This is a genomic window from Paenibacillus contaminans (genome assembly GCF_003285015.1).
Classification (GTDB): Bacteria; Bacillota; Bacilli; order Paenibacillales; family NBRC-103111; genus Paenibacillus_V; species Paenibacillus_V contaminans.
Genome location: NZ_QMFB01000014.1, coordinates 173,014 through 230,684, shown reverse-complemented (window position 1 = coordinate 230,684; position 57,671 = coordinate 173,014). Strand labels below are relative to the sequence as shown.

Here is a 57,671-nt window from a genome sequence, read left to right as displayed (position 1 = left end):
GTCATGCTGTTCTCCGGTTATTTGATCCCGGTGGAATGGCTGCCCGTTTGGCTGCGCAGCATCAGCGCCTATTCGTTTTATCCTTATTTGCAATACCATCCCACGCGCATTTACTTGGGCTACGAGAACGGCGGCGCGCTGCTCGGCGCATTGCCCTGGTGCATCGGCTTAACGCTGATCTGCATCCTAGCAACCCGGGTCGTCCGCGGCAAACTGGAGGTGCAGGGAGGATGACGACCGTTCGGCTCTACTTCATGCTTGTCAAAGCCAGCATTCGCAGCAGGATGCAATATAAGTTCAATTTCGTCTTTTCCAGTCTGATGGCTGCACTCGTCAGTATTATGGATTTTCTGCTGATTGCGATCATCTTGCTGAAATTCGGCCAAATCAAAGGTTGGAGCCTCCAGGAAATCGGCTATTTGTACGGAGTGCTCACGTTGTCCCGCTCCATATACCGGATTCTCGCTTCGGACGTTCATCATATTGAGAAGTATCTCGTATCCGGCGATCTCGATCAGCTTCTCATCAGGCCGGTACCGATTCTGCTGGCGCTAATGACGCAAAATGTGACCTTCCTCGTCGGAGAAGTCGTGCAAGGAACGACGATCTTGGTCATCTCGATGTCCGGGCTGCTCGCAAGCGGACAAATCGGCTGGTGGGCGATCCCGCAAACGATGCTTGTCATCGTGACCGGAGCCGTCATTCTGTTTACGATCGGCTTGTTCTCCGCAACGGCGGGCTTCTGGATTACGCGTGTCCGCGAATTGCAGAACATTACGGAGGACGCTTCCCGAACCGCCGCGCAATACCCGCTCGTGCTGTACCCGCAATGGCTGCAAACGATGCTGTTGACCGTCGTGCCGGTCGGCTTTGCGAACTTCGTGCCGGCGCTTTACATTTTGCGGGGAGAGCTTGGACTTTGGATTTTGCCCGCTACGGCGGCATTCGCACTTTTGTTTCTTTATGCCGGGATGCGCTTCTGGCGCCTCGGACTGTCACGCTATCAAAGCACGGGAAGTTAAAAATGGAGGGATTCGACTATGCCGTACCATATCCGGGTAAGACCTACAGCGTTAATTATGCGTGACGATTCGATTTTGCTTTGCGAATATACGGACGAAGAAGGCGTCCATTACAACCTGCCGGGGGGCGGCGCCGAGCCCGGAGAAACGGTCATCGACGGCGTCAAACGGGAAGCGATGGAGGAGCTGTCGGTAGAGGTTGAGGTCGGGCCGTTGGCTTTCGTTTACGAATGCGCTCCGCACCGGCAATCCGGCGACTATCCGGACACTCCCCATATGCTCAATTTGATATTCGAATGCCGGATCGCCGACGGCTTCACGCCCCGGCTGCCGGATCGTCCCGATCCGACACAGTCCGGCGTCAAATGGGTCCCGCTAGGTGAGCTTGAAAGCATCCTCCTCTTTCCGAATATAAAGAAACAGCTGATTGAATATGCGGCAGGACGCCGCCATTTGACCATGATCGAGGACCATGAGCTTGAACCTTATTTTTCAGGGAGCCTGATCGCAGACGATTTACCGAAGGAGGCAAAACGATGATCGAAGTACGGGACATCCGCAAAACGTTCCGCATCCCCGTCGTAAAAGAAGGCGCGTTCAGCGGCGTCCGAAGCCTCTTCTCCAGAGAATACAGAGAGAAAACCGCCGTGCAGGATATCAGCTTTCGCATCCGGAAGGGCGACTTTGTCGGCTATATCGGACCGAACGGCGCGGGCAAATCGACAACGATCAAAATGCTCACCGGCATCTTGCATCCGACATCCGGCGAGGTGCTCATTCACGGGCAAAGTCCGCAAAAAAACCGCCGTCACGTCGTCCGCAACCTCGGCGTCGTATTCGGCCAGCGCTGTCAGCTGTGGTGGGATTTGCCGGTAAAGGATTCCTACGATATTTTGGCGGCGATGTACCGCATCGAGCCGGAATTCAAAGAGCGCCAGCTGGGGATGATGCGCGAGCTGCTCGGCCTTGACGAGTTTATGGCTACGCCGGTGAGGAAGCTTTCGCTTGGCCAGCGTATGCGGGCCGATCTGGCCGCTTCCATGCTCCATAACCCGGATATTCTCTTTCTCGACGAGCCGACGATCGGCCTTGACGTCATCGCCAAAAAGAACATACGCGGCTTCCTCAAGTCGCTGAACAAGGATTTCGGCAAAACGATTCTTCTGACGACGCATGATATGGACGATATCGAGCAGCTGTGCGAGCGCGTGATGGTCATCAATCACGGCGCGCTTGCTTATGACGGCTCGATCCCAGAGCTGCGCGAGCGGATCGGCTTGCCGTCGGTCATTCGGGTCACCTATCGGGGAGCCATGCAGGTTCCCTCGGACATAACCGCGAACGGCGATATGGTAAGGCTGCCTTTTACGATCGAAGAGCAAAACGGCGACAGCCTGACGATCCATTGCAACCGCCGGGAGACGACGGCGATGGACGTCCTCCGCATTTTGAATCAGTGGGGCGACGTGGACGACGTTCACATGGAAGAGCCCGATTTCGAGGAAATCATCCATCGGATTTACTAGGGCGTGTCTGAGAACTCCGAGGGGAGCAGATTTTGCCGAATTTTCGTTCCATGCAAGGCGGGTTTGGGAAGGCGTACCGGGGGTACGTCAAGCAAACGGAACGAAGCAGGGGGCGAAAAGGCGGTGAAAGATGACCCTGAGTGGGTTTTCAGACACGCCCTAGCAACGCAAAGGACCGACCTGAAGATTGAAAATCTTCGGACGGTCCTTTTTATAAGGTTTAATAGAAACTATTCCTTCACCGTAATCGTAACCGGCGACCATTCCCCGATTACCGTTTGGCCATGTACGGATACGCTGCCTTGCGGCGTTAAATCCTTCTCGGTCATGATGCCGAGAGCAACCGTAAACCGGTTGAATTTCACCGGCACCCCGCGCTCGCGCCGCACTTCCTCGCCGTTTACGTAGAAAATAATTTCGTCCGCAGCGCGATTGTACGTAATTTTATAATTGTTGAACTCGCGTGCCGCGAATTTCTGATCTTCCTTGAAAATGCAGAAGTAACGCGTTTTGTCCGTCTCCGGTACGGTCACGCCCGGGAACGGCAGAACCGCATATACGCTTGCGTACGTATCGTTGCCGACGAAAAAGTCCAACGCGCCGCCGGTCGAGAAGTCAAGCAGATTGAGCGATACGTAGCCGTCGTAAAGATCGTTCGGGGCCGTATTTTGGCTGCGCGCGCGAATGTTCAGCTCGAAGCTGATCTCCCCGTTTTCGGGAACTTCGACCGGCTTCGCCGAGTAATACATATGCTTGGCATTGTCGAGTATTTGCACTTGATCGTGTTTCCGGCTGAGCGGTGCGCGTACGTACAAAATGCCGTTGCGTACGATAACGACGGCATTCGGCTCCCGATATTGCCAAAACGAGCCGTCCTGCAGCTTGAAGCCGCCTATATTCCACACTTCTCCTTCGGACAAAATCGTATGGAAATCGCCGAGAATCGTCGTTTGTTCATGTTCAGTCGGTGCATTCGTTGTTTTTGCCATTTTCGTAACCCTCCCGAGTGAATATTATGGTTATGCGATTAAACCCTGCAAGAGCAGCGACAAAATAATAACGGCTCCACAGCGCATCGTCGATTTCAGCGAAGCGCCCATCAACGGCAAATAAGCTTCGGAAGGATTTTCATCCTTCAGGCTGCCGTAAACCTTGATGAACGGAACGGCTGTGAGCAAACCGATTAGCGCATAAAAAGGCAGCGCCTTTACCAAAACTGCGGCAATAAGCGACAGGTGCGCGAGTACGAGCAGCATTTTGGAAAAACCGAGCGCTTTACGCTCTCCCCAAACGACGACAAGCGTTTTTTTGCCCGAAGCTTTGTCCGACTGCCAATGCAGAAAATGATGGTTGAACAATATTAGCGTCGTGAGCAGCCCGATCGGCAGCGAAGCAAAAAGCGCTCTCCAGTCGAATACCGACGTCTGCACAATATAACTGCCGACGACCGGCAGGACGCCGAATGACAGCAAAATGGCAATTTCGCTATAGCCTTTGCCCCTATACCCGTATTTAACCGGCGGAGCTACATAGAAAAAAGCTAGCAGCGCGCCTAAGCCGGCGTATACCAGAATGGCGGGACCGCTGAAAACCGCAAGCAATCCGCCGCACACGACTGCAACGGCGAACAGCAGCCAGGTTAACGCCGCAAACTTACGCTCCTCGATGGCGCCTTTGGCGAGAAAGCCCGAGTTGGTCGATATGGTCGATGCCGTTTCTTTGGCCGCCACATCGACGCCGTTCCGAAAATCCCATAAATCATTGATCATATTCGAAAACAAATGCGCCGTGCCCGCTCCTATCAAGGTCAATAGAAATAATAGAGGATGAAACGTATCATTCCAGGCGTATGCCCCAACCCCTCCGATTAAGACCGGGATAACCATGACAGGTATGACCCGAAACCGGGATAAGCGCATGAATAAGCTCATTTTCCCCATATCGCGTTCTTCCTTTCGCCAATAACGACCCTTGTGATTTCTATCACATACCAATTCATATATAACAAACAAGCAGAATAGTTGTCATAGCAATTATAGGACTGCAGCCGAATCTTGTAAACAGAAAAAACCTGCAAACGATGGCAGCGGCTTGCAGCCTCGAGATTTAACGGCAGTTCGCTCCATGCTGAACCGCGCGTATGGAAACCGATCAATCGATGAATACTAGGTAGCGAACAAGTTCATAATCGAAGCAACCTTTCAATCCGGCAAAAAAAGGCATTTGACAATCCCGCATAAATGTAACTACAATGGTTACATGGGTGGTGAGCGCACATGATGAATAGTCGCCTTGCCGTGGCCATTCATATTCTTACTCTGATTGCTTCCAACCCGCGCGATGTCGCTACATCCGAATGGATAGCGGGCAGCGTCAATACGAATCCTGTCGTGATCCGGCGAATTACCGGCTTGCTGAAACAAGCGGGCCTGCTGAGAACGCAAGTAGGCGTACCGGGTGCCGAGCTTGTCAAAACGCCAAGCGAGATTTCTTTGCTCGAGGTGTATAAGGCCGTTCAGCCGAAGGATGAGCTGTTTACGATTCACGAATCGCCGAATCCCGCCTGTCCTGTGGGCAGGAACATTCAATCGGCGCTGGATACCGTTTTTGATGACGCTCGAAGAGCAATGGAGGAACAATTGGAAGGCCAAACGGTCCAAGACATTATGAGTCGCCTCTTTTCGTAACAGGAAGAGGTTTTTTCACCCCGAACATGTAACTTATTTGGTTACAACAAAACATTTATTGGAGGGAATCATAATGAAAATCGCAATTATCGGAGCCGCAGGCAAAGCGGGAAGCCGCATTCTGAAAGAAGCCGTCGACCGCGGTCATGAAGTAACGGCAATCGTAAGACATGCAGCGAAGCTCGAGCAAGCGCCGGCGGCCGTTTTGGAGAAGGACGTATTCGCTTTAACCTCGGAAGATCTTAACCGCTTCGACGTCGTCGTCAACGCATTCGGTGCCGCACCCGGCCAAGAGCATTTGCATGTAGAAGCAGGCAACGTCTTGATCGAAGCGCTCAAGGGCGCGCCGAACACAAGACTGTTTGTCGTCGGCGGCGCAGGCAGCCTGTTTGTGGACGAGGCCCAAACGACGCGCGTTTTCGATACGCCGGATTTCCCCAAAGAATATCTTGCAACTGCACAAAATCAAGGCAAAAATCTCGATATCCTGCAAAAAACCGATTCGATCAAATGGACGTTCCTTAGCCCGTCCGCTTTTTTCGCACTCGGCAAACGCACCGGTTCGTACACGAAAGGCAAAAACAATCTGCTTGTGAACGCAGCCGGCCAGAGCTACGTCAGCTATGAGGATTATGCGGTCGCCGTCGTCGACGAAATCGAAAATCCGCAGCATATCAACGAACGGTTTACGGTAGCTTCGGAGATGGTTTAAACGAACGAAACCGCCACTGCAGATAACCAAGGATAAACATTCTTGCCCCTTCGGGTCGCAGGCTAAGATGAAACTGACGGACTGGCGATCGCGCATTTTCGTATAAAACGGCTACCCCGACCTTAAGGACAGGCGCGTTTATCAGGAAGTCGAATAGATAGCGGAGTATATATACGTTCAGAAACTTCAAAAAAAGGCCGCCGTACCCGATTGATCAATCGGTACGTGCAGGCCTTTTTGGATATAAACATCAGCGTGCCGAGCCCGTAAGCCGCATTTGCGAACGGCCCGACACGAAATGAACCGCTGTTGCAACAGCGCCCGTTATGATCGCGACCGCCATCACATCGTAGCAAAGCGTGTACAAGAACAAATGCTTGCCCAAATCCGCCTCTCCGTCCCCGATCAGCGGCGTAACGAAAGCCATCGCCCCGACCGCTCCAACTGCGGCCATCATTTCTGCCGCCAAACGGAGAAAACGGCTCGTATTTAGCTTCCAAAAAACGAGTAAGCCGCCGTAATATATGATGTACAAGACAACTACCGAAAGCAAGGAATTGGGCAGCGCGTCCTTTTTAAACTCGCTCCAGGACGAGAACGCAAGCGATACAGCGCCTGCCGGCTTGCCTTCCGCTTTCTCGTAATTGCCCAAATAATACGGGCGTATAAACATGCTGTTTTCCGCCGCCCGCTCCAACTTTTGCACGAAGCGCCCCGGATGGGTCAAGTAAAAACCGAGCACTTTAAAATGGCTGATTTTATCGTAAAACTCCTCTTTCAGCTGCGGGTCGTTTTGCTTGATCGGCGTATCCGGCGTAAAATAGTTCGTTCCCGCAAGCACAGCCAGCTTAGGCGAAATGCCCAGCGCCTCCAAGTCTTTCTCCGGCGTCGGCGAGTCCTTCAATATACCGAAAAAGACGGTTTGGTACTTGTTGATCGAGCTGATCTCCTTAGGCGCCGAAAGATAAAACCCTGCAGACGCTATCACGAGAAGTGCCGACAGTCCGGCTGCCGTGCGCCTCCATTTTCGGTCGCTGCGCAAGCCCCACAAGCGAAAACCGAGCAAGGCGAGAACGATCCCGGCCGGCGCATACTGGATTTTCGAGCCGACCAGCATAAAGGCGGAAGCAAAAAAGCAAACGAGCAAGCCGATTGACGGATGATCCGATTTCCGGCTTAATGCAAGCCCGAAGCCGATCGTCAGCAGCAAAAAAACGAAGGTCGTCGCTTCGCCGAACAAGGAGTTGAAATAAGCCATATACCCGATATCGGCAAAAACGAACACAAGCAGAACGGCCAGCACAACGTTTACCGTCTTTGACGCCGTACGTCCCCATCTCATTAAGAGATACAAGGCTCCCATAAACAATGCCGCATACAACGCCGCCAAAAAGCGGATGTCGAACAGCTCGCGGCTGAATACGGCCAGATTAATGCCGGCTGCTATAAATACCGGGATCAGCTGGGTCGATATGTAACCGCCAAGTCCCACGTGCGAAATGGCGTATTGGCTATGGAAATAGGTAAAGTATTTTTCGGCGAACGGCTCCTCAGGCTGCAAATCCGCCAATCCGACCGTCCCCATAATTCTCTCAAAATCTCCGTTGTTCGCTATGCCGACAAGCGGCTTTACCATCAACAAACATACGATTATGACGGCTGCGGCAAGCAGTACGGCGTTCTCCAGGCGCAATAATTTCTTCCACATGTAAAACAATTCCTCCGTTTCACAAAAACTCCTATGTCTATTCTTCCGCTCCGATATCGCGATTTTTCCGGTCTCTGCGCGTATCGAAAGCGGCGAGCAGCTTACTGCCCAAGCCTTCAAACTTACGCGTGAACGTTTCGAAGAAACGAGCGTTCACAATCAGATCGGCGAGCTTGACGCAGCCCCAGGCAAAAAGCATGCCGGCAATCACGTCGATGATCCAGTGGATTTTCAAATACATCGTCGAAATAATGATCGAGACGCAAAACGCGCCGACCACCCATTTGTACCAGCGGCTTTTCTCGCGCATGACGAGCAGAAGCGCTGCGAATGCGATAGACGTATGCATACTGGGGAAACAATTCAATACGGTCATATACTGCTCTTGCGGCGTCAAAACCCGCTCCAGCATATCCGGCGTTCCTTGCACATACCAAACCTCTTGCAGCAAAATCGTATTGTAAAACGGCAAAATAAGCGGGACCTGCAGCAGATAGCCGGCCAGCGCGTACAAGCCCAGCTTTTTGACGTCTTTCGTAAAAAAAGCCCGGATGACGCATATCCAATACGATAATGTAAAACCGGCGTTGTAAACCGCCTGCATATATTTGGTCAGCCATTCCGGCTGCCACATTCTGAAAATCCACGCATCATTAAGCGGAATGGCATTAAACGCTTCGTTCCATTTGAAAATATGGCGTATATTTTCGGTCTGCATCGCCACGACGCGGTGCCACATCGGATTCGCATATTTGTAAATGACGTAAAATACGAACAAGGTGAGCAGTCCCGCCGGCATAAACTGCACCCAAGAGATCGCTTTCGCATCCTTCCTCGTCCCCAGAAGCGAAGCGGCAAGAACGATGACGGCCCAAATTCCCCACTCCTCGACTTGTATAACGGCTATAATGACGGCGATCGTCGCCGCTATGAGCAGCGGCATGTAAAGCTTTTGCAACGGCATTGTTTATACTCCTTCATCTGATTTCCCGCGTCCCGTCCCGGTTTCAACGAGGATAAACGGCTGNCCCGCGTCCCGTCCCGGTTTCAACGAGGATAAACGGCTGCGCCGTCCTTTCCGAAGGAAAAGCGCGTTTACCGAGATTTAGAGCCGCTTCCACGATATACTTTCTGATAAATCAACAAATCGGGCAGTCTGGTGACAGCCCCCTACTAAGTTACCGTATTTTCCTGGAAGTTACAAGTTTTGCGGAGCCCGCGGAGTCTTGCAACCGACACACTGCGCAGTTTCGCCTGCCGGGGAGAACAAATAAAAAATGCCCGAGTCTCCGCGTCGAACCGGGCGATTTCACGCGCCGCACTGCTTACGAGCAGGCCGAAGCCCCGTTCATACGGAGTTTTGTCCGCAGCCGGGGCTTTTTTGTGATTGCCTATCATGCGATTAACCTGCCACGTCCCGTTTGGCGAAGACAAACCAGGAGAGCGCATTCAGGACGATAAAATATACGGCGAGAACCGTTACCGAGAAGCCCAGCGTCATTCCATCGGCAACCGGCGTATGACCGCCTATATACTGTCTCAGGTCGAGGTTGGCGAACAACACGTATTTGACCCAATCGTATCTGCTGAGCACCATGACCATAAGCGAGCCGCCGAACAGCAGCGCAATCGAAAGGCCGATGGCGAGCGAGCCGCTGCGGAACACGGTCGAAATCATAAAACCGACAGTCACCATCATCACCAGCGATACGCACTCGTAACCGTACTGCTGCAAGGAATAAAGCGCCATGCTGCGTTCATGCACATTTCCGTCCGAGCCTACATACAGCTTCAAATGATTGAATCCGCCGAAGCCGTCCATCACGCCCCCGACAAGCAGGGCAAAGAGAAACAGCGAGCATAGCAGAAACATGGCGAAAAGCAGCGTGGATAAATATTTGGATAGCAATATTTTGCTTCTCGACACCGGCCGGATCAGCAGGAGCTTGATCGTTCCCCAAGAAAATTCGCCCGCAACCATATCGCCCGCAATGACGATCGTAAAAATAGCGCCAAGCACAATCAGACTAGCCGAAAAGTCCACTGCGGACCACATCGTCCGGCGATCCGGATTAATGTCGTGTTCGACCGCGTAACGGCTTACTTTGATCCAGTCCTCCATATACTTTTTGGAGCCTTCATCCGCATTGCCGCTGTCCAGTTCCTGCTGCAATCTGTTCGCCGATTCGGTCTGCGACTGTTTCCAATCTTCCGGCTGCGGACGATCCGGCATATCGTATTTTTCGAGAATCATGCCCGTCAGGAAAAGCGCCAGAAGCAAACCCAACATCACCCACGTTCTCGGCCTCCGGTATACTTTCATATTTTCATTGCGCAGCAAAGCGGTTATGCTAACCAATCGCCCCTACCCCCGTCATCTCCAAAAATGTTTCCTCAAGCGTCTTCGTAACGTTTCGAATGCCGTAAATCCGGATATCCGCCATGACCAGACATGCGGCAATTTGCGGGATGAGCTCGCGTTCGATGCGCAGCTCCAGCTGTCCATCGGCGATGCCGACAAAGCCTACGTCCATGGAACGAGAAAGCACAGCCAGAGCCTCCTGAGGCCGGTCCACTTCGATCAGCACCTTTCCGCCTCCGCTATCGTGAGCCATTTGACGAACCGGCTTCACATCGATCAGCTTGCCAGTTTGGATGATGGCTACGCGATCGCACATCAGCTCCATTTCGGATAAAAGATGACTGGAAACGATGACGGAGATGCCTTCGGTGCGGGTCAGATTTCGCAAATAATCGCGCAGCTCGCGAATGCCGGCGGGATCCAGCCCGTTGGTCGGCTCGTCGAGAATAAGAACGGACGGCTTATGCAAAATGGCCTGCGCCACGCCGAGCCGCTGCCGCATGCCGAGCGAATAGGTTTTTACCTTGTCGTGAATGCGCGGCTTCAAACCGACCAGATCTACAACCTCGTCGATTCTTGAAGCGGGAATATTCGGATGCATGCCGGCGAAATGAATGAGATTTTGATAGCCGGTCAAAAATTTGTACATTTCCGGGTTTTCGACTATGGCCCCGACGTGATTCATCGCTTGCTCGAAGTGTTTTTCTACATCGATCCCGTTAATGAGCACGCTTCCGTGCGACATTCGAATGAGCCCGACCATCATGCGGATCGTCGTCGTTTTGCCCGCTCCGTTCGGTCCCAGAAATCCGAAAACCTCTCCTTTGGGCACATCGAAGGTCAAGCTGTCGACTATCGTTTTACCGCCGATTTTTTTGCTTAGCCGTTGGATGCGCACGACAGGGCCTGCCTGCGCCTGAGTCCTTTCGTTCATGGTTCCCCTCCATTAAGTTTGTCGTTTATCCGCTTCCTCGTCTTGACTGCTTACAATTGTAGGCAACCTTTCTTAACAAACTGTCGGGGAAAATCTTAAGGCTTCCTTAACGGAATCTGAACAAAATCCGCACAAGCAAGGACATAACATACCTGCAGCTTTCAACCAAGCACATCAAAAAAGCCGTTCCTTAAGCTGAATGTCAGCTCGAGGAACGGCTTGGTCATCATTGAAGTCTGCCAGGCGGGTTGGGGGCCATATTCCCGGAGATAGGCTGGCGGGCATAGTCCGGAATCGCTCCCGGTACAGGGCCTCTCGCAAAGCTTCCTGCAGGGTTGTTCTGCATCGGTCTGTATGTTGCGGAAGGATTCCCGGCATACCCGCTTGACGAAGGCGCAACCTGCGAGGTCTGATGCATAACGCCTCCCGTCCCTCCTCCCGGACCGCCCATCATCGATTGAGCGACCGCTTGAGACACGTTGTTCATCGGCGCGTTCATGCCGTCAAAATAACGCGACGCTTCCTCCTCCATCCTTTGCTGCGCGACAGGCTGCCTGATGGGCTGGAGGACGGGCTGAGGCATCGTTTGCTGCATAATATGCGGCATCGGCTGAGGCACGGACTGCTGCATATTTTGCGGCATTGGCTGAGTCGACTCCATGCTATAACCGACAGGCTGATAGCTGTGCAAATACGTTTTGGCGGTATGAGCGTCCATTGTCGGCACTTGATAATAGCCTTGCCGGTTCATAAACAGGAACGTTTCATAGGCTTGATTCGCGCATGTCATGCTTGCATCCATAAGCATATGACGTACATTCGGATCGGCGCTTTCCAGCGAAGCTGCCATATGGTTTTTGGCCGAGGATTTGTGCATGCAAAGCACCGAGGCTGCGATTTGCCGGTCGTCGAAGCGCGCCTCCAAATGCGGAGCTTGCGGGGCAGGATGACGCAAGCCGTACATGATCTGCTGCGGCTGTACGTCCGGCATCCCGTAAGCAGGCTGGAACCGGTCGGCAGCGGAGTAGTCATGCGTATACGACACAAGCTGATTGTAAGACGCAATCGCGCTGTTCAGATGATTTTCGATCATGTGGCGAAGCTCAGCGTTTTGACAATCCCGCATATACATCGCAAAATGATCGATCAAATTGATTTTCTCCGTCAGCATTTCGTGCACTTCCATCGTTTCATGAGCACCGTAAGGCATAGCATCATCTCCCGTAAGTAATTGTTGGCTTGACACCCAACCGTTACTTTACCCAGCGGTCGTTTATCTATTCCCTACAGAAAGAAAACTGGAGCCCGACGATGGTGCGTCGCTTGTTCAAAGGCGTACGCGAGCTTGAGTAGAAGAGGCTCGCTGTAAGCGCGGCCGGTAAACGTGATGCCGAAGGGTAAACCGCTTGATAAAAAGCCCGCAGGAACGAGTACTGACGGATAACCCGCCCTCGCCCCGATCGTTTCTCCTTCGTCGCCTGGAAAAACGACGGCATCCAGCCCGTATGCGTCGAGAACCGCATCGATCCCTTCCGTACGCGACAAACGGAGATCGTTGAACCGGTCATGAATATAGTCCGGCTCGGTTAACGTGCCGCTTGTTTTTTCCTCCGCGTGTGTCAGCAGCTTTTGACCGTATTTCAGCGTTTCTTCCGGGTGCTCATTATTGAATGCGATAATATCCCGCAGGGACCGGATTTGCGTTCCCGCTCCTCTTCCTGCCAAATAAGCGTTCATGCTCGCTTTGAATTCGTACATAAGCACGCTGGAACCGCGAATCTCCCCGGCGGATGGAATCGGTGCGGGATCAACCAATACGGCCCCAGCCTCTTGCATGGCCAATAGCGCCCGTTCCGCCATTCTCTTTTGCTCCTCGTCAAGCGAATCCCAAAAACCCGTACGCGGCACGCCGATTCTGGCCCCTTCTAGCCCTTTCGCCTCGAGAAAAACCGTGTAATCGTCATAATACCTGTCTTCCGAGGACAACGTCGCCGGATCTTTACCGTCAAGGCCTGTCATTGCTCCAAGCAGAATGGCAGCGTCCGTTACGGTTCTGGCCATCGGCCCCGCCGTATCTTGACTGAAAGCAATCGGCGTGATACCGTAACGGCTGATCAAGCCTACCGTCGGTTTAATCCCTACGATACCGCATTGGTTAGCCGGGCACAGGATCGAACCCGATGTTTCCGTTCCGACCGCCGCCGCGCACATGCTGGCCGCCACGGCCACTCCCGAGCCGGAGCTCGAGCCGCCCGGCCGGGAATCGGCATCGTACGGATTCAAGACCTGCCCGCCCCTGGAGCTGTAACCGTTCGGCATTCCCTCCGTCATGAAATTGGCAAACTCGGTCATATTCGTTTTCCCTATTATAACGGCGCCGGCTTCCCTTAGCTTTTGGACGAGAAATGCGTCCCTTCCCGCATAATCGCCCGCCAATGCCAGCGATCCGGCGCTTGTGTGCATGCCGTCGTTCGTATCGATATTGTCTTTAAGCATAATCGGGATTCCGTGAAGCCTGCCACGCAATTTGTTTAAGCTTCTTTCCCTGTCCATGGCCTCTGCGATATAAATTGCGTCAGGGTTAATTTCCAGTACCGCATTCAACCGCGGCCCCGCTTTATCAAGCTCCGCGATCCTTTTCAAATATGCGCATACTATTTCGACAGATGTCGTTTCGCCGTTCGTCATCGCTTGCTGCAAGACATCTATGGTCGTTTCGACCACCTTAAAACCCATCGAGCATCCCTACTTTCGTCTTATGACCCGAAAACACCGAAATTTCAAGGTTAAAACGTCGTTTCGGGCTTTTATGCCAGAATACCACCCAAAACCACGGATTGCATGACCAAAAACAATTCTATATGATTGTTACCGCAGGACAAATCGAACGGAAGAGAGGAACAGCCGTGGAAAGATGGAAAATCAATTTGGCCGTCTTATGGATCGGCCAGTTTCTCGTTATGTCGGGAATGACGATGATCATGCCTTTTCTGCCGCTTTATTTGCAGGATTTAGGCATGACCAACGAGCATGAAATCGCCATTTGGGCGAGTATCATTTTTGCCGGAAACTTCGTAACGTCGTTTCTGGCGCAGCCGATTTGGGGCGGATTGGCCGATCGCTACGGCCGCAAGGTTATGCTGCTTCGTTCCGGCTTCGGAATGGCCGTCGTCATGACGCTGATGGGCTTCGCCGACAGCGCATGGCAGCTGCTTTTGCTGCGGATGGTCAACGGAACGATTTCCGGATTTGCGCCGGCGGCTATCGCGCTCATGTCGGCAAGCGCTCCGCGCGAGCGCATGGGCTTCGCCATGGGAACGCTGCAATCGGGCGGCGTTGCCGGTACGATCCTTGGACCGCTGATGGGAGGAGCCATGGCCGAGTGGATCGGATACAGGCCTATTTTCTATGTAACGGGTGCGCTCTTATTCACCGCCTCGGTGCTTGCTTCATTGTTGGTTAAAGAATCGTTCAACAAAACGAAGGCGCAAAACCAGCCGCGCGTGTCCGTACTCGCAGGCCTTAAACAGCTTGGCAAAATTCCGCAGCTGCCCGCTTTGTTTTCGATTACGTTTCTCATTCAATTCGCCGTGCTCAGTCCGATGACGCTTATCCCGCTGTTCGTGCAGGATCTTCACGGTAAAACGGACATGCTGCCGCTGCTCGCCGGATTAGTCGGTTCCGTAAACGGCTTTTCCAACGTCATTGCCTCTCCGCTGCTGGGCAGGCTCGGCGACAAAATCGGGCAGCAGCGCATCCTGCTCGTATGTTTGATCGGAGCCGCCTTTGCTTTTATCCCGCAGGCGCTCGTGAGCAACGTATGGCAGCTTATCGTCGCGCGATTTTTCTTCGGCATGTTTATCGGCGGACTACTGCCTTCCGTTAACGCGCTTATTCGCCAATACACGCCTGAAGGCATGGAAAGCCGGGCCTACAGCTTCAACACGAGCACGCTGAGCCTCGGCAACATGATCGGCCCGCTTGTCGGAACGACATTGTCCATGTGGATCGGCGGCATACGCGGCATTTTCGTACTGGCGGCCGTACTGCTGTTTGCCAATGCCATTTGGGCGCGAAAAGCTTTGGTCGCACCGAAAACGGAACGGGCATAACGGTGGTGCATCCCTTGTACCGCAAAAAGGAAAGGACGGCTCCCAGCCGTCCTTTTGTCTTTTTGTAAGTTTCGAAACTTAGTACGATATCAAGTCTTAAATCAGGGAATTCCGATGCCGGACATTACCTGGTAAACTGGTTCATAGTACGAAACGTAATCCCCAGTTTAGACTTGAAAGGCTATTGGTACTCGATCAGTCTAAACTAGGGATTGATAACGAGAAACAAATACGGATGCCTGGACTGTTCGCTAGTGTAGAAAACCTTATTGTTTATGAGGTTATCCGCACTGTTTCACTTGTAAAATACTCCTTCTCGCCCGTTCGTGAGGCAAACGCAACTATTCATTTCGTTTGCCTCACAAAGAGTTGCGTTTAACTCATTATCTCACCAGAACACGGGTTTTTGGCGAGCGATAGTGAGGTTTGCCTTATGAACAGTAAACTTTTTCTTACTATTTCTCCAGATCACAAGTCATAAGCGGCATGGACCTGCATCTTAAGCTCTTTGGGTTAGGGAAGCGGGCTTTCTTCTCTAATGAAAGCCATAGTGTAAAACCTTGTTCATTCCTGCTAATCGCGCACTCTCGCAATACTCAAGCCGTCATAGGCCGGCAGCAATGTGCTTTCAAGGCGCGGATCCTGCGCCATTCTTTCGTTGAAGGCGCGGATGCCGCGAACCCCGTTTCCGTTCTCGGATGGATCCAATGCTTTTCCCCGCATAAATGCGTTGTCGCCGATGATTAGAGCGCCCGGATTGGCCAGCTTTAACGCCCACTCCAAATAATTCGGATAATTGCCCTTGTCCGCATCGATAAAGAAAAAATCGAATGTTCGACCCTCGTCCGAAAGCTGCTGAAGGCTGTCCAACGCCTCTCCGATCCGGTATTCCACTTTATCCCCGAGTCCCGCTTGCCGCAAATGCTCATTAGCCAGCTCCGCATATTCTTGCTTTAATTCAAGCGAAACAAGCTTGCCTCCGTCAGACAAACCTTTTGCCAGACAAATGCCGCTGTAACCGCCCAGTGCTCCGATTTCAAGCACCTGCTTCGCGCCGCTGGTTTTGACTAGGAGCGTAAGCAATCTTCCGTAGCCCGGCGCGATCGAGATGTCAGGCATATTGTTTCGGCGTATACCCTCATACACCCGCTTTAAATCGTCATCCTCAAGATACAACTGTTCTGCATATTGTTCGTTCCGTTTTATTTGCTCCATTGCGGCACTCTCCTTTTCAATCCTTCACTCTTCCACTTTAACTTTTCGGCCGGCGGTTTGCAACGAGCTTCAAAGCCGTTTGTCACTTCATGAATTATCGCCTATACTGATGGAAGACGAAATTCATTTTCAGGCGTACATAGAAAAGAGGATTCCCGCAAATGGCAAAACTGCAATTGATCGCTACCGTTCCGATGGGGTTAGAGGCGATCGTCGCACGCGAAATTAAAGATCTCGGCTACGAAGAGATGGTGGTCGAGAACGGACGCGTTACATTCACCGGCGACGAAAACGCAATCGCCAGAGCCAATCTTTGGCTTCGTACGGCCGACCGCATTTTAATTAAAATGGGCCAATTCCCCGCCACCACGTTCGACGAGTTGTTTGAAGGAACGAAGGCGCTGGAATGGCCGGAATGGATTCCGGAGAACGGAGAGTTCCCGGTCCAAGGCCGCTCCCATAAATCGCAATTATCCAGCGTTCCGGCCTGCCAAGGCATCGTTAAGAAGGCGATCGTCGAAAAAATGAAGCAGCAATACGGAACAAGCTGGTTCCAAGAAACCGGCCCGCGTTACGTTATCGAAGTCGCGCTGCTTAACGATATTGCGACCTTGACGCTGGACACTACCGGGCCAAGCCTGCATAAACGCGGTTACCGGAAGCTAGTGACCGAAGCGCCTCTAAAAGAGACGATGGCCGCCGCCATGGTGCTGCTCAGCCGCTGGGCGCCTGACCGGCCGTTCGTAGACCCGTTTTGCGGTTCCGGGACAATCCCGATCGAGGCGGCGATGATCGCCTGGAATATGGCTCCCGGCTTACGCCGTACGTTTCCGGCGGAAACGTGGGCGGCGGTTCCGGCCAGCGTATGGGAGCAGGCGCGTGAAGAAGCGTACGACCTGTTCCGCGACGACATACCGCTCGATATTAGCGGCTCGGATATCGACGCCTCCGCAATCGAAGTCGCGCAAGCCGCTGCGAAAGCAGCCGGCTTGTCGAAGGAGATTCGCCTTGAGGTGTCGCCGGTCGCGAAGCTGCGTCCGCGCGGAGACTACGGCTGTCTGATCACAAACCCGCCTTACGGTGAGCGGCTCGGCGAACGGGAAGACGCCGAGAAGGCTCTGCGCCAATTAGGCTCGATCACCGCTCCGTTAAACACTTGGTCCACTTTCATATTAAGCCCGAGCAAACAGCTGGAGCATTATTTCGGCAGACCGGCAACGAAGAAGCGCAAGCTTTTTAACGGCCGTATTGAATGTGCCCTCTACCAGTATTTCGGTAAGCTTCCTCCACGCAAACCGAAGGAAGAGGAATAGTTGCATTTTACACAATCTGATTCGCATGTCCTGTTAATGAGGCAAGACTTCAGTAGAAACCGCGCCCGGGGGCGCGGCTTTCTTTTTTTATGCCTGAAAAGATAACATGGAATTCGGCTCCGCTTTCGAGGGACGCCATTGTCAAAGCTGGCTAAGCAGAATCGTAGCTTTCGACAGGAGTATGACTATTTATCCTCGTCATTGCATGCGATGAACGCCGACAAAGCCGTTTACGCCGCCGATAATACGTACCGGCACGTCCTCTTCTTTTACGACGCCATTCGCATACCGGATACGGAAATGTATCGGATGGATGCCTTCAGGCAGCCCTTCCGTTACCGACTGCAGCCGCTCGTCAAATAACTGCCCGGTAAAACGAGTACCCGTGTCGTCCGCTTCCAACTCTACATCGATGTATAGAGCGCTCCCGTCTTTGCCTAGCGAATCGATCCAAGCCGATGCTTCGGTTACGGGAACCGGCGAGCTATTCGTCTCGACGACGAAAATTTCTCCCGAGTAAAATTCCTTCGGTCTGATCGTCGTATTATGGCCCTGCGTCTCATGATTTTTCAGCCACTGAGGCGTATAAGTTACATCCGATAGTATCGTCAGCGGCATCACTTGGATAGTTTTCGTAACGGATGACAAGGCACCATGAACGTCTTTTACGATTAGCGTTACCCGGTAATCGCCGGGAAGCAGCCATCTTCTGTTCCATACGGCTTCGGTTGTCGTAAATGCCGTTCCATCCGGTTGTACAATTTCCCAGCGGTAACTAAGCGAATCGCCATCCGGGTCGGAAGAAAGATTGACCAGCTGCACCGTATCTCCTTCCCAAACCGGCTTCGGACTCCAGTCGAAATCAGCGGCCGGAGAACGATTGATAAACAACCATCCAGCCGGAGACCAGGCCGAAGCGGAATCGAATTGGTCGGTGACCCTCACCCGAACGGACAGTTTTTGCCCTGTCGACAGATGGGAGCTTAGCTGCCAGCTTCCATAACTCGAGGTCGTTCCTTGCCATATCCAGCCGCTGTCCAAAATAACCGCCCCCGCTTCATTCGCGATTTCAACTTGGAACATGCGGAATGTCGTGCCGGTGTCCGGATCGGTTTGCGTCCAGGTGATCGTCGGCATTGTCGTCGTTATGACATTGGGGCTGGCATGAGTTCCCCATGGGAAGCTAAGATAGGCCGCCGGCGGGCGATTCGTCCCCATCCATCCTACATTCGACCAAGCCGACCATTCCTGGCCGTCAAAAACGCGGACGAACACCTGATATTTTGCGCCCAGCCCCAGATCGACGTTCATCGGCCATAGCTGCCATGTTGCGGAAGTTGATTGCGGAATCATGCCGCTATCGGCGAACATATTGCCCCATTCGTCTCTAATATGCACTTGAAACGCCGAAAACTCCGTTCCCGGATCTGGGTCTGTCTGATTCCAGCTTATCGTCGGCCTTTGCGTGGTAAGCTGCGTCGGATTCGATTGCGTGCCATCCGGGTATAACAGCACGGCCACAGGAGGGTGATTAACGGCGGTTCCCGAAGTGCTGATGCTTTGGGTATACCACTCGCTCCACGCCCCGTATTCGTCTTTTACGGCGAGCTGGATGTCCCATGTTCCAGATCTCGTAGGATTGACAAGCTTGCCTTCCGTATAGGAGCTATCGCTCGCAAGTTTATAACGCCATTTGCGTTCCAGTACCCCGCGCGTCGCCCAATAATCAATGCCTGTCGCTTCCGTCGATGCTTGGCCTATATTCGGATCGAACCGGTCCGGGTCATATGAGGTATCATTATAGGAAAGCGTATGATCCCCATTTTCCCAAACCGTGAAGATGGAAACCGGCGGACGATGGACGCGAATGTTCCCGGTCATCGTATTCGACCATTGTCTGTAACCGTCGTAAGTCGCGGATGGAAAACGGAACAAAGGATGCGGGTCGTCCTTGGACCGGAACGTAAACGTGTATTCACCGGGTTTAGGAAAGCTTTTGACCTCAGTCGCGAATGAGCCTCCGGATTCCGACCACGTTCCTTCAGGCTGCATAAACACATTCGGATTGTGCGTATATGTCCAGTATTCCGCTTCCTTCAGCCGCGGATCGTTCTCGGGATCGGTGAATGATACGTCATACGTTACCGGCTGATTGATAAGCGCAATGCCGCTTATGCTGCCGGTCATGCCTCCGCCGGATTCATAGGACAAACTGGAAAATTGCGTACCTTGCTGCCCTCGGTTCACAATACCTAGATGTCCGCCGCCCCACCAACCTTCCGATACCGAGAATTGATAGATTTCATTCACATAGACATGAAAATCGTTTCCGGCTCGGGTGACCTTGATTCGATACGTATTGTTATTAACGATTCCATAAGGAACTTCACGTAAAGTTACTGTTCCGCCGCCCGCGGTTCGTTTGAACCGGAGCATACCGCTTTCAAATTCGACACTATAGAAATTCAGTGCGTTTTGTACCCATAATGCGAGTCCAATGCCTTCATTCGATACTTTTGTTGGCTTCAAATTTAGCTTGGCGGTTTCGCCTGCCAGCCAGTTGCCTCCGAACCAAATGTCCGAAAATGGGGTTCCGGCTTCATACGCCTTCGGATAATAAACCGGATTTGTCGTACCGTCGATTAACGTCGATCCGGCTAAGATTTTTTGATCGTCCAGGTAGATGATTCGATAGTTCTGCCCTCCACTGAACTGAGCTATAATGTCCAGGTTTTGATTCATAACAGTGATCCGATTATCGCCACCGCTAACAGCGCCGCTTTGTATCGTTATTAACCCATCAGCCGACATCTGCATGATGCTGAAGTTATAATAATACTGATCGATCGTTTTAATTAAGCTGCCGTCCGCCGCGAATATATCAAGCGAGCTGCCGCCCCCTGACGATTGGTACTCCGGTTTATAGCGTGTGATATACGTCCTGCCTTGTTTGTCTACCATTCTTACCGAGGCGGATACTTGGAAGCTGTATATATACATGTTCGTATCCGAAATTGGGATTTGCAGCTTTCGAGATTCCGAAAGCGATCCGTAACGGTTCATTCTGCCGACGTAAATATCTTTTTGACGAGCTGGATATGTAGTCGGATACCAACCAGACGAATAACTAAAAATGAGATCGCCGTTATCATCAAACCTCACTGCGCTGGCTGCTTGACCGTACCAAGTATTGAATAATTCCGCGCCGGTAGCTGCACTATAACCCTTCATGGTATAGGAATCTGTTGCATGGTCGTATGGAGTTGTACGCGGAATCGTATAAATAACACCTGTTTCCGGCGAAACACCAACTATGGTTACTGCATAAGGCTGCCATTCCCAATCGTTATTCCAAAGCGTATCGCCTGACTTATTTGTCCCCATCATTCTATAAACATAGCCATAATTTGAATTGCTCATTGCAAAAACAATACCATCTTTATGCGGGTAAACAAAAATAAACTGATAACTAGGACTAGTAATGTTCATGTCAATTTGTTTTGACCATAAAAACGATCCGTCCGTTGCATTGAAGGCATAAAGCATAGAGGGATTAGCCCCCATAAAAACATGTAAAATCCCATCCATGATAAAAAACTGTGCGTTACTCCAAGGAATACCCGCTTGTGTCTTTTCATACTTCAGTGACAGACTTTGCTTGTCTGTTGCTGTTATTTTTATACCTCCGCCTGAGACGGGGGCAATATTGTAAAGATTAGAACCATCAGTTAGCGTGGTATTGGGAATATTTACAGTTGTTCTTGTAACGTTGTTCCCTTGAACTGCACTATAGTAAATCCTCTTGTTATCACCAAGCCCGAAACTTTCAGACATAAAGTAATTGATAGGCATGAACGTTTTTGTCTGCAGACCGTTTTCATCGAGCTTCCAGTTTTTCCGGTTTGCAGCTCCGCCGTATGTCGTTTGAAAATTCCAATAGTTATATATATCCGTCATGCCGTAAGCGGTCGTATTTTTCGGCGTATTGGTTTGTCCGCTCGTTTTCACATCGACAGCCGGAGGCAAGTTAACGACGTCGGTTACGTAAAGGTTCTGCGGTTCGTTGTCCGTATTATCCGATTTGCCGTAATCCTCCCAGACGGTTTCCCTGAACAGATATTTCCCCACTTTATCAGGGATAATCGTGGCGCTTGTCATAGCTCCGTCGTAGATGTCTATCCAATGATCATCTACGAAACCATTGTTGGAGCTGTCGTATTTGTATTCGTAGCGATGCCGGACAATCATGTCGCCATCCGGGCTTGTCGCCGTACTATTGATCGTAATCTCGTTCCCCCTTGTGCTTTGAATTGGAACCGTAAGCTTTGCATTAGGCGGCATATCGGGAATGACTTCAAGGACATGGCTTGCTTCATCCGACCATCTGCCTCCTGCATCCCGCACCCTTAAGTTAACCGTTTCATAGCCCACGTTATTATACTGGTTTTTCTTATTCGTCCAAGCTTCTTCTACAATTGTAGAGTTGACAGGGCTTGTTGAGCAAGACGATATCGGGTACGGCAGCGGGCGCTTCTCAACTACTTTCTTCGGCCCTTCAATGCACGCGACAGGTTTTGGATCGATAACCTGCAGGGTGGCCGAAGCGGTAAATTCGCCGCCCTGCCCGTCCGTTACGGTTAAATAAACGGTATGACTTCCCGGAATGTCCGCCAGCAAGCCGTCATAACGAAACGCCCATTGTGTATTTAAGCTGTATTTCCCAGGCAGGCTCTTCACCCAAAAGGAGTCGCGGTTAAAATCCCACCCGTTATTTTGGATAATCGGATCGCCATCCGGATCGCTGTAGCGGACAATACCGAGATCGACAATCGTATTTTCCAAAACCGAGTGTACGGGAGTACTCGTGCCGTGATTAAACCAAGCGATTTCAACAAAAGGCGGCTGATTGGTGCCGCCCGGCGTAATGATAACGGGCTTCGGACCAACGATTTCCGTTCCGCAGCTTGTTTTGACGATCATGTATACCTGGTTGGTGCCTTTTCCTATTGGGGCAGGGTATTGATAAGTTACCGTCAACCCCTTTGTTTTATCGTTCTGCACGTTGGATAACCATTCCGCGCCGTCTTTAACGAACTTGAATTGATGCGACTGATAGGTGCAAGTTCCCGGATCGATGCTTGGCTGTACTGGAATCGGATCTCGGAACGGCACCGAAGAAGGTACGGTGAAATCAAATTTCGGTCCAGCCGGTGTAGGTGTGGGCGTAGGTGTCGGTGTTGATGTCGGGGGCGGCGAACTGCCGCTTGGCGATGGTGTCGGTGATGCAGGGCCGTATGTTACTTCAATTGAGTTTGGGTATAAATAGGTTTTGGAATGAATGGTTACGACAGCTGCTATATAGTACGCCATTACACTAGCGCCAGGTAATCCAAGTTTTTTTTCGGTGCCCTTATGATCAAATTTTTGTGAGTAATGTACACGAATTGTATCGAGACCGTTCAAGATTTCTACTTTAGAAATAGTAGTGCTGCTATCTGTATATCCTGACATGTCGCTGTCTGGACCTGTGACCCAATTAAATGAATCAATCTCATATTCCGTTGTAACTAATGGATTTACTGCGGTTGTTGGAATATAGTCCCCTTTCCGATCATTATTATTTATATAGAAAGGGACTTCTCTTGTTTTATCAAAATGATCACTTTCTGAGCAACCTGGATATTTTGGCATTGCTGTTCCGTTTATACTTTCAGTGAGTGCTCCGTTTCCGCATGTAATTTGTGATCCGTTATTCTTATTTGCATACCAGTTAACTCCATGAGGATCTCCGGGTGTATATCGATACCACGCGAAATAGCCACGTGGTGAGGTGTTTTCAGGTGAAAAAACACTTCTTTCGTTGCCAGTAAGTGTAATAGTACCTGACCATGACTGTTTCCCTATCGCATCAGTTGGAGTCACATTCTTTGTTGTTCCATCAGGCATTGTCACAGATATCGAGCTTATCTTTTCTCCGGCCCCTGCAACTACGTCGATCAAATTACTCTTCATGCTTGACGTTTTGCTTGCAATGACGTTTTGACCATCTACCATTGCGGGTGTTGAGCCACTTTCTGAATAAGATATGCTTATGAAATACTCTCCACTAGCGTTTACTTTAATACTCCCTATTAACTGAACATAATCTGGCAAAATAATCTGTAGGCATAAAAGGGCTAGCAACATCCAACTTATGCGGAGTTTCAATTTAGACATCGCATTTCCTTTCTTTTCGTTTTCTAGTTAAACTCTAGAGGTACATCTACTCTTAGAAGAGTATTCTTATAATCATTCGCTGGTGGTTTTGCAGGTGCATAAATTGATATAGTGAATTGGCCTCTGGTTTTTAGCCCTCTTTTCGGAATAATATACGCCTGTATGTCACCAATCTTATCAATATAAAGACTCCCAATACTATTCAATTCACCATTTTGATAGGCAACCATATCTGGTATTTTGGGACCAGAGATTGAGAAGGCAAGCACGTCATTAAGATAAATAGTCTTATCATCATTGTACTCCACATGGTTTTTTGCCAAAACAATGTAGCTTTCCCGATAATCACTAACCGGAAACCCTTCACTATTCGCTACAAGATTATGCCACCTTAACGATTCGATGTCCGGCAGCTCACTTAAAAACGGATCATTCGGATCTTCTAAATCGATAGCAAGCAATGCATCCAACTCTCCGCGATACTTTCCATCGTCAGTTTCTACAAAAAGATTCTCTGCATCCCAATAGTTATAAAATTGTTCCCCACCAAAAAACTCCGGCATCAACGAAAAAATATTCGTTTTACGCCACAGCACCTCCGCACGGGAAACCGCGTGCTTATCCACCGGCAGCGTGCCGCCATCTTTCACCTTTAAAATTCGTTCAATTATCGTTACCGACTGCGCTCTTGTCGTAGGCTCGTCCAAACCGAGCGTACCCGTTTCGTCCATGCCCTGAATAAGTCCCTTGCTTGTCGCTTTGAACATAAGCGATTTTTCGTCCAGCAGAACACCTGGCTTTTGCAGCTCCGCATCTGAAGCACGCAAAGCAATCCTCGCCATTTCGAGCCGTGTGATCGGCGTGTTCCAATCCCCGTCTGTGAAATCCCGCCACTGATGAATCCCTGCAAATACAGCTGCATTATTATAAGACGTGTACCAATTATCGCCTGGCGCAATCGCCGGAACCTCCATCTTCAAAGCTGTCACGGCCATTTTTATAAACTCGGCACGAGTTACATGCTGATCGGGACGAAACGTGCCGTTCTCGAAGCCGTCTACATAGCTCTTTCTAACCGCTTCCTCAATGGCCGGCTTTCCCCAATGGCCCAAAATATCCGAAAACGTTATATCGCCGGCCCAACTAGACGTTGATGCCACCGTACTCAAAAGCAGTAACCCGATAAATACCCCTTTTCCTCTTTTCACCGTATGTCGACTCCCTTTCCATCTTTCCTTCATTACACAAGACAGCCAGAATCCGGCCCCGGTTGCCCGTTTGTACGCTTCTGAGCAATAAAAAAACCGCCCGGCACGCGCTTCGCGTATCCGGACGGTGCTTCCGTTCCGAGTGTTTTCGATCTTCCAATTTTTCCATTACCTGTACTATACGATGATTCCCTAATTTTTTCAAGTATCTGGAATAAGTTTTTTCCGGAGCTAGTCTCCGCCGCCACCGCAGCCGCTGCCGCAGCTTGAGGAAGAGCATGACGAGCCCCCGCTGTCGCCGCCGCCATCCGACGAATCGCTGTCCGAGCTGCAAGAGGAACCGGCATAGCCGCAAGCCGCTCCGCTAGTGCCCCCGTCATTGCGCTGCTCTTCTTCCTCCGCCTGCATCTGCATGCGTTGTTCAAACGCACCGTCATCCATCATCGAATACAGGAGCATACTGCCAGCCATCAACATCATCGTGTCGGTTGCCCCGGACGAGCTCCGGTTATACTCGCGATTATCGTCGTAATGATTGTCCGTGTGATTCGAGCTATGATCGTAAGCACGATGAACATGCTCCTTCGTCGAATCGATCAACTGTTCGATCGTCTCTTTAATTTCCGGATATTTGCTTGCTGCGTCACGATTGAACAATTGATTGATCAACTGCTCCTTGGACTCTCGGTGAAACTGTTCAAGCAATGGCTTCGGCAACGGATTTCGGAAAAACGCATTCCAAATATGTCCGCTGAACGGTGTAGGCTCAAACAACTGGCTATATACCCAATCGAACCATGCCCGATCGCCCGGCATCGGCTGAACGTTCGAATGCGGCGCGTGATGAATCGTCGTTCCGATCAACTCGTCGCAAAAATGCTGATATTCCCGTGTAAACATCAGCATATCGTGCCAAATCTCATCGACAGCCGAACTGAACATCGGAACATTCCGCATAATCGAACACATGACAAAATATCGCTTTAGCTCAAGCAGCTTCCATTCGTATTCCGCATCGCTCATAGCGGATTGCGCTTGCAAATGCCGCATTTTCAGTTTTTCTTGAAAAGATGGCGCAAAGGCTTTATTCAAACGGCGTTCAAGCGCTTCGAGTTTAATATGAGGCCGAATTCCAAGATTCAACGGAACATTGGCTGACGTATAGTCGATCGTTCTACGTCTAGAATTGCTGCGCGGACGCTGCTGCGACCTCCCTTTGGAGCTTTGTTTCACCAAATAAACGACAAGTCCAACACCTGCGATGACAATTGCCGCACCCAAAAATCCCATATATCCGCCTCCCCATCCGATGTCATACGAAGAGCATACGTAATAGCTGCCTCATCCTACAACTATATCATTTGATTTCAAATGCTTTCCAGCACTTTTTGTAAAAAGCCGCGACTATTTTCATTAAATCCTTCTTTAAACAAAAAAAATCTCACCAAACGTCAAATCCGCCGCGAGGATGAGGGAGGAACTCGGCAGTTCGACAAGTTTCGATGAGAGTGCTTAATGGTATTCATTCGCAAAGCGAGTTAACTTCATTGCTTCACGATACTTCTTCATTGTAGCCTCATACGATGTACTTGTCAAGAATGATTTTCATTTTCATTTAGAAGGCAAGAACCAAGGATAAACGCTTCGCCGTCCTAAACGCTTTCAAAGAAAGCGACTTCGTAAGCATAAGCCTAGGACAGGCGCGTTTACCGATGAAATATCAGGCTTAAGTAATTGTGAAACATATAAATTCTGGCTGATATTTTGAGAAATACGCTTACCCAATCGCCCTTTTTTTTTATTACCTTCATCGAATAATTTACGGTAATTTTGGAAGTCTAAACATACGATCGAATTGGGAATTGCTGCTCGTTTACCCTTTCGAACATCTGTTTATCTCTGCGTTCTTTTTATTCAAAATAGTTAAATATCCCATTTCCAAGTACAGTTCCATACAGAAAAACCGTTAATTATAATATCTAGTGTTATTATTTACTACAAGATTTTATCATCCCGCGGTTGTATAATCAAAAGTGTCAATGTTGTGTAAGCACTTACATAAACGTCTAAAACACGACATTTACTCAGCTTTTTGTTTAACCATTTCCAATCTTAAGGGGAGGCAATACACAGTGATGAGCTTGAAAAAAGTCATGTCAACCGCATTGGTGCTTTCGCTTGTCGGGACAGCAGCGATCGGTTGCGCCAAGAAAGAGGAGAACCAAACGCCAGGGACAAGCCCAGGCAAAACCGCTGCACAGGAATTGAGAATCAACACCGGTGCGGAACCCCCTGCTTTGGACGTTTCCAAAGCTTCTTCCGTCGCCAGCTTCAATATTTTGAACGCGGTACACGAGGGCTTATACAGACTTGACAAAAGCGGCAAGCCGACACCGGCTCTTGCCAAGGATATGCCGAAAATTTCCGAGGACGGCCTGACCTACACGATCACGCTTCGCGATGCCAATTGGGCGGACGGCACGCCGGTAACGGCTCAAGATTTCGTTTACTCGTTCCAGCGCTCGCTCGATCCGAATACGAAGGCGGAATACGCTTTCGTTATCGCTTGGATTAAAGGCGGAGACGCCATCATGAAAGCCAAAACGCCTGACGAGATCGCAGCAAAGAAAAAAGAACTCGGAGCCGTGGCGAAAGACGACAAAACGCTGGAGATTAAGCTCGAGAAGCCGGTCGCTTTCTTTACCGAGATACTGGCTTTCCTCAACTACTTCCCGCAAAAGCAGGCTTTCGTCGATCCGCTCGGAGAGAAGAACGGCGCCGACGCCGACAAAGTAATCGGTGCAGGTCCGTACAAGCTGACGAAATGGAATCACGAACAGTCCATCGAGCTCGTTAAAAACGAAAAATATTGGGATGCCGCCAACGTCAAGCTCGACAAGATTACGATCAATATCGTAAAAGATACGAATTCCGGCTTGAATTTGTACGAAACCGGCGAAGCCGACTTAACCGAGCTTAAGGGCGATCAATACCAAGCGTATTTAAACAAGCCCGACTTGGCGATCAAAAAAGAATTGACGAACGTATACCTGGAGTTCCAGGAAAAGAAAATTCCCGCCTTTGCGAACGCTAAAATTCGCGCGGCCCTCAGCATGGCGATTGACCGCAAAGGCTTTGTCGATACGGTTATCAGCAACGGCTCCGTCGCTTCGACAGGCGTCGTTCCGGGCGGTACTTCCGACGGGAACGGCAATGAATTCCGTACGGTGACGGCGAAAAACAATGTGCAGGCGTCCTTCGACGCTGCAAAAGCGAAGCAGCTTCTGCAAGACGGTCTGAAAGAACTGAATATGACGGCTTTGCCGCAAATTAAGCTGCTCGGCGACGATACCGAGACGTCCAAAAAATCGCTGGAGTTCATCATCGAGCAATGGCGTAAAAACCTCGGCGTAGACGCGATCACCGAGCCTGTACCTCATAAGCTTCGTCTGGACCGTTCCGAGAAACGCGATTTCGACATCGTGCTGTCGCTGTGGGGCGCCGACTATAACGATCCTATGACTTTCCTTGACATGTTCCTGTCCGACCATCCGTTCAATCGCGGCCAATGGTCGAACAAGCAGTTCGATGAGCTCATCAAAAAGGCGGATATGGAAGTTAAGCCTGCCGAGCGTGCGAAGCTGCTTGCGGATGCGGAGAAAATTTTGCTGGACGATACCGGCATCGCACCGATCTACTTCCGCTCCAAGCCTTATGCGCTGCGTCCGAGCGTGCAGGATCTGATTTTGCCGCCTTTCGGTCCCGAGTGGGAAGTGCGCTGGACATCGATCAAGTAGTTCGGTATCTGTAAGCGAAAAAGAATGGACCGTTCTATTTTTTGGCTAGAACGGCCCCCTTCTTTTCCTGCGGATAGGCCGGCTTATGCTTTTTATCAGGAGGTGACCCGATGATAAAATTTACAATTAGACGTTTCGCTTACATGCTGATTACGCTATGGCTGATTGCTACGCTGACTTTCGTTCTGATGAAAAATTTGCCTGGCGATCCGTTCGGAGAAGCCTCCCAAAAGCTTTCGCCGGAAAATAAAATGCTGCTGATTCAACAGTACGGCTTGGACAAGCCGATGTGGCAGCAGTATGTAAAGTTTATGAACGACATTTTGCACGGGGATTTGGGCGTTTCGTTCCAATTTCCAACTCGCCATGTGACGGATATCATCGCGCAGGGCTTCCCGGTTTCGCTCGAGCTGGGTCTGATCTCGCTCGCATTCGCGATCGTCGTCGGGCTTATTCTCGGCTTGATCGCCGCTTTGAACCACAATAAAACGCTCGACTATTCAGCAATGTTTATCGCCGTGTTAGGGGTGTCCATCCCCTCCTTTGTTTTAGGGCCGCTGCTGGCCTGGTTATTTGCCGTACATTGGAAAATATTCCCCGCCGCATTATGGACGACGCCCGAGCATCGGATTTTGCCGGCGCTGACGCTTTCGTTCGGCACGATTGCGATTTTGGCGAGAATGATGCGCACCTCCATGCTCGACGTCCTCAATCAGGATTATATGAAAACCGCCAGAGCCAAAGGGCTTACCCGCAATTCGATCGTATGGAAGCATACGCTGCGAAACGCCATTTTGCCCGTCGTCACGATTCTCGGTCCGATTTTTGTCAATGTGATAACGGGAACGCTGGTCGTTGAGCAAATTTTCGCCGTTCCTGGGCTTGGCAAGCAGTTCGTAACGTCCGTTTATTCGAACGATTACACGATGATTGCCGGCTTGACCATTTTTTACTCCGTCATTCTTGTAGTGGTTTTGTTCATTACCGATATTTTGTACGGCATTATCGATCCGCGCATACGTTTGGGGAAAGGGAGGTAATCGCAGATGGAGACCATTTCCAAGGACCAGTTTCAACCGTTAGAAAGAGAACTGAAGTCGGACGCTATCGTGCGGCCTTCCTTGACTTATTGGCAGGATGCGTGGAGGAGGCTTAAGAAAAACCGTCTGGCTATGGCCGGATTGATCATATTGGTTGTCCTGCTGCTGCTGGCGATCTTTGCGCCGCTGTTTTCGTCCTACGATTACCAGACGCAAGATCTCGCCATGAAAAACCAGCGCCCTTCCGGCGAACACTTTTTCGGGACGGACGATTTCGGCCGCGATCTGTGGACACGGGTTTGGTGGGGTACCCGAATTTCACTATTCATCGGCATAACCGCCGCGCTTATCGATCTGCTTGTCGGCGTCCTGTATGGCGGCATTTCCGCCTATTACGGCGGACGTATCGACGATATCATGCAGCGTTTTATCGAAATCGTGTATGCCGTTCCGTTCCTGCTGATTACGATTCTGATGATTATGATTATCGGTCCGGGCATATGGACGATCATTATCGCGTATACGATCACCGGCTGGGTGCCGATGGCAAGGCTCGTGCGCGGTCAAATATTGACGCTCAAGGAGCAGGAATTCGTACTGGCTTCCCGTACGCTCGGGGCAGGCGGCTTTCGAATCATCGCCAAGCACCTGATTCCCAATGCGCTCGGGATCATCATCGTGCAAATTACGTTCGTCGTACCCGGCGCGATTTTCGTCGAGGCCTTTCTGAGCTTCGTCGGACTGGGCATTAGACCTCCGCTCGCTTCGCTCGGAACGCTCTTGAGCGACGGAGCGAACTATATGCGTTATCATCCGCATCGTCTGCTGTTTCCGACAGCGATATTCAGTTTGATTTTACTCAGCTTCAACTTGCTCGGCGATGGCCTGCGCGATGCGCTCGATCCGAAAATGCGGAAATAACGTTTGCTGCCGCAGCATAACGTCGCTTTATTTTTAGGGTTTTGTAAAGGAGGGAGTCAGATGGAGAACCGTATTTTGGATGTAGACGATTTAAGAGTGTCCTTCAAAACGTACGTAGGGGAGATCCAGGCTGTTCGCGGCGTCTCTTTTCATTTGGATAAAGGCGAAGTGCTCGCCATCGTAGGCGAATCGGGCTGCGGCAAATCGGTAACGGCGCAAACGATCATGCGTCTGATTCCGACACCGCCCAGCCATATTAAAGAAGGCTCATCCGTTCTATTCAACGGCAAGCACGAAATTACAAGAATGTCCGACAAGGCGATGGAAAAGCTGCGCGGTTCGGAGATGGGCATGATTTTTCAAGATCCGATGACATCTCTCAACCCGACGATGACGATCGGCGCGCAAATTACCGAAGGCTTGATCAAGCATCAGAACATGAGCAAAAAGCAAGCGAACGAGCGCGCGATCGAAATGCTGAAGCTCGTCGGCATGTCCAATCCGCAAGGACGCATTCACCAATATCCGCACGAGTTGTCCGGCGGGATGCGGCAGCGGGTCATGATCGCCATATCGCTGGCCTGCAATCCGAAGCTGCTGATCGCGGACGAACCGACGACGGCGCTCGACGTTACGATTCAGGCGCAAATTCTCGACCTGATGAAGCAAATCCAGCACAAAACCGATACCGCCATCATCATCATTACGCATGATCTTGGCGTCGTCGCGGATATTGCGCAGCGTGTTATCGTCATGTATGCGGGCAAGGTGGTCGAGGAAGGAACGCTTGAGGACATATTTTACAATTCCCGGCATCCTTATACTTGGGGATTGCTGCGTTCCGTCCCCCGGCTCGACAGCGACAGCAAAAGCGAGCTCTCGCCGATTCCCGGATCGCCGCCCGATTTATTCGCGCCGCCCAAGGGATGCAGCTTTGCCGCAAGATGCCCTTACGCGATGCAGGTATGCAAGGATAACGATCCTGCACATACGCCGATTACCGACCGTCACAGCGCGGCATGCTGGCTGCTCCATCCCGATGCGCCGAAGGTAAACCGGCCGCTGGAAGTAGGTGAACAAGCACATGGCTGAACAGCATATTCTTGAAGTGAACCATTTGCAAAAGCATTTTCAGGTCGGCTCCGGCCAAACGCTGAAAGCCGTCGAGGATTTGACGTTCGCGATCAAACGCGGTGAAACGTTCGGTCTCGTAGGCGAATCCGGCTGCGGGAAATCGACGGCGGGCCGCACGATTATCAATCTGTATGAAGCTACGGGCGGCGAAGTGCTTTTTAACGGCAAAAACGTGCACAAAATGAAAGGCAAGGACCTGAAGCAATTCAACCGCGACATGCAGATGGTGTTCCAGGATCCTTACGCTTCGCTGAACCCGCGTATGACGGTCGGCAACATTATCGCCGAAGGCATCGATATTCACGGCTTGTACAGCGGCAAAAAACGCAAAGCACGCATCAGCGAGCTGCTGCAAGCCGTCGGCTTAAACGAGGAGCATGCGAGCCGGTTCCCTCATGAGTTTTCCGGCGGCCAGCGCCAGCGGATCGGCATTGCCCGGGCGCTCGCTATCGAGCCGAAATTCATCATCGCGGACGAACCGATTTCCGCGCTCGACGTGTCCGTGCAAGCGCAAGTCGTCAACCTGTTCATGAAGCTGCAAAAAGAACACGGCTTGACCTACTTGTTCATCGCGCACGACCTCGCCATGGTCAAGCATATTTCCGACAGGATCGGCGTGATGTATCTCGGCAAGCTCGTCGAAGTGACATCGTCGAGCCAGCTGTACGCCAAGCCGCTCCATCCGTATACGCAATCGCTGCTGTCGGCCATTCCGATCCCTGATCCGGAGGTCGAACGCACGCGCGAACGAATTATTCTTCAGGGCGAAATCCCAAGCCCGCTCAACCCGCCGAGCGGTTGTCCGTTCCGGACGCGCTGCCCGCATGCGATGGACGTTTGCGCTTCTGTCGTACCGAAGCTGAACGAAATCGAGCCGGGCCACTTTGCAGCCTGCCATCTGTACTGATCCAACAAAATCAGCCTTATTCGACCGTTTGGCGGTTGGATAAGGCTGTTTCCTTTTCCTGCTCCCAAACAGGAGACTATTCGTTTAGGGATGGGCTCTTTTTATGAAAGGTATCGAGTTAATAATGATGGTCTATGGAAGCGGGGGTATCTCCTGAAGGAGCGTTAGCGTTCGCCTTTGCAATCGGGAAATAACATTGGGGTTATTGTTCAAAATTTCCTGATTGCAAGAGTGACCGTAAGGAGATACCTCGGCTGGAATAGCTCATCATTCAGTTATCCCCCCATCTCTCATCGCTTCAAATAAAAAAAGCCCACCCGCTTCGGATAGGCTCCCCTCATCTAATACAAATCTTCCTGCAGCTCCACCACATGCATCTGCGTCGGCGTCCCGGTCAGCGACAGCTTGCCCTGCTCGTCGTAATTGACGGCAAAATCGTTATCGTTCACGATCGCGATCGTCCTTTTGTCGACGGCTACGATACCTTCGATTTTCTCATGCGGATAACCTAGCTTAACGAAGTCGACGATCAGCTCTTTCGTTACCGGCACGATGCCGGCTTGGCGCAGCATTTCCTGTGGCATCGCTTCGAGATTGGCACTGTAATCCGTGCCGAGCAGATTGGTCGCTTTGCTGAAATCCGACTTGTAAATCCGTTTCACCTGTGCTTCCTTGCCTGCCATTTTGTCGCGCTCGTCGACCAACAGGACGTTCGAGGACAGTGCGAAGAGATCGCTGATGACCTGATCCTTTTGCTTGATTCCTTCGTACGATGCGGCATTCTCCGCGTAGTATACATATTCGCCGACTAGCTCCTGTTTGGACAAATCCATTTTGAGGATGCGCAGATTGCGGGAATTGTCCGACGTCTTCTGATCCGGCAGCGCAAGCGGGCTTTGGATCGACGCATACAAGGTTTTGCCGTCTGGCGTAATCGTCACGCCCTCGAAGCCGCGATTAGGTACGCGTTTATTGTAAAAGGCGGGAAACAGCTCGACGATATCCGTCTGCGCGCCTGCCAGCGCTTGCTTCGCGCCGAACGGTACGAACCGTTTCAGCACCGTGCCGTCCCGCTTCACCTGAACGAGGGAAGGACGGTATTCGTCCGCCAGCCAGAACGTATCGTCGTTCGGATTATAGGCGATCCCTTCCAGATCAAGACCGTCCGGATCGTAGGATAGCTCTTTTTGCCCCAGCTCGTCATAAGGAATTTCGTCCGCTCCTACCATATTGGGCAGCCCGGTAATAAACCTCGATTTCGTTACCGCATCCGTCTTGCCTTCCGGAAGCTGCAGCTTGATCGTCTCGAGAATTTCAAGCTTTTCGCCGTCCGCTTTGATTTTGTAGATGCGCGGCTGGAAATCGTCAACCGGAAACGTACGCAGCTTGTCTTTGCCCACTTGCCCGTTCGGACCGCGGTCGGCCAGCGTGTAGAATACATTTTCCGGGTCGCCCGGAATACGCGTCAAACCGGAAAAACCGCCTTCGCTGATCCCTTTGCCAAGCGCTCCGGGATTGTTCCACGTCGACACCGATTTTAGCTTCGGCGCATTTTTCAACGTAATCGTCCGTTCCCAATCGTTCCAGTCAATCTGCTTGCCAAGAGCCTCTCCGAAAGCGCGCAGCGGCAAGTAAGTGCTCCCGTCGATCACGACCGCCTCTTTATCGACCTCTACCTTAGCCCCGCCGCTGAAAATCGGAAAATTCACCGGTATTGGAAGCGTGATTTTATCCGCCCCCGCCGCTTGCGCCGCCGTTGCTCCGACCGTCAAAGTTAACGCGATGGCGCCGATCATCATCTTTCTTCTGCGTATAAGTCTCCATAGTTTCATGATTTAGCCCTCCCCTTTTATCGAACCGATTTCTCATTAAAATCAGCTTAACGGGGAACTGTTTGCATCGTATCAACGGGAGATGAAGCTTTTGTAAACGACTTTGTAAGTTGTTTGTAAGATCGGCTTTGTTATACTGCTTCTGATTTTCAAATCATGAATGAGGGGGAGTCGAGCTTGAAAAAGGCTTTTTCGATTTTTACAGTTTTGTGCCTGCTCGGCATGTTCGCTTTATTTCCTGCGGAAGCCCGCGGCGCAGCTGTAATCAAATGGGGGCAAGTGCAAACCGGCACATACGAAAATTTGCACCCGCATACGCTCAACTGGTCCGGTAACGTCCTCGATAAAGGCGGCTTGAAGCTGTCGACGATGAAAACAACGACAAAAAGCAGCGAGGCCGATCTGGTCATCAATCAGTATGGAAGCATCGGCGCCAACGGCATTTTGCTGCTCGAAGACGAGGAGCTGAGCGATCCGACGGACAGCGGGCAAAGCGGGTTTACGAACTCGCTTACTTTGACGAAAGGTGTGGTATATCTAGTCGTTCTGCACGACGGCACGTACGCGAAATTGCGGATCGACCGCTTTACGCCGGATAACGGAGCTTCGATTCAGAAAGTGTTTTTCTCCTTCGTCTTGGAAGCGGAAAGCGAACAACCGGGCCAAAATGCGGAGCCTGACGAAAACAACGCAGCACCTGCCAACCAGTCCGGAGGGAGCAAAGGAACGCTTGAGCTCGGCTCTCCTGCCGAGGATATGGATCTTGCCGTTTCCAGCTACGTTTTCATGGAGGGGAGCATTACGGTTCCGTGGAATAAGCTCGACGGCCATACGAGCTGGGATTTATTCCGCTCCGACAATGGCGCACCCTATGTCAAAATGACCGATTTCCGTCTCGACAAAACGGAATTTACGGACAAATACGTTCTGGCCGGTCATATTTACTTGTACAAATTCGTCGCTTACAACGCCGCCGGGAAAGCCGTATACGTCTCTCCTCCGGTAAAAGTATCGATCGTCGCTGCGGATAACGTTATCGTCCTTCAACTTGACAGCACCGATGCCCTCATAAACGGCAAAGCGCATCAATTGAATGTCGCGCCGTTCCTTCTCGACGGACGTACGATGGTTCCGCTGCGGTTTGTCAGCGAAGCGTTGGGGGCCGAAGTCGAATGGGACGGCGACAAGCAAAAAATTACGCTGCTCCTCGGCGATCAAACGATGATCTTGCACGTGGACAGCTCCGAAGCTATCGTCGACGGCAAAACGATTTTTATGGACGTTCCCGCCACAATCGTCAACGGTTCGACCGTAGTGCCGATCCGTTTCGTAGGAGAGAACTTTCGTCAGGAAATTACGTTCGACGATGCGACGAAAACGATTACTATCAAGGGCGGAGGAACGGAGAATCCGTCGCAATCCGGAGCCGACGAGGAGCAGGCGTACGGAGAAGACGAGAGCGAATACGAAGCGGATGCGCATCTGGCATATTTCTTGGGCGAGTGGAGCATGTGGGTTCCAGGCACGGGGCTCGTTTCCGCCGATGGCAGCGGCCGTTATGTTAACGGAGTCGACGGCGGGACGTTGTACATTTACGAGGACGGCACGTTCGAGCACTATAATGGAAGCAAAAAAACGACGGACGGCGAATGGACAATCCGCGAGCAGTCAGGCACTCTTGAGCTGACCGGATACAAGTGGGGCTGGGATTGGATCGTCTCGCAAACGGATGACGGCATCAAAGTGAGCTCGTACGGCGTCTACGAGACCGGTTCCCGCGCGGAATAATTCCCCTGTCGCAGGCGGCGGAACGCAAAACGATAGGCAAGCAGTAAAGCCGGACCTCCTTCAGGAGGCGGCTTTCGCTGCTTTTTACAACAAGCGTTCATCCTTCCAAAACAAAAACGACCCTTTACTAAGAGTCGTTTTGTTACGTCTAACGGCTATTGACCCTGTCCGTCTTAACGTTTCACATATTTGCTCGCTTTTTCAAGCGCTTCGTCTTCGGTGGCTCCCGTTACGTAACGGCCATTAATAAAAATGAATGCGAAACGCGAGCAAGGCCCGCAATATGACTTGCATGCAACCTTGACCTCGGTGTCGGGCGCCAGCTTTTCGAGCTTCGGCAGCACCGTTTTCAGCTTCATGTGCCTGCATTTGTCGCAGACGCGGATATCGTTTTTGGCCATTCTAGTGATCCCCGTGGTTTCCTTTGCTCGGGTTCGTAATGACGAAGCCCTCTTCCGGTGTATATAGGTAGTCTACCCAAACGCCGTCCAGCAGCGGCTCGCGCGTATCAAGCAGGACGTCGAAGCCTTTATCGGTTGCAACCACTTCGTCGTGCTCCTGCTGCTCGCTCAAATCAAGCCCGTAGTGGGCATGATCGCCGTGCTTGTGAGTAAGGAATACGCGCAGCTTTAATGTTTTGTTCTCTTCTTGCTCCATCTCGCGCAAAATAACTTTTGCGGCGTTTCGCGTAATTTTGCAGTTCATCGTGACATCTCCTTGTATGTTCGAGCTTTCGCCGGCTTCCATCCGTTGATTCCGGCAGCAGACAAGCGTGCTTTGTACTATTGTATTAAATGAACGTTCCGATTGCAATACGCCTGAAACGACGGAGGAGCGAACTTATCGCGGTCCAAACGTTACTTGTCGAAGACGGCGGTTTTTGTGCTATAATGGATCATTATGACAAATGTGGCCGAGGTGATTCGTATTCATGTTGTCCTTCTACAAAAAGTATTATAAAACCGTATTCGACATCGCCTTGATCGGCCTCACGATATACTTGTTCATGCTCTTGTTCAGCTACCTGTACAAGCTCGCTACGCCGATCTTCCTCGCCCTGCTCATCTTCGCGATGATCGAGCCGCTGGCGAAGCGCCTGAACCGCCGGGGCGTCAAAAAGTCGATCGCAACCGCGATCTCCATGCTCGTCTTTATGCTTGTCGTCCTGGGCATTCTGATCGGGGCGGGCATCATTTTTACATCGCAAACGATCAACCTTGTCGATAAAATTCCGAGATACCAGCAAATTTTGCAGGAGCAAATCGTCATTCACGCCGACTATCTCCGCAGCAAATGGGAGGCGCTTCCTCCGGACATCTCGGATAAAGTCAGAGAATATATCGGCGTCATAACGGAATGGGGCGCAGGTGCGGCCACCACATTCCTCAAAACGGTTCTGAACAGCTTAACTTCGCTCACTTCCTTTATCATCAACTTTTCGATCGGCATCATATTGGCCTACTTCCTGAGCATCGAAATCGAACTATGGAAGAGAATGGCCCGCGACAAAACGCCGCGCACCTTCAAGACCGCATTTTACTTTTTGAAAGAAAACGTGCTTCTCGGCATCGTCAGCTACTTGAAATCGCAGTTTAAGCTCGTTTCGATTACGTTCGTCATCATTTTCCTTGCCCTGCTGCTGCTTGGAGTCAAAAGCGCCTTCTCCATCTCCTTGCTGGCCGCCGTATTCGATGTTCTGCCTTTGCTCGGCGTATCCACCGTATTCATCCCGTGGATCATCTATTTGTTCATCGTCGGCGAAACGACGCTGGCTATATGGCTCACCGTTCTGCTGGGCGTCGTCATTATTGTCAGACAAATCATGGAGCCGAAAATTACCGGCGATTCGCTCGGCGTTTCCGCATTCACGATGCTGTCGTTTATGATCATTTCGCTGTCGCTGTTCGGCGTCGCAGGTTTGATTTTATCGCCGATTCTGATCATCCTGCTGAAGGCGCTGCATGAGCAAGGCTACTTGAAACAATGGATCCGGCTGCCCGAGGATTACGACAATCCCCCTGCCGGCGATACGAAAAACGAGCCATAACCCCAAGAACCGCCTCCCTTTACTGTTGGGACAGGCGGTTTTTCTTTTGTCAGCATAACGTCTCATCCCAAAATACAACGAAGTTTAAGGAAAAAGCTGTCCGGCTGAATCGGCATGTTTTCGTCTGCACACGAACGTATGTCCGCCATTAATATGGTATAATAGATTCACATAAGACATGCTGCGATAAGCTTCACGCACGGCAAAGATCAAAGGAGCTTTCTATGAATTACAATACGCTTTCGAACAAAGAGATCAAACGGTTGTGCGGCGGCAGCGCCTATCAGCGAGGCGAAAACGATTATTTCTCCCGCCGGGTGACCGAGCTGTCGTTCGACCCTGACAAAAACCGCTTTGACGCAGTCGTTTCAGGCGATGATCGATATAACGTTTATGTGATTTTCGATAAAAACGCCGTGGCAAAAGCGGGCTGTACATGCCCCGCCTTCGGCAGCTATTACGTATACTGCAAACATGTCGCGGCCGTTCTGTTTCAAATCCGCGATTACGTACCCGTTAGCAAACCGTCAGCATCGCCGCAGCCGCATTCGTCGGAGGCCGCCTCCTCTTCATGGACCGGGCAAACGCAAAATTCCGCCGTTTCCGGCCGCGATACCCTGCTCACGCGCAATATGATCGCCTTGTTCACGAAATCCGCACCGGCTGCACGGGCGAACACCTATTTGCCGGAGCGGCGGCAAACCTTGCAAGCGGAGTTTATTTTCGGCGTCACAACCGCCTCGCCGCGCAAAAGCATGATGACGCTCGAGATGAAAATCGGGCCGAAGCGCCCCTATGTCGTCCAGAAGCTTAAACAGTTCCTCGAAAGCGTCGAGCGGGGAACGGCTTTCGAGTTTTCGAAGCATTTTACGTACGATCCGCTAGTACACGCCTTCAAGGAACAAGATATGGCGGTCATCCGCGAGCTGATCGAAACGATCAGGAATGAATACATCTATCGAAGCGCATTAAGCAAAAGCGTCTATATAAGCGATTATGCGCCTGCCGAAGGACGGACGCTGTTCATCCCGCCGGCGACCTGGGAGCGTCTGCAGGATAAGCTCGCAACCGTTACGGCGCGGTTCGAGCATGGCGGTCGAATCAGCGACCGGCTGGAATTGAGGGAAGGACAGCCGCCGATCAGCTTTCAGCTGAGCAAACCGGCCTGGGATACGTTTCAATTGGACATGTACGGCATGGAAGACGTAACGGTGCTGGAAAGCTACGGATGCACCGTGGCCGAAGGCGTGCTTTACCGGATGAAGGGGGCGCAGCAGCGCAGGCTCGCGGAGATGAAGGAAATGTTCAGGCACGCGGACCGCAAGCTCCTTCTTATTTCCGAATCGGAGATCGAATCGTTCATGCAGCGCGTCATTCCCGGCCTCAAGCAAATCGGCAGCGTAGCGATCGCCAAGGATATCGCCGGACAAATCGTAACGGCGCCTTTGCGTGCCAAGCTGTATCTCGACCGCGATGACGATCGTCTGATCGTTAAGCTCACGTTCGCCTATGGCGAAATCGTCTTCGATCCGTTCAGTCCGGAGACAGGGAGACCAGATCGCACCGACCTCATTCTCGCACGCGATACCGAACGCGAAAGCCGGATCATGGATTTGCTCGAGCAAGCCGCGCTGGAGCTGCTGGACGATCATTACGCGATTGACGGCGAGGACGAGGTTTACCGTTTCTTATATGAGCTGCTGCCTGCGCTTGAGCGTCTTGTCGAAGTATATGCGACAGCCGCCGTTAAAGGGATGAAGCTCTCTCTGACTCAGCCCAAAGTAACGGTAAATGTCGATGAGCGGACGGAATGGCTTGAGGTGCGTTTCGATATGGACGGAATCGGCCAGAAGCTGATCCGCCAAATATTGCGGAGTCTTGTGGAGAAGCGGAGATACCATCGTTTGCCTGACGGCGCTTTTGTTTCGCTGGAGGAGGAAGGCTTTAAAAATATCGCCGGATTTATGAAACAAACGGGCTTTCGCAAATCGGATATCCAAGACGGGAAGCTGGCATTGCCGCTCGTCCGGGGGCTTTACCTGCTCGAGCCCGGCTCCGAGTCTCACAAAATCAAGATCGGCAAGCCGCTGCGCGAGCTTCTCGACAACCTGCGCAACCCGGACAACCTGGAGTACGCCGTACCCGAGCAGCTCAACCCGATTCTCCGCGACTATCAAAAATACGGGTATCAATGGATGCGGACGCTCAGCCTCTACCGGTTCGGCGGCATTCTCGCAGACGATATGGGCCTAGGCAAAACGCTGCAAAGCATCGCTCTTATGTTGTCCGCGCACGAAGAGCGCACCGCCGTTGCCGGAACTCCCGTGCTGATTGTCGCTCCGGCATCGCTGACGTACAATTGGCGGAATGAGCTGAAGCGTTTCGCTCCCGGCCTGCGGACGGCGCTCGCCGTAGGCGACAAGCAAGAGCGGGAGGACGTGCTGAACGCCTTAGCGAATATCGACGTACTGGTCACCTCCTACCCGCTGCTGCGGAGAGACACGGAGCTGTATGAGGGACGCGAATTTCGGCTGCTTATTTTGGATGAAGCGCAAGCGTTCAAAAACCACGCCACGCAAACGGCACAGGCGGTAAAGTCCATCATGGCGGCCCAGCGTTTCGCGCTGACCGGAACGCCGATGGAAAACTCGCTGGAGGAGCTGTGGTCGATATTCGACGTCGTCTTCCCCGAGTTGTTCGACAGCAAAAGAGCATTCGCCAATCTCACCCGCGAAGAAATAGCGAAACGGGTACGGCCGTTCATTTTGCGCCGTATGAAGAAAGACGTACTGTCGGAGCTCCCGGATAAAATCGAATCGCTGCAAACGTCGGAGCTGACCAAAGAGCAAAAACAGCTTTATGCCGTCTATTTGGCCAAGCTGCAGAAGGAAACCGCGAAGCAGCTGGAGGCGGAGGGCTTCCAAAAAAGCCGAATCAAAATCTTGGCCGGCTTAACCCGGCTGCGGCAAATTTGCTGCCACCCTTCCCTCTTCGTGGAAAACTACGACGGCGGTTCCGGCAAGCTCGAGCAGCTGCTTGAAATTGTGGAAGAATGTATGGACTCGGGCAAGCGCATGCTCATTTTTTCCCAATTCACGGAAATGCTCGGGATTATTCGCCGCGAGCTGGCGGATCGGGGCATCCCTTTCTTTTATTTGGACGGGTCCACGCCTTCCAGCCAACGGGTCGAGCTTTGCCAGCGTTATAACGACGGGGAACGCGAAATTTTTCTCATCTCGATGCGCGCAGGCGGTACCGGCCTCAATCTGACGGGGGCGGATACGGTCGTCCTCTACGACCTTTGGTGGAACCCGGCCGTCGAGCAGCAGGCTGCGGACCGCGCACACCGGATCGGCCAGAAAAACGTCGTTCAGGTCATCCGGCTTGTCAGCCACGGCACCATCGAAGAAAAAGTGATCGAGCTGCAGCAGCGGAAGAAGGATATGATCGATGCCGTCATCACGCCTGGCGAAGAAGCGTTATCGGCGTTGACGGAGCAAGAAATACGCGAGTTACTGCTGATGGAATAGCGGATCGGGCTACGGTTTGATTTGCGCGGCCCCATTCGCTCGCAGCGACGACGATAACTCAGCCATCCGACACAGGAAAATGGAAGCGGAGGATACCACTTTCCGAGGAAGCGAGGGCGTGAGTGTTCCAAACATGCGACCGATCGGCCCCCATCAACCAGCGAAACACAGTGCCGGGAGCTGCGTGCGGAGCGATAAGGAACCGGCGGGAACTTTCGGCAAAGCTCTTACGACGGGAGTGACTGCGGCGCGGAATTTTTTCTAGTCGGACGGATCCCATTCTTCATAAAACTGGTTCAAATAATCTTCCATGAACCGGTGCCTTTCCTCCGCCATTTGCCGCGCTGCCGCGGTGTTCATCAACTCCTTAAGCCGGAACAGCTTTTCGTAAAAATGATTAACGGCCGTGCTTTTCCCGCTGCGGTATTCTTCCTTCGTCATATTTTCGCGCGGCGGCAGCCCGGGATCGTGCATGAGCTGCCCTTTCCAGCCGGAAAAAGCGAACGTTCTCGCAATTCCGATCGCGCCCAGGGCGTCCAGTCTGTCGGCATCCTGGACGATTTGGCCCTCAAGCGTGCTCATTCGCCTGCCTGCGCTGTCTCCATAAGACATCGTCGAGATGATTTCGACAATGTGAGCTGCGTCGTCCTCATCCGCCCGGTTTTCCTTCAGCCACCCGTCAATTTTGGCGATTCCCGCTTCCTTCGACGGATTCAGCTTTTCGTCCGCGACGTCGTGAAGCAAGGCGGCTGCGGTGCAAATAAAAACGTCTGCGTTCTCCAAAGCGGCCAGCTTGTGCGCCAATTTCGTGACGCGGTATACGTGCCACCAGTCATGTCCGCTGGAATCTGCGGCCAGTTCGTTCCGGGCAAATTTTTCTGCACCCGCAATGATTGCCGAACGGTTCAAGTCTCATCCCTCACTTTGCTTTTTCAATGTACGATTAACCAATGAATAGGCTCGATTCCCTTGCTCGATTCATTTTATCTCCTTGCCGCTTTTTTCGTTCAGCTTGTGGATGTATGGAAGCAAAGGCTCGTCGTCCCAAACCTGCGCTTCGATGTACCGTTCGGGTCCGTGCAGTCCGTCACGATTCCACTCCTGAGGCAGCCCGAATTCGTCGATGATGCTGAATATTTCATGCAAGGTAAATACTTGCTTCCGATAAGGCTTGTCGTCACCATATCGCATCGTCGGAAAAAGATCGCCATACGTAAAGCTGATGATTTGCGGATTGAAATCCTCGATCGGGAGTTCGATTTTTCGTGCATCCCTATACCATTCCTGCAGCCACGGCGTCTCCCCCAGCGTTAAATAATGCGGACGGCTTCTAAGCGGCGTCCCGCCTTTTGCAATAAACATTCGCCTCGCTTTGTCCTCAAGCTCCCGTCTAATGCTCATATAGTCGTCCGACCGTTTGCTGGCGAAGCCTTTACCGGCCTCCTTCAGCTGCCGCTGAACCTCCTGCGCCTCTTTCATCGGCAAGTCGGATAAATTCCGGAAAGGCCCCTGCGAATGTTCGTAATAGTGATATAGTGCGGTCGGTTTCATCTGATCATGCCCGCTTTCATTGCCTATTCCAGTACTTTGTCCGGCTTTTCGCCCGTTCGCCAGAACCATACGCTTCCGTCTTTCGTCTTGGCAAGCGTTACGTCTTTACCTGCGGCAACAGTAGTGACTTGCTCCAAAACTTGACGGGGCTCCGTTCCCTCGTTGGCTCCCCAAATCCATAACGTCCCATCTTCCTTCAGCGCGGCGGAGTGCGAGGAACCGGTAGCAATCATAGTCGCGCCGGTAAAAATGATCCCCCATGTCGTCGCTTTATCGCCCAGCCCGTGCTTGCCGAGAGGCCCGTAAATATTGCCGCCCGTTCCTTGTACATCGCCGTTCTTCTGGAGCATGACGGCGTGGCCGGTATGTCCTCTCACTTGAACCGCTTCGCCGGCTACTTGAATGAATTCATCCGTGCTTTCCAGGCGGCCGTCGCCATATTGTCCGCGGTGAGCCAACCCTTTGGCGAAAAGCTCGCCCGTCCCGGTAATGTAATAATCCGTCCCGTCTCCCACGCTCGAAAAAACGACGTCCTTAGCAATCTTGGTACCAGGCTTATCGCGGGAAGCAAAATGCAGCAGCGTTCCGTCCTTTTTGATCGCAAGTACGCCTGTTTTGCCTGCGGAGAAGCTGACGATCCCGTCAACGAACACGGCTGCCTTCGCCGGATCCTCCTCCCAAACGGCCAATCGTCCATCCGTTAAAAGCGCGTAGCTTGCCGTATCCCCGACTCCGGCTTGCAGGACGTTTTCGAGCAAGCGCTGCGGCTTGGCGCTGCCCGTCGTCCAGCCGTATAACACGCCATCCTTGACGGCAAGATGCCGATCGTAATAGGAAGCAAGCTCGCCGGCCGCGCCAAGCGGTTTAACCAAGCCGGCTGCGGGACTGCCGGGCGATGATGGCGATGCGGCTGGAGGCGATGCGGAAGGTGCGGCGGTAGGCATGGGAGCGCCCGCGTTCTCTTGGACGCCGGCAACGGACGGCTTATCCCCATCCGGCTTGCCGCCGCCCGTCGAAGTTGAGCAGCCCGTTATCCATACAGCAACGGCGAAGGCTAGACATAAACCGCCGCCCCAGCCTTTATTGCGGGCGGGGTTTCCGGGAGACGGAACAGTCGACGCCGGATAAACTTTTTTCTGCTGCTTACATAAACACAATCGAATCATAGCAGCTCCTCTCTCGGTAATCGATGTTGATATTACTTCGCCGTACCCGTTTCAGTTCCTCTTCTCTTTTAAACCAAAGAAAAACAGCCGGCACGAAGGCCGACTGTTCATATTTCCGGAAAGATCCGCTTATGGAACGATAATAACCGCATACACTTTGCCGGGGCCGTGAATGCCGATCGTCAAATCGTTCTCGATATCGGCGCTGCGGCTCGGACCGGTTATCAGGTTGATCGAGGATGGCAAATCGACCGCCTCGGGATAATCCTGCTTGATGCCGGCGAACGCCTCGCCCATCCGCGTGACCAGCTGGTCCGCATGAAAAATGCCGAGCAGCGCGCCGGGCAGCAAGCTGACCGAGCGGCCTTTGCCGCCGCGTGCGAGAAGCACGAGCGTGCTCGTGTTGGCGATCGCGTAGTCCGGCCACACGATGCCGAGCTCGCATCGCTCCGCGGCGCGCAGCAATGCGCTGCGCCCGCTCCAGCGCGAGCCGGCGGCCCCTGCCGGGGCGGCTGCGCCGTTCGGTTCCGCGGCGTCTTCGCGCCATGGAACGACGGCGGTGCCGCCCTCGCGCAAGCGCTCCGCGAGCCCGAGCGCGTTAAGCCGCTCATGCTCCCAGATCGCGACGCGGCTCGCCTCGAGCTCCGCGGTCACCTCGCGCGCATATGCCGCGATCGCTTGCTCCGCTTCCGCTTCCTTGACGATCAGCACCTTGCCCGTCAGTCCCGTCCATGTACGGCAGAACAGGTCGACCTTCTCCTCCGTCGACAGCTGCACCGCCTTATAGAAATCCGGTGCGCCGCGATACGGATGATCCGGCGCTTTCGTAAGCGGCGAAGGCCGGCCGAGCCGCTTTGCAATATTTTGCATGAACGCTTCGCGACCTTGAATGAGTCCTTGCTTTTGCTCCGCCATTATCGCCCGCCGCCTCCCTTGCCGTTTGTTTTCGCATTGCCCCCGGAACGTGCGCCGTTTGCATCGTCCGTGTTTTTATTGCCGCTGACGGCAGCCGGACGGTTCTTCAGCTCCTCCTGCAGCGCCGCCCACTTGTCGCGGAAGGACTGCTTCGGCTTCATCGGGAAATACCGCGAATCGGTCCAGCCGGCCATCGGTCCCGGCCCTTTCTGGATATTGCCGTTGCGAACGAACGGCTTCTGCAAATAGTAGGCCGATTTCGTCGCCATTTTGTAAACCGTCACGTTGCCGAACATCGTCTGGAACGAGCGGAACGCGAGACGTTCGAGCATCGGAGTCAGCTTCATTTTGACTTTGCGGTGGCGCAGGTGAACGAGCATGTCATGCAGCGGTATTTTGACCGGGCATGCCTCGTAACAAGCTCCGCACAAGCTCGACGCATTCGCAAGCGCCCCCGCTTCCTTCATATCCTGCATCAGAAGCGGCGTCAGCACCGCGCCGATCGGGCCGCTGTAGACGGCGCCGTAAGTATGTCCGCCGACATGGCGGTACACCGGACAAACGTTCAAGCAGGCCGCGCAGCGAATGCAGTGCAGCACCTCTTGAAAGATCGGATCGCCAAGCTGCGCCGAACGGCCGTTATCGAGCACGATGACATGCAGCTCCTCAGGCCCGTCAAGATCCTCCGGACGTTTGGGGCCCGTAATCATCGACGTGTACGTGGTCAGCTTCTGGCCGGTCGCGCTGCGAGCCAGCATATTAAGCACGACCTCGAGGTCCTCGAAGGTCGGAATAAGCCGCTCCATCCCCATAACGACAACGTGGACCTTCGGCAGCGTAGACACCATACGCCCGTTGCCTTCGTTCGAGACGAGCGTAATCGATCCCGATTCGGCAACCCCGAAGTTGCAGCCCGTAAGACCGATGTCCGCTTCCAAAAAGTAATTGCGCAGCTTTTGCTTGGCGAAATTGGCGAGCGGCTTCGTCTCGGGAGGCAGCTGCGTACCCGATTCCTCGGAAAAAATATCGGCGATTTGCTGCTTGTTTTTATGAATCGCCGGAATGATCAAGTGGGAAGGCGTTTCCTTCGCCAGCTGCAAAATATATTCGCCGAGATCGGTCTCGATCGCTTCGATTCCGATCTGCTCCAGATGATGGTTCAGATGCATTTCCTCCGACACCATCGATTTGCCTTTCGCGACGAGCTTCGCATCATGCTTGCGGGCGATGTCGATGAACTGCTTGACGGCATCCGAAGCCGTATTGCAAAAATAAACGTTCCCGCCGTTTTTGGAGACATTATCGGTAAATTGCGTCAAATAATAATCAAGGTGGCTGATCGTATGCTCGCGTATCGCTTTGGCACGTTCCCGCCAATCTTCCCAATTGCCGAAATCGTCCGTCGCCGCGAGTTTTCCCGTACGCAGCTTATCCGTCGTAAAGGCGACCGCTTTCCGCAAAAATTCGTCGGCAAGCGCCTTCTCCGTTCTTTTTTTCAACCCCGTACCGATCAGATCCAGCTCCGGATCGTGACCCGCATGTACATTACTTGCGCTCACCGTTATTCACTCCTTCCTCCAGCAGCTGCGAAATATGCAAAACGCGAATCGGCTTGCCTTCTTTATTAAGCCGTCCCCCGATATTCATGAGACAGCCCATATCCGTACCGACGAGCACGTTCGCATTCGTCGCGCATACGTTAGCCGCCTTCTCGCAAACCATTGCCTGCGACATGTCGGCCATTTTGACCGCGAACGTGCCTCCGAAGCCGCAGCAGTCTTCCTTGCGCGGAAGATCGATGAACTCCATTCCTTGAACGTTACTTAGCAGCGCTTGCGGTTCTTCCTTAATGCCGACCAGTCTCATGGCGTGGCACGAAGGATGGTAGGTTACTTTTTCCGGAAAATACGCCCCCAGATCGCTGACGCCGAGCACCTTCACGAGAAATTGGGAAAACTCGTACGTTTTGGCGACAAGCTTGTCAGCTTTGTCTTTCCATTCCGGCTCATCTTGGAACAAGTACGGATAGTAGTGATGGACCATGCCGGAGCAGGAACCGGACGGCGTCACGACGTAGTCGCTGTGCTCGAACGCGCGAACGAGATTCCGCGCCACTTCGCGGGCTTCATCCTGGTAGCCGCTGTTGAAGGCCGGCTGGCCGCAGCAGGTTTGCACCTCCGGAAAATCGACCTCGCACCCGTAGCGGTGAAGCAGCCTGACGACGCTTTCACCAACCTCCGGATACAGCTGGTCGGCTAGACAAGTAATAAACAACGATACTCGCATGGGTATCCTTCCTTCCGTTTTTTCACGTTTCAATTTCGGACCTCTGACATGTAAACCATCCATGATCCTCATACTTGTCAGGTTATCAGATAAGTTAGAAAAAGAAAAGAGTAAATTTCGCTGCCCGGGGATTTGAGCCGCACATGCTGCGCCGGCAATCGTCCCCGAACAACTATTTTCATCCTGCGGTTGAGCCATTCGTAACATTTACCGCCCCAGTCTTTCTAGCCTCTTACAGCCCCGCGCCATGCGCTTTCCCGACCGCATCCGCCCGATCCGCGTAGCGTCCGTCTTCCGCCGACTCCAGCATAATGAACCCCGATCCGCCATGGATCGCATGGCCGGCCATCACGTGATCGAGCACCGCCCGGCGAAGCGCCGAATCGCGCGGCGCTTGCGAGAAGTCCTCCGGGATCGCGCCAAAAACCCGTTCGAACGTCTGTTTCTCGTCGGAAACTACGGGCGTGCAATAATAATCGCTCTGAAACTTTACGATATTCGATGAATCCGGAAGCAGCAGGCGCAGCTGCGGACTAAGCAGCCAAGACGTGCATGTAAAAGCCTTCGCCGCATGCTCCGGCAAAAATTCGGCGAAGAACGCTGCCGCTTGCCTGTAGGAGTCCCTGCAGAGCTCATGCGTCATTTTAGCGCCCTCGGGTATATGTACGTCAAGCACAGGGTCCCCTTCCTTCAAAACCTGCTCCCACTCCCGCGCATCGAGCTCTATCGGCTCTCGGATCGCGTAACCGTAAGGGGAAAGCCGGTACCCTCGAATCGTTAGTCCATCGTTCTCATAAACGGAAGCCCAGGAACCGGCGGGATCGTAAACCCCGTTCGTACCGTCCGCTTGTCCATCCGCACGAAAGAGTACGCCCTCATCGGATAAAGCGATAAGTCGGCCGCCCGAACGGCTGCGAAACACATTGGCCTTGACGCGATACGTTCGAGGCATAAATTGCAGACGTCCGAGCTTGTAAATCCCGCCGCTGAAATGCCTGTTCAACCATCCCAGCTCGCTTAACCCCCAGCTGCCGTACTTTTGCTCGTGATGCTGCATCCAGATGCCCATGTCGCTCAACGTTTCCTTTAGAACATGCATAGGCATTCCTTTGGACGCGTACAGCTCCTTGACGGCTGGAAGGCCTGAGGCATAAACGACGGCGGCGAACATCCCTGCCTCCGTTCCCATCCGCTGCAAACGGCCGATCGCTTCCTCTTTGTTTCCTTCAGCTCCGTACAGCAGCCCGTGCATCTCTCGAGCGAGCTGCTGAAGCTCCGAATCGGCATTTATTCTGTCAATCTCCTCATAGAAGGCTTGCATGACCGATTCCGGAAGTTGAAAATACTCGTTCGCTTCATCGATAAAGACCCTGCTCAAAAAATCGGTTTCCCCGCGCATCCGTCTCCACTCCCACCGGCACGCAAACTCCGTTCAGCGACGGATAACCTAACGCTAAGGAAGCTTGCGGAATCATTTTATGTAAAACGTCATCTTAAGGCGCCTTGCCTGCGCCATACGGCTGCATTCGGCTGAACACCGTTAACGCTTAACTTATTTAACGTACGGAATCAACACCCGTTCCACGTGAAAAAGATGCTCCCGCATGGCTTCCTGCGCGGCGAGCGGATCCCCCGCCCGAATGGCGGCGTAAATATTCTGGTGCTCGCGCCAGAGCTGGGCGGATACGGAATGGTTCGAGTACATCTGCAGCCTCCTTGTGCCGCGGATCGCCGATTCCATTTGTCCCGAAATCGTTTCCAACAGTCTGACCATAATCGTGTTGTGCGTCGCCCTCGCAAGCGTCAAATGAAAAAGCATATCGGCCTTCTCGCCTTCCGCCTCATTGCCCAGATTTTCCTGCATTGTCGCCAAAATGCCCTCGAACGTCTCGAGATCTTCCTCGGTCCGTTTCTCCGCGGCAATAGCGGCGTTCGACACCTCGAGCGATTTGCGCGCTTCCAACAGCTCCAGCACCGTTTCCCGGCTTAGCTGCATCGATTCGAAATCGGGCATGCTCACCTGTTCCGGCATATTGCTGCGCACATAACTGCCTTCCCCTTGACGGCTTTCGACCAGCCCCATCGCCTTTAATGCGCTTAGCGCTTCGCGGATCGTCGAACGTCCGACTTGAAAGCGCTCGGAAAACTCGCGGGTCGACGGCAGCTTTTCCCCCGGCTGCAGGTTCCCCTCCACGATTTGGCGCTTGATTTGCTCCGCAACCTTCTCGTAAATTTTATGAGTTGCGATTTTCGTTATTTCCAAAAAAACTCCCCCCACATGGATAAACGTCTACCGGCGTCTTTGACGCTGGCGTTTACCGAGATTTAGAGCCGCTTCCACGGTATACTTTTCGAAAAATTAAGGATAAACGGCTTACCCGTCCTAAACGCTTTCAAAGAAGGCGACTTCGTGAGCATATGCTTAAGGACAGGCGCGTTTACCGATAAAATATTTCTCATATTTAAATAAAGCCTATCCGGCGTCAACCACGCCGCCCTTTTACCGAAATGGGGATAGGTCCGGCGCCGCGAAGCATTGTTTTGCGTCAAGCTATATTTTATATTTCTTTTCCATTCTTTCGGCGAACCAGTTGGCGAGCAGCATCACGACTGCAATATCGTCAATCGGCAGCATCGGCAGCGCATCGGGCAGCACGACATATAAGAGTGCGGGCACCGTGAATACAAGCTTCTCCCAAATCGGCACCCCAGAAGATCCGAGCAGCTTCCAAACCCGTTTAAAAACATGCAGCCAGTGGCGAAGCGACAGCAGCTTGTGCATAGGCTCCCTCCTCAAGTCATCCTCATCTGTCAAGGATAAACGCCTTTGACGCTGACGTTTACCGCAAAATTCGAGCTGATTCCGCGATTTCCTTTCTTTAAGCGCTATTATTGCCACGGCGGTTTCTCCTATCCACATTGTAGCCTGCGGGTGCACCATTATTCAACGTCTCCGTTCGGATTGATGGAGGCATGGCGAAAGCGCCCTAATCTCAGTCCCTGCTTTGCGCATGCAGGAGGATTATGGTATGATGAAGGAATCCTTTATTTGCGATGGTGAACAATATGCAGGTGCAAGCAAGACAAATTTCGAATCTTGTCCTCATAAAATCAATCTAACCCTTAGCCGGCGACGGTTAAGGGTTTTTGTTTCCCAAGGGCAATTATCGTGGCGGGAGGAATAAATGATGAACGCAGAAAAAAACAAGTCGATGTTCGCCGCTGGTATCAGCCTGTTCAGCAATATCGCATTAACCCTTATTAAGCTTATAGTCGGGGTGTTGTTCAAAAGCGGCGTGCTGATCGCAGACGGCATCCATAACGCAGGCGATGTCATCGCCTCGGCGACGGCATTCGGCTCGATGCGCATTTCTAGCCAGCCTGCAGACGAAGATCATCCGTACGGGCACGGCAAGGCGGAGGTTGTCGGAGCAGGAATCGTTGCCGTCATTTTGCTTTTGGCAGCGATATGGATCGGGTACAGCTCCATTGAAGTGCTCTTCGGCCCGCCGCCGGAAGCTCATCTGATTGCGCTTATCGCCGCCTTCATTTCCCTAGTCTGGAAGCAGTGGCTGTATATGTATACCATGAAAATCGGCAAGCAATCCAAATCCAAAGCATTAATCGCGACGGCTTACGATCATTTGGCTGACGTATACGCCTCGGCTGCCGCAGTTGTCGGCATTACGCTGGCGCTTGTCGGCGACTGGACCGGCATAACGCTTTTGAAATACGGGGATCCGGCCGCCGGTATTATCGTCGCCGTTCTTGTTTTGAAGCTCGCCTACGAGATGGGCAAAGATGCGGTCGATATTTTGATGGACCGGACCGTGGATCCGGATAAAATCAAGCAATTTGCGTCGCTCGTCAGAGCCGTCCGGGAAGTGAAGCGGATCGACCGTCTGCGGGCGCGCGAGCACGGCCAATACATTTTGGTCGACGTGCGGGCGAGCATTCCCGGGCATCTTTCCATTCAGGAAGGCCACGATATTAGCCGCGAAATCAAAAAAGCGATTAAAGACGCGCACGAGGACGTCGATGAGGTGCTTGTTCATTTGAATCCGTGGTATGCGGAAGACGATCTCAAGGCGATTTCGGCCAAAAAACGCAAATAAAGCAAAATCGATCGAAACGGTTCGGTTAGCAGGGCGTCAGTCGGATTGTACGTGGGCAACGATATTGATCAGCTTGCCAAAAGGATCTCGTACATAAAACCTCCGAACGCCCCATGGCTCATCGGCAGGCCCGTATTGTACGGGAAACCCCGCTCTCAGCATGCGTTCGTACGCAGCGTCTACATCATCCACTTCAATCGACAGATCGGGCACGGCCGTGTCCGAGCCCCCCTCGGAAGCGAAGCTAATTTGGACGTCCATCTTCTCGCGCGAACCATACGTTGCAATCCAGCCGTGATCCATCAGCACATCAAGCCCCAGCACATCCTGATAAAAGCACTTTGCTGCCGCAATATCCTGTGTATTGATATTGGCGACGATTCGTTTGACCTTCATGCTCGTCCTCCTCCGTTCATTATCCCTTCTATTCTATCATGCCGACTTTTCAAATGGTGCAATTCCGCCGCTAAAGGCAATGCCGGATACTCATTGCGGCCTGCTCCTCCTCTTGCTTACTCCGACTTTTACTCCGTTGATGCTCAGCCCCCCTTCTCTACTTAAATCCCCCTCGTGGAGCTGATGACTTGTGTTCTGGAGAAATAGTAAGGAAAAGTTTACTGTTCATAAGGCAAACCTCACTATCTCTCGCCAAAAACCCGTATTCTGGCGAGGTAATGAGGCAAACGCAATTATTAGTGAGACAAACGAAATTGATAGTTGCGTTTGCCTCACTGATGGGCGAGAACTAGTTTTTCACCTGCGAAATAGTGAGGACAGCCTCATGAACAATAAGATTTTCTCCACTAATCGCACAGTTCGTGAATAACCATTACGAGTTCCGTGTTTGCTTTCGTAACCAGGTCAGGAATCCTAGTTTAAACTTGATGGCGTCTAATACGTTGACCACTTCAAATTCAAGGTACGAGCGCAAATGTGCTGCATACAAAACCACCGTTTGATCACGGGCTCATTCACGGCAAGCCGGGCAGTAATCCTTGGATTAAGAGCGGCTTTCCCAAATGTCATTTTTGTAATTTTTCCGTCCCACTTCGAGCACTAAATCAACAGTAATAGGAGCTTCCATCCCCACTTTGTCAGTATCAGTGGTTTTGGAAGCTTCTTTGTTTACAATTTGGGACTAGTCCATTTCGCACTGCACTTTTGGGATAGCCCCATGAAATGCAAGGTTTGGGTGCTCGTGGCCTTATACGAACCCGCCCTTTCCACTGCGGATCCCCTCATGAAAAGTGCGGGCAGAAAACCTTGGATCAAACGCTGTCAACGTACTACTATCGCACGCCTCCCCTCCACCGCTTTATATCGGATAGTTCTATGCGGGTGGCAGCCTGCAATCCGAATGGAAATCAGCGCTGTGAATTGCCGCTCAAATTTCGGCTTTCGAGCAAGATGGAACTATTTACAAAGTGACGGTTTTTTGCTAATATTACGTTATAACGTAATTACGTAATTTAATAATATCGAAGTGAGGCGATCGTTATGCGGGATGCATGGGCTGAAATCTATGCTTTACAAGCGCAAATGGAACAGGTAAGTACCGCAGTTCAAAAGCTGGAACGTTTGCTTGAAGAAGGCTTGGCGTCAGGCAAGGTGCGCCGGTTCGATGTCCCGGTAACCGCTGACGGCATAAACGTCAGCAATGATGAGGATAACGAAGGCGGTGCTGAGGAAGGCGGCCTGTTTTATGCCGGCAGTTACCGCTTTGGGGAGCGCACGTATCGCTGGACACCGCAGGAGCGGCAAGTCCGGCAGCTGCTCGAGCTTGACGGCGAGAAGGCCGCCAAAGTGATCGCGGCGCTCGGCCACAAACAGCGGCTCGATCTGCTGCGAGCCGTCATGATGCAGCCGCTTACCGGCGCGGAGCTTGTCGAGAAGCTCGGCATGGGGACAACCGGACAGCTATACCACCATATTAAAGCGCTGCAAGGGGCAGGTTTGCTTGTGCAAGAGGAACGCGGCGGCCGTTATTCGCTGCCGGATCGGCGGGCGCTGCCTTTGCTGCTGCTGCTCGCTGCAGCGGCCGATTTACTGGAAACGAGCAACTATTTGGATATGACGGAAGTGCGAAGCAATGCCGGCGTCTACCTCGGAAGCGCTGCGAACGGGAATGACCCGCATCTGCTGCTATGGGCTCTGCTGGAGAACGCCATACTGGAGCATCGTGCAGGTTTTTGCCGTGGAGTGACGATTTTTGTTCACGGCGACCGTTCCGTCACCATTTCGGACGACGGCCGCGGAATCCCCGTTAAAGCGTTAGCGCATACCGAAGTTCCCAAAGTGCAAAGCGTGATGACCGAAATTCAGAGACCGGAGCTGAGCGCTCCCTTTTATGCTCCGGGCGGGGAGAAAGGGATCAGCGTCGCCGTCATCAACGCTTTGTCCCAGAAGCTTTCCGTTGAAATCCGCCGCGAGGAAACGGTCTATAGGCAGGATTACCGACATGGCATTCCGCAATCCGGCGTCATGAAAATCGGCAAGACGAAAGAAACGGGCACGAGCGTCACGGTGGAGCCGGATGCGGAGCTGTTTCCAACAGGTTTCGATATAGCGGTAATCGAGCAGCGCATCGCTGAGATTGCCGCGGCCACCCCCGGTCTGCAGCTGCTGCTGCATACGAATCAAGGATAAACGTTTTTGGCCTCTCGGCCGCAGGTTATGATGAAAATGTGCCCCCTCCTCACGTATTTTCGTAAAAAAGGCTTCGCCATCCTAAACGCTTTTGAAGAAAGCGACTTCGTAAGCACAAGCTCGGACGCGCGCGTTTACGGTTGAAATATATGCATTTGTTATGTGAAACCTGTAAAGTCCGGCTTATCTTTTAACTAGCGGAACAGCTCCCGGCCGGGAGCTGTTTTCATTTTGCCATGCCTATGTTCGGCAGGAATGTTCGATGACGCCGCTGTAAAATTCAGGTATAATGGTTGAACACTCCGGTTTATTGGGGTTTGCAGTACGTTTGATCATAATCATGAGGCGGGGATTGTTGTTGATTACGACGATTGTTTTCGATTGCTACGGCACCTTAATCGATACCGGCAAAGGCTCGATGACGGCAGTGGAGCAAATTCTCGGCAGTCGGCAGTCTGATATGGACCCGAAGCCTTTTTACGAAACATGGAAACGAAACCATCACGAGTTGTGCCGTTCCGGTATATTTCAGGCGGAATCGGATATTTTCCGGATCGGACTCGCGCAAACCTATGAAGCCTTCAATATTCAAGGCGATCCGGAACTGGACGTCCGCTATATGCTGAATACGCTGGGCAAACGCGCCGTCTTCCCGGAGGTGCCGGCCGTCCTCGCGGAGCTTTCGACCCGCTTCCGACTCGCCGTCGGCTCGAATAGCGATCATGAACCGCTGCTTGCGGATCTGAGCAGAAACGGGCTCGATATCGGCCCTATTTTCTCATCGGAATCGCTGCGCGTATATAAGCCGAGCGTCGAATTTTTCGCAAAAATATTGGAATCGCTTGACTGCCGGCCATCGGAGGTCGTATATGTCGGGGATGCGCAGATCGAGGATGTGAAAGGCCCTTCCGCGCTAGGAATCAGAAGCGTATGGATCAACCGCAAGAACGATAAACGATTGCATAGCATTCCGGAGCCTCTGTCCGAGTGCTCGGATTTCAAGGAACTGCTCCGAACGAGCTTGGACTTCTAGTAAGGATAAACGGCTACACCGTCCTATCGCTTTCGAAGAAAGCGACTTCGTAAGCATATGCTTAAGGACAGGCGCGTTTACCGGGAAGTTGAACAATCCGCGGAGGATGTATTTTCTGGGACTTTGAGAAAACCGCCTTGCGGCGGTTTTGGCGTTCGATATACGTTTGTTCGTTGACGTGGCAATGGGTATGGCTTTCAACTCCTGTAATCGTGTTTCTTCGAACTTCTTGCAAGGTAGAAACACGAAGGCGGCCCCTTAGCGAAGCCCCTTTGCCGGCCCTACCCATTACCACTTGTTCGCCTTCGGCGCTTTCTGTCACGGATCTGGCATTTACCGGTCCTCCAACCGGCATTCCTGCCCGCTTGCCCATCCTCGCTCGTCGCTTGCATGCGCTGCATTTCGATTTTGCCCACTTGGAATCGAATACGGCTTCCTTTCTCCGCTTGTAGTCCGAAAACGCCTGCTTGCAGCAGCTCTTTTGCACGGTACACCGATAAATCCGTTCGCCAAGCCGGAAAAATCGGACTCCAGCGTAAGAAGAACCTCGATCCCTTGCTCCAAGCGGGCTATTTCGGACTCCAGCATATAGAGGCGCCTTAATGGCATCAGTAGGGATGAACGGCTTTGCCATCCTAAACGCTTTCGAAGAAAGCGACTTTGTAAGCATACGCTTAAGGAAAGGCGCGTTTATCTGGAACTCGACCAATCCGCGGAAATATACTTTCCGTGATTTCAAAAAAAGGGGCATCCGCGGACGCCCCTCCTGGTTCCGCTATTCATTTCGCTCGACGATTAATCCTTCACGTTATCTACCTGCATTCCTTACTGTTTGGTCCGGCAGCGTGCTCCTTACTTCACCGCTCCTCCCTACTGTTCGATCCGGCAGCGTGCTCCTTACTTCACCGCTCCTCCCCACTTCTCGGTCCAGCTGCGCGCTCCTTACTTCACCGCTCCTCCCACTGCTCGGTCCGGCAGCGCGCTCCTTACTTCACCGCTCCTCCCACTGCTCGGTCCAGCAGCGCGCTCCTTACTTCACCGCTCCTCCCTACTGCTCGGTCCAGCAGCGCGCTCCTTACTTCACCGCTCCTCCCCACTGCTCGGTCCGGCAGCGCGCTCCTTACTTCACCGCTCCGCTCAGTCCGCCTACCGCTTTGTCGTACGCTTCGAATATTTTCGCGGCGATCGGCGCGGCGCCATATTTGCCGAAGCCTCCCTCCGGTACGACGACGGCGACCGCAAGCTTCGGCTTTTCCGCCGGTGCGAACGCGATTAGCACGGCGTTGTCCACTTTGCTTTTGCCATTGCTGACATCCTGCGTCGACGTTCCCGTCTTCCTCGCCACGTTATACGGCAACGTGTCGATGCCCTCGGCGCTGCTCTTCATCCCGGCGATAACGGCATCCCAGTGCTCGCTCGCGAACTTCACCTCATCGAGTACGACAGGCTCCAACTGCTGAACGGTGTTGTTGTTCGGGTCCACGATTTTCTCGACGAATTGCGGCTTGATCCGTTTGCCGCGGCTGGCCAGCGTAGCTGCAAACTGAGCGAGCTGCAGCGTCGTATAGCGCTCGTTTTGTCCCCAGGACGCATATACCATTGCCGACATGATACTGCTCTGTTTGGCATTCGCAAAAAAATCGTTCGCTCCGTTATACTCGCCCGGCATCCCGCTTCCGGTCGATACTCCAAGCCCGAACTTCGCCAAATAGTCGGCCCAAACCTGCATGGCCGTTCCTTTCTCCCTGCCGTATTTGTTCCACAGCGGTACGCCGATCATCGCGGACATGAACGTGTTCGACGACTTCTGAATGGCGGAGGTTGCATTCAACGAACCGTTGGCATAGCCGTCGGAGTTGATAATACGGCTGTTGTCGGCGCCAAACACGTAATACCCCGGATCATAATATGTTTCCCTCAAGCCGAACAAACGCTCATTCAAGCCGAT

46 protein-coding genes (2 of these 46 only partly in view) are annotated in these 57,671 nt (G+C 52.3%); 19 read left to right on the top strand and 27 right to left on the bottom strand.

What is annotated here, in order from left to right:
* The 4 genes in view from DQG23_RS23225 to DQG23_RS23210 are tightly spaced (at most 18 nt apart) and all read left to right on the top strand, a layout consistent with a single transcriptional unit that may run on beyond the window.
* Nucleotides 1–234, top strand: partial view of an ABC transporter permease gene (locus DQG23_RS23225; protein WP_113033298.1) — the final stretch only. It extends 552 nt beyond the left edge of the window; 234 of the gene's 786 nt are visible here — the last part of the coding sequence; its start codon lies beyond the left edge, outside the window; it ends in the stop codon at nt 232–234.
* A complete protein-coding gene (locus tag DQG23_RS23220; protein WP_113033266.1) occupies nt 231–1,022 on the top strand; it encodes an ABC transporter permease in 792 nt (263 codons plus the stop codon). The genes DQG23_RS23225 and DQG23_RS23220 overlap by 4 nt, the downstream gene beginning before the upstream one ends.
* 18 nt (nt 1,023–1,040) lie before the next feature.
* Nucleotides 1,041–1,562, top strand: a complete 522-nt coding sequence (locus DQG23_RS23215) for an NUDIX domain-containing protein (RefSeq protein ID WP_113033265.1) — start codon at nt 1,041–1,043, stop codon at nt 1,560–1,562.
* Nucleotides 1,559–2,548, top strand: coding sequence for an ABC transporter ATP-binding protein (locus tag DQG23_RS23210; protein ID WP_113033264.1), 990 nt, complete (start codon nt 1,559–1,561; stop codon nt 2,546–2,548). Before DQG23_RS23215 ends, DQG23_RS23210 begins: the two co-directional genes overlap by 4 nt.
* A 230-nt stretch (nt 2,549–2,778) precedes the next feature.
* Here the strand turns inward: DQG23_RS23210 and DQG23_RS23205 are convergent, their stop codons facing one another.
* Complete coding sequence (locus tag DQG23_RS23205) at nt 2,779–3,537, bottom strand: DUF6081 family protein (protein ID WP_113033263.1); 759 nt, start codon at nt 3,535–3,537, stop codon at nt 2,779–2,781.
* A 30-nt stretch (nt 3,538–3,567) separates the two neighbouring features.
* A complete protein-coding gene (locus tag DQG23_RS23200; protein WP_113033262.1) occupies nt 3,568–4,488 on the bottom strand; it encodes a prenyltransferase in 921 nt (306 codons plus the stop codon).
* Between the two features lie 336 nt (nt 4,489–4,824).
* On the opposite strand from DQG23_RS23200, the gene DQG23_RS23195 reads away from it, so the two are divergent.
* Nucleotides 4,825–5,235 (top strand): Rrf2 family transcriptional regulator, encoded by a 411-nt coding sequence (locus tag DQG23_RS23195; RefSeq protein ID WP_113033261.1) that lies wholly within the window; start codon nt 4,825–4,827, stop codon nt 5,233–5,235.
* A gap of 73 nt (nt 5,236–5,308) precedes the next feature.
* The gene (locus DQG23_RS23190; RefSeq protein WP_113033260.1) at nt 5,309–5,947 is read left to right on the top strand and encodes an NAD(P)-dependent oxidoreductase; all 639 of its coding nucleotides are present in this window, start codon (nt 5,309–5,311) and stop codon (nt 5,945–5,947) included.
* A 250-nt stretch (nt 5,948–6,197) separates the two neighbouring features.
* Here the strand turns inward: DQG23_RS23190 and wsfD are convergent, their stop codons facing one another.
* The 6 genes from wsfD to DQG23_RS23160 form a co-directional block, all read right to left on the bottom strand.
* Nucleotides 6,198–7,655, bottom strand: coding sequence for a glycan biosynthesis hexose transferase WsfD (wsfD, locus tag DQG23_RS23185; protein ID WP_113033259.1), 1,458 nt, complete (start codon nt 7,653–7,655; stop codon nt 6,198–6,200).
* Between the two features lie 37 nt (nt 7,656–7,692).
* Nucleotides 7,693–8,619, bottom strand: coding sequence for a phosphatase PAP2 family protein (locus tag DQG23_RS23180; RefSeq protein WP_113033258.1), 927 nt, complete (start codon nt 8,617–8,619; stop codon nt 7,693–7,695).
* Nucleotides 8,620–9,057: 438 nt separating this feature from the next.
* The gene (locus tag DQG23_RS23175) at nt 9,058–10,014 is read right to left on the bottom strand and encodes an ABC transporter permease (protein WP_238177992.1); all 957 of its coding nucleotides are present in this window, start codon (nt 10,012–10,014) and stop codon (nt 9,058–9,060) included.
* On the bottom strand, nt 10,007–10,951 hold the full coding sequence (locus tag DQG23_RS23170; RefSeq protein WP_113033257.1) for an ABC transporter ATP-binding protein: 945 nt from the start codon (nt 10,949–10,951) through the stop codon (nt 10,007–10,009). Before DQG23_RS23170 ends, DQG23_RS23175 begins: the two co-directional genes overlap by 8 nt.
* A 226-nt stretch (nt 10,952–11,177) precedes the next feature.
* A complete protein-coding gene (locus tag DQG23_RS23165) occupies nt 11,178–12,161 on the bottom strand; it encodes a spore coat protein (RefSeq protein ID WP_113033256.1) in 984 nt (327 codons plus the stop codon).
* Between the two features lie 74 nt (nt 12,162–12,235).
* Entirely contained in the window at nt 12,236–13,687 is a 1,452-nt protein-coding gene (locus DQG23_RS23160; RefSeq protein WP_113033255.1) for an amidase, read from the bottom strand.
* A gap of 170 nt (nt 13,688–13,857) precedes the next feature.
* Between DQG23_RS23160 and DQG23_RS23155 the strand changes: the two genes are divergently transcribed.
* Complete coding sequence (locus DQG23_RS23155; RefSeq protein ID WP_113033254.1) at nt 13,858–15,063, top strand: MFS transporter; 1,206 nt, start codon at nt 13,858–13,860, stop codon at nt 15,061–15,063.
* A 573-nt stretch (nt 15,064–15,636) separates the two neighbouring features.
* Here the strand turns inward: DQG23_RS23155 and DQG23_RS23150 are convergent.
* Complete coding sequence (locus DQG23_RS23150; RefSeq protein WP_113033253.1) at nt 15,637–16,278, bottom strand: O-methyltransferase; 642 nt, start codon at nt 16,276–16,278, stop codon at nt 15,637–15,639.
* Between the two features lie 161 nt (nt 16,279–16,439).
* Here DQG23_RS23150 and DQG23_RS23145 point away from each other — a divergent pair, with 161 nt between their 5' ends.
* The gene (locus DQG23_RS23145) at nt 16,440–17,591 is read left to right on the top strand and encodes a THUMP domain-containing class I SAM-dependent RNA methyltransferase (RefSeq protein WP_113033252.1); all 1,152 of its coding nucleotides are present in this window, start codon (nt 16,440–16,442) and stop codon (nt 17,589–17,591) included.
* 198 nt (nt 17,592–17,789) lie between these two features.
* Here DQG23_RS23145 and DQG23_RS23140 read toward each other — a convergent pair whose 3' ends face one another.
* From DQG23_RS23140 to DQG23_RS23130, 3 genes are all read right to left on the bottom strand, one after another.
* A complete protein-coding gene (locus DQG23_RS23140; RefSeq protein WP_158560658.1) occupies nt 17,790–22,961 on the bottom strand; it encodes a PKD domain-containing protein in 5,172 nt (1,723 codons plus the stop codon).
* An 869-nt stretch (nt 22,962–23,830) separates the two neighbouring features.
* Nucleotides 23,831–25,015, bottom strand: coding sequence for an S-layer homology domain-containing protein (locus tag DQG23_RS23135; protein ID WP_158560657.1), 1,185 nt, complete (start codon nt 25,013–25,015; stop codon nt 23,831–23,833).
* A 231-nt stretch (nt 25,016–25,246) separates the two neighbouring features.
* Entirely contained in the window at nt 25,247–26,305 is a 1,059-nt protein-coding gene (locus tag DQG23_RS23130) for a glycine-rich domain-containing protein (RefSeq protein WP_113033249.1), read from the bottom strand.
* Between the two features lie 845 nt (nt 26,306–27,150).
* Between DQG23_RS23130 and DQG23_RS23125 the strand changes: the two genes are divergently transcribed.
* The 5 genes from DQG23_RS23125 (at nt 27,151) to DQG23_RS23105 (ending at nt 32,814) form a co-directional block, all read left to right on the top strand.
* Nucleotides 27,151–28,812, top strand: coding sequence for a peptide ABC transporter substrate-binding protein (locus tag DQG23_RS23125; RefSeq protein ID WP_113033248.1), 1,662 nt, complete (start codon nt 27,151–27,153; stop codon nt 28,810–28,812).
* 110 nt (nt 28,813–28,922) lie between these two features.
* Nucleotides 28,923–29,852 carry an ABC transporter permease gene (locus DQG23_RS23120; RefSeq protein WP_113033247.1) on the top strand — a complete coding sequence of 310 codons (930 nt, stop codon included), beginning with the start codon at nt 28,923–28,925 and terminating at the stop codon, nt 29,850–29,852.
* A gap of 6 nt (nt 29,853–29,858) precedes the next feature.
* Nucleotides 29,859–30,773, top strand: coding sequence for an ABC transporter permease (locus DQG23_RS23115; RefSeq protein ID WP_113033246.1), 915 nt, complete (start codon nt 29,859–29,861; stop codon nt 30,771–30,773).
* A gap of 60 nt (nt 30,774–30,833) precedes the next feature.
* Nucleotides 30,834–31,865: an ABC transporter ATP-binding protein gene (locus DQG23_RS23110; RefSeq protein ID WP_113033245.1), complete on the top strand. Its 1,032-nt coding sequence runs from the start codon at nt 30,834–30,836 to the stop codon at nt 31,863–31,865.
* The gene (locus tag DQG23_RS23105; protein WP_113033244.1) at nt 31,858–32,814 is read left to right on the top strand and encodes an ABC transporter ATP-binding protein; all 957 of its coding nucleotides are present in this window, start codon (nt 31,858–31,860) and stop codon (nt 32,812–32,814) included. The genes DQG23_RS23110 and DQG23_RS23105 overlap by 8 nt, the downstream gene beginning before the upstream one ends.
* Nucleotides 32,815–33,155: 341 nt before the next feature.
* Here the strand turns inward: DQG23_RS23105 and DQG23_RS23100 are convergent, their stop codons facing one another.
* Nucleotides 33,156–34,646: an esterase-like activity of phytase family protein gene (locus tag DQG23_RS23100; protein WP_113033243.1), complete on the bottom strand. Its 1,491-nt coding sequence runs from the start codon at nt 34,644–34,646 to the stop codon at nt 33,156–33,158.
* 177 nt (nt 34,647–34,823) lie between these two features.
* Between DQG23_RS23100 and DQG23_RS42615 the strand changes: the two genes are divergently transcribed.
* Nucleotides 34,824–36,434, top strand: a complete 1,611-nt coding sequence (locus DQG23_RS42615; protein ID WP_192894619.1) for a copper amine oxidase N-terminal domain-containing protein — start codon at nt 34,824–34,826, stop codon at nt 36,432–36,434.
* A gap of 173 nt (nt 36,435–36,607) precedes the next feature.
* Here the strand turns inward: DQG23_RS42615 and DQG23_RS23090 are convergent, their stop codons facing one another.
* Together DQG23_RS23090 and DQG23_RS23085 are read right to left on the bottom strand one after the other, a co-directional pair.
* Nucleotides 36,608–36,835 carry a YuzB family protein gene (locus tag DQG23_RS23090; protein ID WP_113033242.1) on the bottom strand — a complete coding sequence of 76 codons (228 nt, stop codon included), beginning with the start codon at nt 36,833–36,835 and terminating at the stop codon, nt 36,608–36,610.
* Between the two features lies 1 nt (nt 36,836).
* A complete protein-coding gene (locus DQG23_RS23085) occupies nt 36,837–37,139 on the bottom strand; it encodes a HesB/IscA family protein (protein ID WP_113033295.1) in 303 nt (100 codons plus the stop codon).
* Between the two features lie 226 nt (nt 37,140–37,365).
* Between DQG23_RS23085 and ytvI the strand changes: the two genes are divergently transcribed.
* Both ytvI and DQG23_RS23075 read left to right on the top strand, forming a co-directional pair.
* Nucleotides 37,366–38,481, top strand: coding sequence for a sporulation integral membrane protein YtvI (gene ytvI / locus DQG23_RS23080; protein WP_113033241.1), 1,116 nt, complete (start codon nt 37,366–37,368; stop codon nt 38,479–38,481).
* A gap of 224 nt (nt 38,482–38,705) precedes the next feature.
* Nucleotides 38,706–42,011 carry a DEAD/DEAH box helicase gene (locus DQG23_RS23075; RefSeq protein WP_113033240.1) on the top strand — a complete coding sequence of 1,102 codons (3,306 nt, stop codon included), beginning with the start codon at nt 38,706–38,708 and terminating at the stop codon, nt 42,009–42,011.
* 261 nt (nt 42,012–42,272) lie between these two features.
* On the opposite strand, the gene DQG23_RS23070 is transcribed toward DQG23_RS23075, so the two are convergent.
* The 9 genes from DQG23_RS23070 to DQG23_RS23025 form a co-directional block, all read right to left on the bottom strand.
* Nucleotides 42,273–42,920: an HD domain-containing protein gene (locus DQG23_RS23070; protein ID WP_113033239.1), complete on the bottom strand. Its 648-nt coding sequence runs from the start codon at nt 42,918–42,920 to the stop codon at nt 42,273–42,275.
* A gap of 69 nt (nt 42,921–42,989) precedes the next feature.
* Nucleotides 42,990–43,562 (bottom strand): hypothetical protein, encoded by a 573-nt coding sequence (locus tag DQG23_RS23065; protein ID WP_113033238.1) that lies wholly within the window; start codon nt 43,560–43,562, stop codon nt 42,990–42,992.
* A 23-nt stretch (nt 43,563–43,585) separates the two neighbouring features.
* Nucleotides 43,586–44,728, bottom strand: coding sequence for an RCC1 domain-containing protein (locus DQG23_RS23060; RefSeq protein WP_113033237.1), 1,143 nt, complete (start codon nt 44,726–44,728; stop codon nt 43,586–43,588).
* 129 nt (nt 44,729–44,857) lie between these two features.
* Complete coding sequence (locus DQG23_RS23055) at nt 44,858–45,643, bottom strand: LutC/YkgG family protein (protein WP_113033236.1); 786 nt, start codon at nt 45,641–45,643, stop codon at nt 44,858–44,860.
* Nucleotides 45,643–47,202 (bottom strand): LutB/LldF family L-lactate oxidation iron-sulfur protein, encoded by a 1,560-nt coding sequence (locus tag DQG23_RS23050; RefSeq protein WP_238177991.1) that lies wholly within the window; start codon nt 47,200–47,202, stop codon nt 45,643–45,645. The genes DQG23_RS23055 and DQG23_RS23050 overlap by 1 nt, the downstream gene beginning before the upstream one ends.
* Entirely contained in the window at nt 47,189–47,929 is a 741-nt protein-coding gene (locus DQG23_RS23045) for a (Fe-S)-binding protein (protein ID WP_113033235.1), read from the bottom strand. Before DQG23_RS23045 ends, DQG23_RS23050 begins: the two co-directional genes overlap by 14 nt.
* Nucleotides 47,930–48,161: 232 nt before the next feature.
* The gene (locus DQG23_RS23040) at nt 48,162–49,328 is read right to left on the bottom strand and encodes an acyltransferase domain-containing protein (RefSeq protein ID WP_113033234.1); all 1,167 of its coding nucleotides are present in this window, start codon (nt 49,326–49,328) and stop codon (nt 48,162–48,164) included.
* Between the two features lie 153 nt (nt 49,329–49,481).
* On the bottom strand, nt 49,482–50,192 hold the full coding sequence (locus DQG23_RS23035; RefSeq protein WP_113033233.1) for a FadR/GntR family transcriptional regulator: 711 nt from the start codon (nt 50,190–50,192) through the stop codon (nt 49,482–49,484).
* 288 nt (nt 50,193–50,480) lie between these two features.
* Nucleotides 50,481–50,711, bottom strand: coding sequence for a YkvA family protein (locus DQG23_RS23025; RefSeq protein ID WP_113033231.1), 231 nt, complete (start codon nt 50,709–50,711; stop codon nt 50,481–50,483).
* Nucleotides 50,712–51,117: 406 nt separating this feature from the next.
* On the opposite strand from DQG23_RS23025, the gene DQG23_RS23020 reads away from it, so the two are divergent.
* Entirely contained in the window at nt 51,118–52,044 is a 927-nt protein-coding gene (locus DQG23_RS23020; RefSeq protein ID WP_238177990.1) for a cation diffusion facilitator family transporter, read from the top strand.
* Between the two features lie 36 nt (nt 52,045–52,080).
* Here the strand turns inward: DQG23_RS23020 and DQG23_RS23015 are convergent, their stop codons facing one another.
* Entirely contained in the window at nt 52,081–52,440 is a 360-nt protein-coding gene (locus tag DQG23_RS23015; RefSeq protein WP_113033230.1) for a VOC family protein, read from the bottom strand.
* Nucleotides 52,441–53,541: 1,101 nt separating this feature from the next.
* Here DQG23_RS23015 and DQG23_RS23010 point away from each other — a divergent pair.
* A complete protein-coding gene (locus DQG23_RS23010) occupies nt 53,542–54,690 on the top strand; it encodes an ATP-binding protein (RefSeq protein WP_238177989.1) in 1,149 nt (382 codons plus the stop codon).
* Between the two features lie 358 nt (nt 54,691–55,048).
* On the top strand, nt 55,049–55,723 hold the full coding sequence (locus DQG23_RS23005) for an HAD family hydrolase (RefSeq protein WP_158560656.1): 675 nt from the start codon (nt 55,049–55,051) through the stop codon (nt 55,721–55,723).
* Nucleotides 55,724–56,056: 333 nt separating this feature from the next.
* Here DQG23_RS23005 and DQG23_RS41870 read toward each other — a convergent pair whose 3' ends face one another.
* Entirely contained in the window at nt 56,057–56,311 is a 255-nt protein-coding gene (locus DQG23_RS41870) for a hypothetical protein (RefSeq protein ID WP_146762359.1), read from the bottom strand.
* Nucleotides 56,312–56,843: 532 nt separating this feature from the next.
* On the bottom strand, nt 56,844–57,671 hold the end of the coding sequence (locus DQG23_RS22995; RefSeq protein ID WP_113033291.1) for a peptidoglycan D,D-transpeptidase FtsI family protein. 1,134 nt of this gene lie beyond the right edge of the window; 828 of the gene's 1,962 nt are visible here — the last part of the coding sequence; its start codon lies off the right edge, out of view — the gene reads right to left on this strand; the stop codon is at nt 56,844–56,846.

Bases quoted from the DNA above. Each gene is read 5' to 3' on its own strand.
- DQG23_RS23220 (WP_113033266.1), top strand. From the start codon at position 231: ATGACGACCGTTCGGCTCTACTTCATGCTTGTCAAAGCCAGCATTCGC.
- DQG23_RS23215 (WP_113033265.1), top strand. From the start codon at position 1,041: ATGCCGTACCATATCCGGGTAAGACCTACAGCGTTAATTATGCGTGAC.
- DQG23_RS23210 (WP_113033264.1), top strand. From the start codon at position 1,559: ATGATCGAAGTACGGGACATCCGCAAAACGTTCCGCATCCCCGTCGTA.
- DQG23_RS23205 (WP_113033263.1), bottom strand. From the start codon at position 3,537: ATGGCAAAAACAACGAATGCACCGACTGAACATGAACAAACGACGATT.
- DQG23_RS23200 (WP_113033262.1), bottom strand. From the start codon at position 4,488: ATGGGGAAAATGAGCTTATTCATGCGCTTATCCCGGTTTCGGGTCATA.
- DQG23_RS23195 (WP_113033261.1), top strand. From the start codon at position 4,825: ATGATGAATAGTCGCCTTGCCGTGGCCATTCATATTCTTACTCTGATT.
- DQG23_RS23190 (WP_113033260.1), top strand. From the start codon at position 5,309: ATGAAAATCGCAATTATCGGAGCCGCAGGCAAAGCGGGAAGCCGCATT.
- wsfD (WP_113033259.1), bottom strand. From the start codon at position 7,655: ATGTGGAAGAAATTATTGCGCCTGGAGAACGCCGTACTGCTTGCCGCA.
- DQG23_RS23180 (WP_113033258.1), bottom strand. From the start codon at position 8,619: ATGCCGTTGCAAAAGCTTTACATGCCGCTGCTCATAGCGGCGACGATC.
- DQG23_RS23170 (WP_113033257.1), bottom strand. From the start codon at position 10,951: ATGAACGAAAGGACTCAGGCGCAGGCAGGCCCTGTCGTGCGCATCCAA.
- DQG23_RS23165 (WP_113033256.1), bottom strand. From the start codon at position 12,161: ATGCCTTACGGTGCTCATGAAACGATGGAAGTGCACGAAATGCTGACG.
- DQG23_RS23160 (WP_113033255.1), bottom strand. From the start codon at position 13,687: ATGGGTTTTAAGGTGGTCGAAACGACCATAGATGTCTTGCAGCAAGCG.
- DQG23_RS23150 (WP_113033253.1), bottom strand. From the start codon at position 16,278: ATGGAGCAAATAAAACGGAACGAACAATATGCAGAACAGTTGTATCTT.
- DQG23_RS23145 (WP_113033252.1), top strand. From the start codon at position 16,440: ATGGCAAAACTGCAATTGATCGCTACCGTTCCGATGGGGTTAGAGGCG.
- DQG23_RS23140 (WP_158560658.1), bottom strand. From the start codon at position 22,961: ATGGCGTACTATATAGCAGCTGTCGTAACCATTCATTCCAAAACCTAT.
- DQG23_RS23130 (WP_113033249.1), bottom strand. From the start codon at position 26,305: ATGGGATTTTTGGGTGCGGCAATTGTCATCGCAGGTGTTGGACTTGTC.
- DQG23_RS23125 (WP_113033248.1), top strand. From the start codon at position 27,151: ATGAGCTTGAAAAAAGTCATGTCAACCGCATTGGTGCTTTCGCTTGTC.
- DQG23_RS23120 (WP_113033247.1), top strand. From the start codon at position 28,923: ATGATAAAATTTACAATTAGACGTTTCGCTTACATGCTGATTACGCTA.
- DQG23_RS23115 (WP_113033246.1), top strand. From the start codon at position 29,859: ATGGAGACCATTTCCAAGGACCAGTTTCAACCGTTAGAAAGAGAACTG.
- DQG23_RS23110 (WP_113033245.1), top strand. From the start codon at position 30,834: ATGGAGAACCGTATTTTGGATGTAGACGATTTAAGAGTGTCCTTCAAA.
- DQG23_RS23105 (WP_113033244.1), top strand. From the start codon at position 31,858: ATGGCTGAACAGCATATTCTTGAAGTGAACCATTTGCAAAAGCATTTT.
- DQG23_RS23100 (WP_113033243.1), bottom strand. From the start codon at position 34,646: ATGAAACTATGGAGACTTATACGCAGAAGAAAGATGATGATCGGCGCC.
- DQG23_RS23090 (WP_113033242.1), bottom strand. From the start codon at position 36,835: ATGGCCAAAAACGATATCCGCGTCTGCGACAAATGCAGGCACATGAAG.
- DQG23_RS23085 (WP_113033295.1), bottom strand. From the start codon at position 37,139: ATGAACTGCAAAATTACGCGAAACGCCGCAAAAGTTATTTTGCGCGAG.
- ytvI (WP_113033241.1), top strand. From the start codon at position 37,366: ATGTTGTCCTTCTACAAAAAGTATTATAAAACCGTATTCGACATCGCC.
- DQG23_RS23075 (WP_113033240.1), top strand. From the start codon at position 38,706: ATGAATTACAATACGCTTTCGAACAAAGAGATCAAACGGTTGTGCGGC.
- DQG23_RS23065 (WP_113033238.1), bottom strand. From the start codon at position 43,562: ATGAAACCGACCGCACTATATCACTATTACGAACATTCGCAGGGGCCT.
- DQG23_RS23060 (WP_113033237.1), bottom strand. From the start codon at position 44,728: ATGATTCGATTGTGTTTATGTAAGCAGCAGAAAAAAGTTTATCCGGCG.
- DQG23_RS23055 (WP_113033236.1), bottom strand. From the start codon at position 45,643: ATGGCGGAGCAAAAGCAAGGACTCATTCAAGGTCGCGAAGCGTTCATG.
- DQG23_RS23045 (WP_113033235.1), bottom strand. From the start codon at position 47,929: ATGCGAGTATCGTTGTTTATTACTTGTCTAGCCGACCAGCTGTATCCG.
- DQG23_RS23040 (WP_113033234.1), bottom strand. From the start codon at position 49,328: ATGCGCGGGGAAACCGATTTTTTGAGCAGGGTCTTTATCGATGAAGCG.
- DQG23_RS23025 (WP_113033231.1), bottom strand. From the start codon at position 50,711: ATGCACAAGCTGCTGTCGCTTCGCCACTGGCTGCATGTTTTTAAACGG.
- DQG23_RS23020 (WP_238177990.1), top strand. From the start codon at position 51,118: ATGAACGCAGAAAAAAACAAGTCGATGTTCGCCGCTGGTATCAGCCTG.
- DQG23_RS23015 (WP_113033230.1), bottom strand. From the start codon at position 52,440: ATGAAGGTCAAACGAATCGTCGCCAATATCAATACACAGGATATTGCG.
- DQG23_RS23010 (WP_238177989.1), top strand. From the start codon at position 53,542: ATGCGGGATGCATGGGCTGAAATCTATGCTTTACAAGCGCAAATGGAA.
- DQG23_RS41870 (WP_146762359.1), bottom strand. From the start codon at position 56,311: ATGCTGGAGTCCGAAATAGCCCGCTTGGAGCAAGGGATCGAGGTTCTT.